Source organism: Pseudomonas sp. B392_1p (genome assembly GCF_052245235.1).
Classification (GTDB): Bacteria; Pseudomonadota; Gammaproteobacteria; order Pseudomonadales; family Pseudomonadaceae; genus Serpens; species Serpens gallinarum.
Genome location: NZ_JBQPXM010000011.1, coordinates 112,221 through 168,519 on the forward strand (window position 1 = coordinate 112,221; position 56,299 = coordinate 168,519).

55 protein-coding genes and 1 tRNA gene (2 of these 56 only partly in view) are annotated in these 56,299 nt (G+C 59.4%); 30 read left to right on the forward strand and 26 right to left on the reverse strand.

What is annotated here, in order from left to right; translation table 11 throughout:
• The 5 genes from ACTV8E_RS15835 to recQ all read right to left on the reverse strand — a co-directional run.
• Positions 1–1,042: the 5' portion of a DHA2 family efflux MFS transporter permease subunit gene (locus tag ACTV8E_RS15835; RefSeq protein WP_443200138.1), read on the reverse strand. 350 nt of this gene lie to the left of the window's left edge; only the first 1,042 of its 1,392 coding nucleotides appear in the window; it begins with the start codon at positions 1,040–1,042; its stop codon lies beyond the left edge, outside the window.
• The gene (locus ACTV8E_RS15840; protein WP_443200139.1) at positions 1,042–1,476 is read right to left on the reverse strand and encodes a MarR family transcriptional regulator; all 435 of its coding nucleotides are present in this window, start codon (positions 1,474–1,476) and stop codon (positions 1,042–1,044) included. The genes ACTV8E_RS15835 and ACTV8E_RS15840 overlap by 1 nt, the downstream gene beginning before the upstream one ends.
• Before the next feature lie 72 nt (positions 1,477–1,548).
• On the reverse strand, positions 1,549–2,565 hold the full coding sequence (locus ACTV8E_RS15845; protein WP_443200140.1) for a DUF2804 domain-containing protein: 1,017 nt from the start codon (positions 2,563–2,565) through the stop codon (positions 1,549–1,551).
• 17 nt (positions 2,566–2,582) lie between these two features.
• Positions 2,583–3,788 (reverse strand): diguanylate cyclase, encoded by a 1,206-nt coding sequence (locus ACTV8E_RS15850; protein WP_443200141.1) that lies wholly within the window; start codon positions 3,786–3,788, stop codon positions 2,583–2,585.
• 114 nt (positions 3,789–3,902) lie between these two features.
• A complete protein-coding gene (gene recQ / locus ACTV8E_RS15855; protein ID WP_443200142.1) occupies positions 3,903–6,035 on the reverse strand; it encodes a DNA helicase RecQ in 2,133 nt (710 codons plus the stop codon).
• A gap of 156 nt (positions 6,036–6,191) precedes the next feature.
• On the opposite strand from recQ, the gene ACTV8E_RS15860 reads away from it, so the two are divergent.
• Positions 6,192–6,779 (forward strand): UPF0149 family protein, encoded by a 588-nt coding sequence (locus tag ACTV8E_RS15860; protein WP_443200143.1) that lies wholly within the window; start codon positions 6,192–6,194, stop codon positions 6,777–6,779.
• A 10-nt stretch (positions 6,780–6,789) separates the two neighbouring features.
• Complete coding sequence (locus ACTV8E_RS15865; protein ID WP_443200144.1) at positions 6,790–7,188, forward strand: YbaN family protein; 399 nt, start codon at positions 6,790–6,792, stop codon at positions 7,186–7,188.
• 56 nt (positions 7,189–7,244) lie between these two features.
• Here the strand turns inward: ACTV8E_RS15865 and ACTV8E_RS15870 are convergent, their stop codons facing one another.
• The 4 genes from ACTV8E_RS15870 to cysK all read right to left on the reverse strand — a co-directional run bounded on the left by ACTV8E_RS15870 (position 7,245) and on the right by cysK (position 11,217).
• The gene (locus ACTV8E_RS15870; RefSeq protein ID WP_443200145.1) at positions 7,245–7,835 is read right to left on the reverse strand and encodes a tRNA-uridine aminocarboxypropyltransferase; all 591 of its coding nucleotides are present in this window, start codon (positions 7,833–7,835) and stop codon (positions 7,245–7,247) included.
• A gap of 56 nt (positions 7,836–7,891) precedes the next feature.
• A complete protein-coding gene (locus tag ACTV8E_RS15875; RefSeq protein WP_286010314.1) occupies positions 7,892–8,023 on the reverse strand; it encodes a PA1414 family protein in 132 nt (43 codons plus the stop codon).
• A 146-nt stretch (positions 8,024–8,169) separates the two neighbouring features.
• The gene (aceK, locus tag ACTV8E_RS15880) at positions 8,170–9,900 is read right to left on the reverse strand and encodes a bifunctional isocitrate dehydrogenase kinase/phosphatase (RefSeq protein ID WP_443200146.1); all 1,731 of its coding nucleotides are present in this window, start codon (positions 9,898–9,900) and stop codon (positions 8,170–8,172) included.
• 342 nt (positions 9,901–10,242) lie between these two features.
• The gene (gene cysK, locus ACTV8E_RS15885; protein WP_443200147.1) at positions 10,243–11,217 is read right to left on the reverse strand and encodes a cysteine synthase A; all 975 of its coding nucleotides are present in this window, start codon (positions 11,215–11,217) and stop codon (positions 10,243–10,245) included.
• Positions 11,218–11,363: 146 nt separating this feature from the next.
• Here cysK and ACTV8E_RS15890 point away from each other — a divergent pair, with 146 nt between their 5' ends.
• The 5 genes from ACTV8E_RS15890 to ACTV8E_RS15910 all read left to right on the forward strand — a co-directional run bounded on the left by ACTV8E_RS15890 (position 11,364) and on the right by ACTV8E_RS15910 (position 15,776).
• Positions 11,364–12,434, forward strand: coding sequence for a DUF748 domain-containing protein (locus ACTV8E_RS15890; protein ID WP_443200148.1), 1,071 nt, complete (start codon positions 11,364–11,366; stop codon positions 12,432–12,434).
• A gap of 177 nt (positions 12,435–12,611) precedes the next feature.
• Positions 12,612–13,457, forward strand: coding sequence for an AAA family ATPase (locus ACTV8E_RS15895; RefSeq protein ID WP_251836835.1), 846 nt, complete (start codon positions 12,612–12,614; stop codon positions 13,455–13,457).
• A gap of 19 nt (positions 13,458–13,476) precedes the next feature.
• Entirely contained in the window at positions 13,477–13,875 is a 399-nt protein-coding gene (locus ACTV8E_RS15900) for a GFA family protein (RefSeq protein WP_443200183.1), read from the forward strand.
• Between the two features lie 22 nt (positions 13,876–13,897).
• Positions 13,898–15,076, forward strand: a complete 1,179-nt coding sequence (locus ACTV8E_RS15905; protein ID WP_251836837.1) for a vWA domain-containing protein — start codon at positions 13,898–13,900, stop codon at positions 15,074–15,076.
• A 157-nt stretch (positions 15,077–15,233) separates the two neighbouring features.
• Entirely contained in the window at positions 15,234–15,776 is a 543-nt protein-coding gene (locus tag ACTV8E_RS15910; protein WP_443200149.1) for a hypothetical protein, read from the forward strand.
• A gap of 118 nt (positions 15,777–15,894) precedes the next feature.
• On the opposite strand, the gene uvrB is transcribed toward ACTV8E_RS15910, so the two are convergent.
• Complete coding sequence (gene uvrB, locus ACTV8E_RS15915; protein ID WP_443200150.1) at positions 15,895–17,916, reverse strand: excinuclease ABC subunit UvrB; 2,022 nt, start codon at positions 17,914–17,916, stop codon at positions 15,895–15,897.
• A 218-nt stretch (positions 17,917–18,134) separates the two neighbouring features.
• Here uvrB and ACTV8E_RS15920 point away from each other — a divergent pair, with 218 nt between their 5' ends.
• Both ACTV8E_RS15920 and ACTV8E_RS15925 read left to right on the forward strand, forming a co-directional pair.
• Positions 18,135–19,331 (forward strand): amino acid aminotransferase, encoded by a 1,197-nt coding sequence (locus tag ACTV8E_RS15920; RefSeq protein ID WP_443200151.1) that lies wholly within the window; start codon positions 18,135–18,137, stop codon positions 19,329–19,331.
• A 121-nt stretch (positions 19,332–19,452) separates the two neighbouring features.
• Positions 19,453–19,528: transfer RNA gene (locus tag ACTV8E_RS15925), tRNA-Asn, on the forward strand.
• A 657-nt stretch (positions 19,529–20,185) separates the two neighbouring features.
• On the opposite strand, the gene gdhA is transcribed toward ACTV8E_RS15925, so the two are convergent.
• Complete coding sequence (gene gdhA, locus ACTV8E_RS15930; RefSeq protein WP_251837042.1) at positions 20,186–21,529, reverse strand: NADP-specific glutamate dehydrogenase; 1,344 nt, start codon at positions 21,527–21,529, stop codon at positions 20,186–20,188.
• 264 nt (positions 21,530–21,793) lie between these two features.
• Positions 21,794–23,461, reverse strand: a complete 1,668-nt coding sequence (ettA, locus tag ACTV8E_RS15935) for an energy-dependent translational throttle protein EttA (RefSeq protein ID WP_251837043.1) — start codon at positions 23,459–23,461, stop codon at positions 21,794–21,796.
• Positions 23,462–24,058: 597 nt separating this feature from the next.
• Between ettA and glyA the strand changes: the two genes are divergently transcribed.
• The 4 genes from glyA (at position 24,059) to ACTV8E_RS15955 (ending at position 28,557) form a co-directional block, all read left to right on the forward strand.
• Positions 24,059–25,312, forward strand: a complete 1,254-nt coding sequence (gene glyA / locus ACTV8E_RS15940) for a serine hydroxymethyltransferase (protein WP_443200152.1) — start codon at positions 24,059–24,061, stop codon at positions 25,310–25,312.
• Positions 25,313–25,630: 318 nt separating this feature from the next.
• Positions 25,631–26,065 (forward strand): GIY-YIG nuclease family protein, encoded by a 435-nt coding sequence (locus ACTV8E_RS15945; RefSeq protein WP_443200153.1) that lies wholly within the window; start codon positions 25,631–25,633, stop codon positions 26,063–26,065.
• Positions 26,066–26,165: 100 nt separating this feature from the next.
• Positions 26,166–27,605 carry a hypothetical protein gene (locus tag ACTV8E_RS15950; RefSeq protein WP_443200154.1) on the forward strand — a complete coding sequence of 480 codons (1,440 nt, stop codon included), beginning with the start codon at positions 26,166–26,168 and terminating at the stop codon, positions 27,603–27,605.
• Between the two features lie 214 nt (positions 27,606–27,819).
• On the forward strand, positions 27,820–28,557 hold the full coding sequence (locus tag ACTV8E_RS15955; RefSeq protein WP_443200155.1) for a hypothetical protein: 738 nt from the start codon (positions 27,820–27,822) through the stop codon (positions 28,555–28,557).
• 250 nt (positions 28,558–28,807) lie between these two features.
• On the opposite strand, the gene yjiA is transcribed toward ACTV8E_RS15955, so the two are convergent.
• The 3 genes from yjiA to ACTV8E_RS15970 all read right to left on the reverse strand — a co-directional run bounded on the left by yjiA (position 28,808) and on the right by ACTV8E_RS15970 (position 32,295).
• Positions 28,808–29,782 carry a GTPase gene (gene yjiA, locus ACTV8E_RS15960; RefSeq protein WP_443200156.1) on the reverse strand — a complete coding sequence of 325 codons (975 nt, stop codon included), beginning with the start codon at positions 29,780–29,782 and terminating at the stop codon, positions 28,808–28,810.
• Positions 29,783–29,959: 177 nt separating this feature from the next.
• Positions 29,960–30,163, reverse strand: coding sequence for a YbdD/YjiX family protein (locus tag ACTV8E_RS15965; protein WP_273537798.1), 204 nt, complete (start codon positions 30,161–30,163; stop codon positions 29,960–29,962).
• Positions 30,164–30,222: 59 nt separating this feature from the next.
• A complete protein-coding gene (locus tag ACTV8E_RS15970; protein WP_443200157.1) occupies positions 30,223–32,295 on the reverse strand; it encodes a carbon starvation CstA family protein in 2,073 nt (690 codons plus the stop codon).
• A 25-nt stretch (positions 32,296–32,320) separates the two neighbouring features.
• On the opposite strand from ACTV8E_RS15970, the gene ACTV8E_RS15975 reads away from it, so the two are divergent.
• The gene (locus ACTV8E_RS15975; protein WP_443200158.1) at positions 32,321–32,683 is read left to right on the forward strand and encodes a PilZ domain-containing protein; all 363 of its coding nucleotides are present in this window, start codon (positions 32,321–32,323) and stop codon (positions 32,681–32,683) included.
• A 431-nt stretch (positions 32,684–33,114) separates the two neighbouring features.
• On the opposite strand, the gene radA is transcribed toward ACTV8E_RS15975, so the two are convergent.
• Positions 33,115–34,482, reverse strand: coding sequence for a DNA repair protein RadA (gene radA / locus ACTV8E_RS15980; RefSeq protein WP_273537793.1), 1,368 nt, complete (start codon positions 34,480–34,482; stop codon positions 33,115–33,117).
• A gap of 137 nt (positions 34,483–34,619) precedes the next feature.
• Between radA and ACTV8E_RS15985 the strand changes: the two genes are divergently transcribed.
• Complete coding sequence (locus tag ACTV8E_RS15985; protein ID WP_251837052.1) at positions 34,620–34,874, forward strand: YdcH family protein; 255 nt, start codon at positions 34,620–34,622, stop codon at positions 34,872–34,874.
• A gap of 521 nt (positions 34,875–35,395) precedes the next feature.
• Positions 35,396–35,803, forward strand: a complete 408-nt coding sequence (gene mscL / locus ACTV8E_RS15990) for a large-conductance mechanosensitive channel protein MscL (protein ID WP_251837053.1) — start codon at positions 35,396–35,398, stop codon at positions 35,801–35,803.
• A 159-nt stretch (positions 35,804–35,962) separates the two neighbouring features.
• Here the strand turns inward: mscL and ACTV8E_RS15995 are convergent, their stop codons facing one another.
• On the reverse strand, positions 35,963–36,739 hold the full coding sequence (locus ACTV8E_RS15995; protein WP_443200159.1) for a ferredoxin--NADP reductase: 777 nt from the start codon (positions 36,737–36,739) through the stop codon (positions 35,963–35,965).
• 75 nt (positions 36,740–36,814) lie between these two features.
• Between ACTV8E_RS15995 and ACTV8E_RS16000 the strand changes: the two genes are divergently transcribed.
• The 3 genes from ACTV8E_RS16000 (at position 36,815) to trmA (ending at position 40,579) form a co-directional block, all read left to right on the forward strand.
• Positions 36,815–37,942 carry a methyltransferase gene (locus ACTV8E_RS16000; RefSeq protein WP_443200160.1) on the forward strand — a complete coding sequence of 376 codons (1,128 nt, stop codon included), beginning with the start codon at positions 36,815–36,817 and terminating at the stop codon, positions 37,940–37,942.
• Between the two features lie 171 nt (positions 37,943–38,113).
• Positions 38,114–39,403 carry an NCS2 family permease gene (locus tag ACTV8E_RS16005; protein ID WP_443200161.1) on the forward strand — a complete coding sequence of 430 codons (1,290 nt, stop codon included), beginning with the start codon at positions 38,114–38,116 and terminating at the stop codon, positions 39,401–39,403.
• A gap of 90 nt (positions 39,404–39,493) precedes the next feature.
• Positions 39,494–40,579 carry a tRNA (uridine(54)-C5)-methyltransferase TrmA gene (trmA, locus tag ACTV8E_RS16010; protein ID WP_443200162.1) on the forward strand — a complete coding sequence of 362 codons (1,086 nt, stop codon included), beginning with the start codon at positions 39,494–39,496 and terminating at the stop codon, positions 40,577–40,579.
• A gap of 79 nt (positions 40,580–40,658) precedes the next feature.
• Here the strand turns inward: trmA and mqo are convergent, their stop codons facing one another.
• Positions 40,659–42,161, reverse strand: coding sequence for a malate dehydrogenase (quinone) (gene mqo / locus ACTV8E_RS16015; protein WP_443200163.1), 1,503 nt, complete (start codon positions 42,159–42,161; stop codon positions 40,659–40,661).
• Positions 42,162–42,884: 723 nt separating this feature from the next.
• Between mqo and ACTV8E_RS16020 the strand changes: the two genes are divergently transcribed.
• Entirely contained in the window at positions 42,885–43,469 is a 585-nt protein-coding gene (locus tag ACTV8E_RS16020) for a YajG family lipoprotein (RefSeq protein WP_443200164.1), read from the forward strand.
• 59 nt (positions 43,470–43,528) lie between these two features.
• Here ACTV8E_RS16020 and ACTV8E_RS16025 read toward each other — a convergent pair whose 3' ends face one another.
• On the reverse strand, positions 43,529–44,695 hold the full coding sequence (locus ACTV8E_RS16025) for a 1-acyl-sn-glycerol-3-phosphate acyltransferase (RefSeq protein ID WP_251837060.1): 1,167 nt from the start codon (positions 44,693–44,695) through the stop codon (positions 43,529–43,531).
• Positions 44,696–44,781: 86 nt separating this feature from the next.
• On the opposite strand from ACTV8E_RS16025, the gene ACTV8E_RS16030 reads away from it, so the two are divergent.
• Genes ACTV8E_RS16030 through ACTV8E_RS16040 form a run of 3 tightly spaced genes read left to right on the forward strand, consistent with a single transcriptional unit; the run spans position 44,782 to position 45,867 of the window.
• The gene (locus tag ACTV8E_RS16030; RefSeq protein ID WP_433962707.1) at positions 44,782–44,967 is read left to right on the forward strand and encodes a CPXCG motif-containing cysteine-rich protein; all 186 of its coding nucleotides are present in this window, start codon (positions 44,782–44,784) and stop codon (positions 44,965–44,967) included.
• Positions 44,967–45,227, forward strand: a complete 261-nt coding sequence (locus ACTV8E_RS16035) for a putative signal transducing protein (protein WP_251837061.1) — start codon at positions 44,967–44,969, stop codon at positions 45,225–45,227. The genes ACTV8E_RS16030 and ACTV8E_RS16035 overlap by 1 nt, the downstream gene beginning before the upstream one ends.
• Before the next feature lie 25 nt (positions 45,228–45,252).
• Entirely contained in the window at positions 45,253–45,867 is a 615-nt protein-coding gene (locus tag ACTV8E_RS16040; protein WP_443200165.1) for an SOS response-associated peptidase, read from the forward strand.
• Here ACTV8E_RS16040 and ACTV8E_RS16045 read toward each other — a convergent pair.
• A complete protein-coding gene (locus ACTV8E_RS16045) occupies positions 45,854–46,063 on the reverse strand; it encodes a hypothetical protein (RefSeq protein ID WP_443200166.1) in 210 nt (69 codons plus the stop codon). The genes ACTV8E_RS16040 and ACTV8E_RS16045 overlap by 14 nt on opposite strands.
• An 83-nt stretch (positions 46,064–46,146) precedes the next feature.
• Between ACTV8E_RS16045 and cysZ the strand changes: the two genes are divergently transcribed.
• Positions 46,147–46,899 carry a sulfate transporter CysZ gene (cysZ, locus tag ACTV8E_RS16050; protein ID WP_443200167.1) on the forward strand — a complete coding sequence of 251 codons (753 nt, stop codon included), beginning with the start codon at positions 46,147–46,149 and terminating at the stop codon, positions 46,897–46,899.
• A gap of 73 nt (positions 46,900–46,972) precedes the next feature.
• Here the strand turns inward: cysZ and ACTV8E_RS16055 are convergent, their stop codons facing one another.
• Both ACTV8E_RS16055 and ACTV8E_RS16060 read right to left on the reverse strand, forming a co-directional pair.
• Positions 46,973–47,455: a glutathione peroxidase gene (locus ACTV8E_RS16055; RefSeq protein WP_251837064.1), complete on the reverse strand. Its 483-nt coding sequence runs from the start codon at positions 47,453–47,455 to the stop codon at positions 46,973–46,975.
• An 89-nt stretch (positions 47,456–47,544) separates the two neighbouring features.
• Entirely contained in the window at positions 47,545–48,030 is a 486-nt protein-coding gene (locus ACTV8E_RS16060; protein WP_251837065.1) for an FKBP-type peptidyl-prolyl cis-trans isomerase, read from the reverse strand.
• A gap of 13 nt (positions 48,031–48,043) precedes the next feature.
• Between ACTV8E_RS16060 and ACTV8E_RS16065 the strand changes: the two genes are divergently transcribed.
• The 3 genes from ACTV8E_RS16065 to ACTV8E_RS16075 all read left to right on the forward strand — a co-directional run bounded on the left by ACTV8E_RS16065 (position 48,044) and on the right by ACTV8E_RS16075 (position 50,578).
• Positions 48,044–48,328: a DUF3565 domain-containing protein gene (locus tag ACTV8E_RS16065; protein ID WP_443200168.1), complete on the forward strand. Its 285-nt coding sequence runs from the start codon at positions 48,044–48,046 to the stop codon at positions 48,326–48,328.
• Positions 48,328–49,518 (forward strand): acetate kinase, encoded by a 1,191-nt coding sequence (locus ACTV8E_RS16070; RefSeq protein WP_443200169.1) that lies wholly within the window; start codon positions 48,328–48,330, stop codon positions 49,516–49,518. The genes ACTV8E_RS16065 and ACTV8E_RS16070 overlap by 1 nt, the downstream gene beginning before the upstream one ends.
• Positions 49,519–49,663: 145 nt before the next feature.
• On the forward strand, positions 49,664–50,578 hold the full coding sequence (locus ACTV8E_RS16075) for an acyltransferase (protein WP_443200170.1): 915 nt from the start codon (positions 49,664–49,666) through the stop codon (positions 50,576–50,578).
• Positions 50,579–50,645: 67 nt separating this feature from the next.
• Here the strand turns inward: ACTV8E_RS16075 and ACTV8E_RS16080 are convergent, their stop codons facing one another.
• The 4 genes from ACTV8E_RS16080 to ACTV8E_RS16095 form a co-directional block, all read right to left on the reverse strand.
• Positions 50,646–51,308, reverse strand: a complete 663-nt coding sequence (locus tag ACTV8E_RS16080; protein WP_273537765.1) for an OmpA family protein — start codon at positions 51,306–51,308, stop codon at positions 50,646–50,648.
• 227 nt (positions 51,309–51,535) lie between these two features.
• Positions 51,536–52,177 (reverse strand): MBL fold metallo-hydrolase, encoded by a 642-nt coding sequence (locus tag ACTV8E_RS16085; protein ID WP_443200171.1) that lies wholly within the window; start codon positions 52,175–52,177, stop codon positions 51,536–51,538.
• A gap of 68 nt (positions 52,178–52,245) precedes the next feature.
• Complete coding sequence (locus ACTV8E_RS16090; protein ID WP_443200172.1) at positions 52,246–53,115, reverse strand: ATPase; 870 nt, start codon at positions 53,113–53,115, stop codon at positions 52,246–52,248.
• Positions 53,116–53,246: 131 nt separating this feature from the next.
• The gene (locus tag ACTV8E_RS16095; RefSeq protein ID WP_443200173.1) at positions 53,247–54,161 is read right to left on the reverse strand and encodes a LysR family transcriptional regulator ArgP; all 915 of its coding nucleotides are present in this window, start codon (positions 54,159–54,161) and stop codon (positions 53,247–53,249) included.
• A 129-nt stretch (positions 54,162–54,290) separates the two neighbouring features.
• Here ACTV8E_RS16095 and ACTV8E_RS16100 point away from each other — a divergent pair, with 129 nt between their 5' ends.
• The 3 genes from ACTV8E_RS16100 to ACTV8E_RS16110 form a co-directional block, all read left to right on the forward strand.
• Positions 54,291–54,893, forward strand: coding sequence for a LysE/ArgO family amino acid transporter (locus tag ACTV8E_RS16100; protein ID WP_443200184.1), 603 nt, complete (start codon positions 54,291–54,293; stop codon positions 54,891–54,893).
• A gap of 237 nt (positions 54,894–55,130) precedes the next feature.
• Positions 55,131–55,712: a superoxide dismutase [Fe] gene (gene sodB / locus ACTV8E_RS16105; protein ID WP_251837073.1), complete on the forward strand. Its 582-nt coding sequence runs from the start codon at positions 55,131–55,133 to the stop codon at positions 55,710–55,712.
• 341 nt (positions 55,713–56,053) lie between these two features.
• A protein-coding gene (locus tag ACTV8E_RS16110; RefSeq protein WP_443200174.1) for a putative bifunctional diguanylate cyclase/phosphodiesterase crosses the window boundary here: on the forward strand, positions 56,054–56,299 show its 5' end (the start). The gene runs 1,809 nt beyond the window's last position; the window shows 246 of its 2,055 coding nt (coding positions 1–246); the start codon lies at positions 56,054–56,056; the stop codon falls past the right edge of the window.

Here is a 56,299-nt window from a genome sequence, read left to right on the forward strand (position 1 = left end):
GGGCACAGATCGCCAGACCAGCCACCATGATCCAAGCCACCTGCCAGCGGTCACACAACCAGCCACTGAGGTACGAGGCTGCCCCTAACGCCAGGCCAGCGGGCAACAGCAGCATGCCGGCTTGTCCGGCGCTGTAACCCTCGATGGTCTGCAAAAACAGCGGGATCAAGTAGATCATCCCGTACAGTCCCATGCCGATTACCGCTGCCACCCAGCTGGCCTTGCGAAACGCGGCATGCCGCCACAGTGCGAAATTCAGTAAAGGCTGTGCATGGACCTGGCTGCGCCGCACAAACCAGGTCGCGGCGAGCACGCCGAGCAGACCGGCCGCATAGGCGCGTGGACTGCCCCAGCCCAAGCGCTGGGCTTCGGCCAAGGCCAGCAGCAAGGCGAACAGCGCCAGGTTGAGCAGGACGAAACCCCACAGATCCAGCTTGGATACGCCCGGCTGGCGATCGCTGGGTAACAGGCGGGCGCTCAGCAATACCACAGCACACAATGGCAACGGCAGCCAGAACACGGCCAGCCAGCCAAAGTGATCCACCAGATAGCCGCCCAGGCTCGGCCCCAGGCTGGGCGCCACCGTCACGCCAAGGGCGTATATCCCCAAGGCTTTGCCGCGCCCGCCGCTGCTGAACACCCGAAAAATCAGCACCGTGGCCAGGGGCTGGATAATCCCGGCGCAGAACCCTTGCACGATGCGCAAGGCAATCAACTCCCAGCCCTGTGTCGCCAGCGGCGCCAATAAGGTGGTGAAGATGAACAGCCATAACGCATATTGGGTAGTGCGCCGCGCGCTCAGACGCGACTGTGCCCAGGCGGCCAGCAGCAGCCCCGAAGTCATTGATGCGAGAAAACCTGTAGACAGCCATTGCACCATAGGACGCCCCATGGCGAACTCGTCCATGATCGCCAGCAGCGCGACAAAGATCGTGGTGGTGGACAACACCATGGCGATGGTGCCGAGCATCAGCACAACCAGCATCCACTGGGGATAGCGCGGCCCGAAGCGGGCGCACAAATCATCCAGTGTCTCAGCCATCACAGCGCTTCGAGATTGGCCAGAATCCGCGCGTGGACACGCTTGCAATGCTCCAGGTCGGCAGGCGCGATGCCGGCGAGCAATTGACCACGCAGCTGGTCGGCGATGGTGCGAATCGTATCGATCAACGGATGCGCCTGTTCACAGAGCATGACGTTCTTGGCGCGTCGATCATTGGGGACTTCCTGACGGCGTACCAGCCCCTGCGCTTCCAGGCTATCCAGCAACCGAGCCAGGGTGGGGCCTTCCACACCGACGCTTTGCGCCAGTTGCCGCTGGGTAGGAGGTTCGGGAAAGCGTGACAGGTGCAGCAAGACCAGCCAGCGTGCCTGGGACAAACCCAGTTCGGCCAGGCGGCGGTCCAACTCAGCTCGCCAAGAGCGTGACAACTGGGTCAACTGCATGGCGAAGAGATGTTGATCAAACTCGTTCATGGACTGTTCTTGTAAGAGCTAATCATTAGGCGGCTAATCATAACCGTGAATGGGCACGATGGCCCACTTCGCTCACCATTTTGCGTACTGGTCCTCGACGAACCCCCATACCTCGTCGATAGGCACCACGGGCCTGCCCAGGGGACGCAGCTCACCGGAGAACCGACCAAAGATCTGTTTGAAGTTGCTGGCCAGAAAGCCCAGGTTCAACCGTTCGCGGTGCATGCCTTCGCCCGTGAAACGCAGCTCCACCTGACCGTCACCGGAGCGAATATGCCAAGGGTGCAGCGGTTGGTCGCGATCGAATTGAAACCTCACGCCGTCCACCTTGAGCAACTCGCCGTCCAGCCAAAAACAATTTTCGCTGAAGCTGGTTTCATTGACCCCGCAGGACAGGTTGAGCCCAACCCGAACGTCGCCTACCTGAGCGGACAGACAAGCCCAGTTCCAATGGGTTTCCGGGCGCATGTAACCGGCTGACCAATCGTGATGGGCGAAGGCGTTCAGGGCCGCCAGGTCAAAATTGCCCAGTGCGCTGCGCACCTGACCCTGACATCTCACTCCGGCGACCTTTTGCGCATACACCCAGCCATTTACGGCAGTTGGCGTGCAGATATGCATCGGTTGAAAGGCCGGTTCACGCTCGCTGAAGCGGGCATCGATGCGCAGCCCATCATCCAGCTCCACCAGCAGGCGTTTCTCACCCGTGGCGGCGCAGTTTTCCAGTCGCAGCCGATTACGGCTCTGGATCAGCTCGCACACACCGTCATCCGGCGTCTGGCTGAAGACAGTGCCGAACCCCAGCGGCAACTTGAACTGGCGCTGCAGCAAACGCCCGCTGGCAGGGTGAAACAAATAGACGAAACCGATTCCGACCAGACTCAGATTGGCCAACGCACAGCCGCCGATCAGCTCGTCGCTGATCACCCCGAAATACTGGAACTGGTGGAAGCGGCGCCATTTGGCCAATGCACCCGAACGACGCCCCATCGGTGAGCGAAAATCGAAATCGCGGTAATTCACCTGTTTAGGTGCGCTCTTGAAGATGCCGTAGTGCGGCTGGCCATCGGCCTGGATCAATCGCTCCATGACAGACTGCTCTCGTGCTAGATCGTAGTTTCGGTGAGCATCGGTTGCCCACAGGCGCTGACCGCGATGCGATTGCGCCCGCTGTTTTTCGCCTCGTAGAGGAGCTGGTCCGCTCGCGCGTACAGCTCCTTCAGGCTGACATTGGTATCGTTGCTGTTCAGGCAGGCCACCCCAATGGACATGGTCACCACCGGCGCGGTGGATGACTGCGCGTGCTCGATGCCGAGCCGCTCAAGGCTTTCGCGCACCTGCTCCGCCGCCTCACGGGCGTCATCGGCATCGCTGCCATACAACAGCAAGGCAAATTCTTCGCCGCCCATGCGCACGGCCATATCCAGCGGACGTCGCGCCCGCTCCTCCAGCAAGCGGCCGATGCGTTGCAACACGTCATCGCCGGCCTGGTGGCCATAGCAATCGTTATAGGCCTTGAAATGATCGACATCGCACAAAAGCATGGCCAGCGGCTGGCCTTCGCGTAGGCCCTGGCGCCACACACGGTCGAACTGACGGCGGAAGCTGCGCCGATTATGCAGGCCCGTCAGGCTGTCGCAGTCAGCCATGACCTTGAGCAAGCGCCGGGACAGGAAATGTTCGCGAGACTTGTATTCCAGCTGATAGCACCCGACCGCGCCGATCAGAATGCCGAACAGCAAATACAACAGGACATAAAGCAAACGGACCACGGCCGCGCCAAACAACAGCTCAAAGCCGATATAGGTCACCAGCACTACCACCGAGCATGCGAGTGCCTCGGACAGTCGCAAGCCGGCCAGAAAGAAACCGGCCATGCACACCAGCAACAAGCCTTCTTCCGGGTAGGCCGGATCGATCCGGTGGGCCAGCGCCACCACGGCAGCCGAACCGATGCCCAGCGCCAGAATGCAGGCCAGGGTCAACGGCACCAACAAGTTGGTACGTCGACTGCACAGGATCAAGCCACCACATACCAGCAGCAATGCGCTTACTGCCACGCGCACGACGAGCATGGCATCGCGTTCCGGACTGTCGACCAAGCGCAGGTCCAGCAAGGTCTGCGCCATCCAGATAAGGATGGCGGCCAGCAATGAAATACGTTTGAGATCGAAGCTGTGCTCAAGCTGGTAGGCGCGATACTGTTCCTCCAGCGGCGCTGCGAATCGCAGCCGGGTGAACCCTTGAGCCAATTGTTCGGCATAGGGGTTGGCGCGAACATCGTCGAGCCAAGTCTGCGGTCGATTACCCACAATCAGTCCTTTGGTCGGAGCACGATCTCACCCTATACGCTCGCGGAAAACGCCACAAGACTTGAATGAGGACCGCCAGAAAACCGCCATTCCATGGCGATCGCGTCATTTTTCTTACACTTCGAATTCAGCCTGCAAGGCCGCTCGCACGCAATATAAAACACCGTCTGGCACGCGGCCATTGAAGTGTTCGGCAATCTGCGCCACTTGCGGCAACTCGCCTTCGCCATCCAGAAAAGCATCCTGGATTTCACCGAGCAGGTCTTCGGGTAAATCCAGTGCCTGCTCCAGGCTCAACTGCTGCTTGCCGATGGCCTCGGCAAGCATGCTGTAGACGTTCTTTTCCGTGCAGTGCAATTGGTTGGCGATCTGTGCCGGCGTCATCCCGGCGCGGGCCAGGGTTACCAGCTCATGGCGCAGGTCGGCCACGGCGCGCGGTGCCTCTTGCGCCGTGCCATTGAGCACCTCGAGAAACGCCTCGCCATAGCGCTCCAGCTTGCGGGCGCCCACACCACTGACGCGGCTCATTTCCGGCATCGTACTCGGCTGGCTGCGCAGCATTTCCAGCAAGGTTGCATCCGGGAAGATCACATAGGGCGGCACACCGTGTTCTTCGGCGAGCTTGCGGCGCAGGGTACGTAGAGCTTCCCACTTTTCCCGCTCATCATGGCGCACCAACTGGCTGGCTGCGCTGGCGCCGCCCGATGCCTTGGGCGTCTTGCTGGGCAGCTCGCGGCGCAACTCCAAGGTGACTTCGCCGCGTAACAAGGGACGGCAGCTGTCTGACAGGCGCAGACCGCCGAAACCATCCAGATCGACATCCGCCAGCCCGCGCGCCACCAACTGGCGGAACAACGTGCGCCACTCGCTTTCACTGAGCGCCTTGCCCATGCCGAATACCGACAGGTGCTGATGGCCGAGGCTGCGCACCTTGTCATTGTCACGACCCAACAGAAGGTCCACCAGATGACCGACACCGTAGCGCTGGCCACTGCGGTAAATGGTCGACAACGCCTGGCGCGCCGGCTCGGTGGCATCCCAGGTCTGCACCCCGTCGACACAGATGTCGCAATGGCCGCAGGGTTTGGGCAGATCTTCGTCAAAGTAGGCCAGCAGCGCCTGACGGCGGCAGCGGGTCTCCTCGCACAGAGCGAGCATGGCGTCGAGCTTGTGCTGCTCCACGCGTTTGTGTCGTTCATCGCCTTCGGAGTTGTTGAGCATCTGCTTGAGGAAGATCACGTCCTGCAGCCCATAGGCCATCCAGGCGTCGGCCGGCAGGCCATCGCGACCGGCCCGACCGGTTTCCTGGTAATAGGCCTCCAGTGACTTGGGCAAATCGAGGTGAGCAACAAAGCGCACGTTGGGCTTGTCGATGCCCATGCCAAAGGCGATGGTCGCCACCATAATCAGCCCTTCCTCGTTGAGAAAGCGCTTCTGGTGATACGCACGCAATTCGCTGGGCAGACCGGCGTGGTAGGGCAATGCCGGAAAACCTTGCTCGCTAAGGAAGGCGGCCAGGTCGTCGACCTTCTTGCGCGACAGGCAATAGACGATGCCGGCATCGCCCTTGCGCTCGGCCAGAAACCCCAGCAACTGCTTGCGCGGCTGTTCCTTGGGCACGATGCGGTAGAAAATGTTGGGCCGGTCGAAGCTGGACAGGAAACGCTCGGCATCCTGCAGATGCAGCCGCTGAGCGATTTCCTCGCGGGTGCGCATGTCCGCCGTGGCGGTCAGCGCAATGCGCGGCACCTCGGGAAAAAATTCGGCGAGTTGGCCGAGCTGAAGGTATTCAGGGCGAAAATCATGCCCCCATTGCGACACGCAGTGGGCCTCGTCAATGGCGAACAGGGCGATCTCCAGACGCTGCAAAAAAGCCAGCATACGCGGCTGCACCAGCCGCTCCGGGGCCAGGTACAGCACCTTGATTTCATTGCGACGGATGCGCTCGGCAATCTCCCGCTGCTCATCGAGGTTCAGGGTGGAGTTCAGCGCCACCGCCTCCACGCCCAGCTCATTGAGGGTGGCGACCTGATCGTCCATCAGGGCGATCAGCGGCGAAACCACAACCGCCAATCCATCGCGCAACAAGGCGGGCACCTGATAGCACAGCGATTTGCCGCCCCCGGTGGGCATTAACACCAACGCATCGCCGCCCCGCGCCACGCGTTCGATGATCGCCGCCTGGTGGCCACGAAAGGCGTCGTAACCGAATACGTCTTTGAGAATGCGTTGGGCTGAATCGAGCATGCCGGTCTCCGAAGCAAGGCCGGGAAGTATACGCGAGGTCGCGACCGGCTTCAGGCCGCTAAGCAGTTGCCTAACCGTGAGCGACCTTATGCCTGTGGCCTGCAGGCGCCCTGTGGACTAGAATCCGCGCTATCCCCTCTCCAAGGTAGTCCTCGTATGTCTTTCGCCGAGCAATTGTCCCGCCTGCAAACCTTCCTCGATGCCGACGACCTGCATGAGGAAGCGCTGGACTACGTGGCCGCCCACGGTTACCTGACCGCCCTGTCCATCTGCCCGCAGCAGGTTCCGGATCGCGAATGGATCGATGCGCTGTTCGCCGAGCCACCGCATTACCGTGACGAGGCCGAACGCCAGGAAATCGAAACCAGCCTGGTGCAGCTCAAGGCCTACATCGCCCGCCAATTGGCCAGCGACGAGGACATGGAGCTGCCCTGCGACCTGGATCTGGGTGATGAGCCGGACGAGTCCGACCTGCGTGGCTGGTGCATCGGCTTCATGGAAGGGGTGTTCATGCGCGAAGCCGTGTGGTTCGAGGACTCGGAAGACGAAGTCAGCGAGCTGCTGCTACCCATCATGGTCGGTTCCGGTTTGTTCGAAGAGCAGCCCGAGTTCGAGGAGATTGCCGCCGACCGCGCACTGGTCGACAGCATGATTGATCAGATCCCCGAACTGCTCACCGCCCTTTACCTGCTTTGCCAGGCGCCCGAGGAAAAACCCTCGCTGCTCAAGCCACGCCAGAACTGATCGCACCGGCATGACCGACTCCGGCATGCCGGGCCGTTCGCCCTGGATTCGCTATGGCCTGCTGGCGGTGGGCTGGCTGAGCGTGGTCCTGGGCGTCATCGGTATTTTCCTGCCGGTATTGCCCACCACACCTTTTCTCTTGCTGGCCGCTGCCTGTTTCGCGCGCAGCTCGCCGCGTTTTTATGCCTGGCTGGTTGGCCACCCGCGCCTCGGCCCCTGGATTCGCGACTACCTCGACGGCCAGGGAATTCCCCTTAAGGGCAAGATCTATACCCTTGTGCTGATGTGGCTGAGCATCCTGTTCGCCTGCTGGCTGGTAAATATCCCCTTGGCCCGCATCGCCATGCTGAGCAGCGCCGTGCTGGTGACGATCTATATCCTGCGACAGAAAACCCTGCCAATGCGCTGAGCCTACCCCTGGCGTCCTTGGATATCCGCGCTTCGCCAGCGATGAGCTCCCACAGCTCAGCCATGATTGCGCTGGAAGACTCCTTCACCCATCGCGGCGATCTGCCCGTCGATCAGTGCTTCGAAGGGTCGCAGCAGGGCATCGAAGCGCCGGGGTGCTTCCAGGCGATTGAGGGTTTCGGTGATAGCTTCCAAGGTGGACAAGGCCCCGACTTTCGGTGCCTTGCGCAGGCGGTAACGCGACTCCAGCCCCTCGGGCAGGGTCAGACGCGGCAGATGTTCCAGCAGCGGGTTGCAGTACAAAAGCTTGCGCGCCTTGCGCCAGGTGCCATCGGGCACTACCAGTAACAACGGACGTTGCTCAGCGCGTTGCTGGCTGGGCAGCTCCGCCTCGTCGCCTGGAAATAGCAGGCGAGCGTCGTAGCCGGGATCTGCCAACAGGTCCGCCAGGTCAGCGAAGTGCTCGCCTATGCGCAATTCGGCATTCTCCAGCCCAAGAACCGCCAACCGGGCCGTATTCAAGGCATGTCCGGCTTCGCTCGGGTGCTGCAGGATCAATACGCGGGTACGGCTGTCCAGGCGCGACACAAGTGCGCATAAACAATAAGCGAGGGGGCGACAGCACTGTGAACATGTTGGCCGGGGCATGGCATCTCCTGCAAGGGTGCGCAGTGTGCCACAGCCCCGCCCGTTTCCAGACCCAATCAACGTGCGGGGCGAGCCTTGCCCTGCCGCGGCCCGTCATCACGCACAGGCACAGGTTGCAGACGAGGCGCGTCGAGCATGCCGAGCGCCCTACCGAGGTTGTCAATCAACTGCTTGCACCAAGCTTTCATAACTCACCCTCCGAGACTGCATGGAACGAGTCGGCCGACTACCAAGCGGCCCGCTTGCCTCTCCCAGAGTCTAGCCCTTACCTCCGGACTGCCACACCATCGTCTGACTAGAGGGCGGTCTGCAGTGGGTGAGGCCTAAAAGAGGCCTACTGCAACGCCTCGTTCCGCTCCCCGCGCCGGTAGGGGAACACGTCGATGACTTTGCCGGCACGAATGGCGTCCTGCAGGCTTTTCCAGTAGTCCGCGTCATACAGGTTGCCATGCAGCTTGGCGAACAGCTTGCGCTGCGTCAGATCGACAAACAGAAAACGCGGGAACTCTTCCGGAAAGACATCGTTGGGCGCCACGGAATACCAAGGTTCAGCCGACATCTCATCCTCTGGGTAGCGCGGTGGCGGAATGCGTCGAAAATTTACCTCCGTGAGGTAGCTGATCTCGTCGTAGTCATAAAACACCACACGACCATGGCGAGTAACCCCGAAGTTCTTCAGCAGCATGTCACCGGGAAAGATATTCGCGGCGGCCAGCTGTTTGATCGCCAGCCCGTAATCTTCCAGCACATCAAGGGTTTGCGCCTCGCTGGCCTGCTCGAGGTAGAGGTTGAGGGGCGTCATGCGCCGCTCGGTCCAGCAGTGGCGAACCAACACCGTGTCGCCTTGCACCCCCACCGTGGACGGCGCCACCTCCAACAACTCGGCCAGGCATTCCGGATCGAACTTGCTGACCGGAAAACGGAAATCGGCAAACTCCTGGGTGTCCGCCATGCGCCCGACCCGATCGACATTTTTCACCAGGCGATACTTTTCGATGACCGTGGCGCGGTCAACGCTCTTGGACGGCGAAAACCGGTCCTTGATGATCTTGAACACCGTATTGAAGCCAGGCAGGGTAAACACGCTCATCACCATCCCCCGCACGCCGGGGGCCATGACGAAACGGTCATCGACATTGGCCAGGTGATCGATCAGCGCCCGGTAGAACTCCGACTTGCCCTGCTTGTAAAAGCCGATCGAGGTGTACAGCTCGGAAATGTGTTTACCCGGCAGGATGCGCTGCAAAAAGCCAACGAATTCCGCCGGATTGGCCACATCGACCATGAAGTAGGACCGGGTGAAGGAAAAAATGATCGAGACTTCCGCCTCATCGGTAATCAGCGCATCGAGCTTGATGCCCTGATCCTCGCGATGAATCAAGGCGATTGCCAGCGGCCACTGCTCGTCGTGGGTATAGATTCGCCCAACCAGATACGCACCCTTGTTGCGGTACAGCGGTGAGCAAAAGAGTTCGACGGTCAGCCCGGCATCCTTGCAAACCCAATCCGGCAGACAGTAGCGCAATTGCGCCTCCAGGCGCTGGATATCGCCCGGAAGATCCTCGTACACCGCATCGAAGCGGTAGTGGCTAAAGATCTCTTCCAGCATGCCGGGCAGATTGCCCCGCGGATGGTAAATGCGGGTCTGCACGACACGCATCTGTGCATGCAACGCCGGTCGCGTGGTGTGCACGAACATGGTGTCATCGCTGATGCAGTCATGGCTGAGCAAACGGCAGAAGATCGAGTTGTACCAGGTTTCTGCCAGCTCATCGTCTAAGCGGGGATTGATCAACTCGATGTAAGCACTTTTGACCTGAGGCCACAGGTGCACATCGAGCAAGCAAGCGTCTCCGTACAACGGCCGCAGCTTGGCAGTGGTTTCACTGACTTTTTCTTCGTACAGGGTGATGCGCGCGGTCGAAGCGACTTGGGCTTCCTGCCACTGCGCCTGTTCAAAGCGCTGGCGGGCACCGTCGGTGATCAGACGAAAATGCTCCCGATAGTCGTCGAAACCGTCGAGGATAGAACGCGCGATATCGGCTACCGGCCATTGCTGCGCCATGGATCACGTCTCTGTGGTGGCGAATGGAAGCCGGAGCTTAGCCAGTCGTCAAGACGGGCGGCAAGCAGCGGTTGCGCCAAGCGTTGCGGCACCGCGGTTTCGCAACCGCTTGCTCATCGATCGGCAAAGCTTCGCTGCCGACATGAAGTCGGCCCAAGTTGCCCGTGCGTCAACCAGCGCAGCGTAACTCGACGACACATCGGCGAGTTACGTGTACGACCAACCACATTCTGCTGCGTGTTCTGGGGCGGTGCGAAGAAATACGGTGTGGGGCCGATTTCACATCGGCCGACGGAGTCTCCACCGGGCCACGTCGACCCCACACTAGAACCGCAGTGACTGTTACTGCACCATTTCCTGCTCGGTGAACAGGCCATCAAACAGCATGCTCGACAGGTAACGCTCCCCGGAATCGGGAATGATCACCACGATGTTCTTGCCTTGCATATCCGGGTGTTCGGCCAGGCGCACGGCCGCGGCCATGGCTGCGCCACCGGAAATGCCACACAGAATGCCTTCTTCGCGCATCAGGCGCAGGGCCATGCTCTTGGCCTCTTCATCGCCGACCTGTTCTACCTGGTCCACCAGCGACAAGTCGAGGTTCTTGGGCACGAAACCGGCGCCGATACCCTGGATCTTGTGCGGGCTGGGCTTGAGCTCTTCGCCCGCCATGGCCTGGGTAATCACTGGCGAGGTGATCGGTTCGACGGCTACCGAGAGGATTCGCTTGCCCTGGGTTTGCTTGATGAAGCGCGAGACGCCGGTGATGGTGCCGCCGGTACCCACGCCAGCGACCACCACATCGACCGCGCCATCGGTGTCATTCCAGATTTCCGGGCCAGTGGTCTTCTCGTGGATCGCCGGGTTGGCCGGGTTTTCGAACTGTTGCGGCAGGTAGTGCGTGGCGGGATTGCTGGCGACGATCTCCTGGGCCTTTTCGATGGCGCCCTTCATGCCTTTGGCCGGCTCGGTCAACACCAGTTCGGCGCCCAGCGCCTTGACCACCTTGCGACGTTCCAGACTCATCGAGGCGGGCATGGTCAGGATCAGCTTGTAGCCGCGGGCGGCGGCAACATAGGCCAGCGCGATGCCGGTATTGCCGGACGTGGGCTCGACAATCGTCATGCCCGGCTTGAGAAGGCCACGTTCTTCGGCGTCCCAGACCATGCTGGCGCCGATTCGGCATTTCACCGAGTAGGCGGGATTGCGCCCTTCGGTCTTGGCCAGAATGGTCACGCCCTTGGGACCGAGGCGGTTGATCATCACCAGCGGCGTATTGCCGATGGAGCGGGAGTTGTCTGCATAAATGCGGCTCATGATGGTCTGCCTGCGTCTAAATGAATGGGTTGGAGAAACAATGGTCGACGGAAGACTATCAGCCTAAGCGCGACACGAATGTCAGTCCAGCCGAACCCGCTTCGCCAAAATATGTCCATCGTCACGAATCCTGACGGATAAACGCCATGAACCGAAACCGGGCTCTTCCGCTGTGGATCCTCCTGCTGGTTGCGCTGGTTCTGTTGGTCGCGCATCTGGCCTTGCCTACTTTAGTGCGCAATTACCTCAACGATACCTTGGCTGAAATGGGCGATTACCGGGGTCACGTCGAGGATGTGGACCTGGCCTGGTGGCGCGGCGCCTATCGAATCAATGGCCTGAACATCGAAAAAACCAGCGGCAAGGTGCCCGTGCCGTTTCTCAAAGCCCCGCTGATCGACATTGCCGTGAGCTGGCGCGCGCTCTGGGAGGACCAGGCCATCGTGGCGCAGGTGGAGTTCGTGTCGGCCGAACTGAACTTCGTGGATGCCCGAAACAAAGAGCAGTCACAAACCGGCGAAGGCGTGGATTGGCGCGACACGCTCAAGGCTCTGCTGCCAATTACCCTTAACGAGCTGCACATCGTCAACAGCAAGGTCGCGTTTCGCAACTTCGGTTCCGATCCGCCGGTGAATATCTACGCCGACCAGTTGAATGCCACGGTCCTCAATCTCACCAACACCACCGATGCCCAGGGACGGCGGGTCGCGCAGCTTGAGGGCACCGCCCGGCTGTTCGACCAGGCGCCTTTGGAAGCACAGGCCAGCTTCGACCCCTTTACCGACTGGGAAGACTTCGAATTGCGCCTGCGCACCACTGGCATCGAGCTGACCCGCCTGAACGACTTCAGCCGCGCCTATGGCAAATTCGATTTTGTCGGCGGCACGGGCGACCTAGTCATGGAAGTCGAAGCGGAGAAGAGTCAGCTCAGCGGCTATATCAAACCGTTGCTGCACAATGTCGAGGTATTCGACTGGAAACAGGATGTGGAGGCCGAAGATAAAGGCTTTCTGCGCGGCCTCTGGGAGGCCATTGTTGGCGGCACCCAAACGGTGTTGAAAAACCAGCGCCAGGATCAGTTCGCCACCCGCATCGAACTTTCGGGCAGTATCAAGGACCGCGACATCAGCCCGTTCCAGGCCTTCTGGGCCATCCTGCGCAATGCCTTCGTGCAAGCCTTCACGCCGCGCTTCGAGCGGGCACTGGAAGAAGGTTGAGCCCTGCGCCTGATTGTATCTGGCCCGAACGTAGGAACATCCGCCGAAATATCCCCATCGAATGACTGAATACCCTTCCTGCGTTCACAGCTACCCAACACCCACGCTATAGTCGGCCCTCAAATTTTTTGCGTCGTCGGGTGCTCCACCCGCGTCACCGTTCGAGGAAACTCCCCGATGAAATTCGAAGGCACACCGTCTTACGTCGCCACCGATGACTTGAAACTGGCCGTCAATGCCGCCATCACCCTGCAACGCCCGTTGCTGGTCAAGGGCGAGCCCGGCACCGGCAAGACCCTGCTTGCCGAGCAATTGGCCGACGCCTTCGGCGTCAAGCTGATCACCTGGCACATCAAGTCCACCACCAAGGCGCACCAAGGCCTGTATGAATACGATGCGGTCAGCCGCCTGCGCGATTCGCAACTGGGCGTGGACAAGGTCCATGACGTGCGCAACTACATCAAGAAGGGCAAGCTCTGGGAGGCGTTCGAGGCCGAAGAGCGGGTCATCCTGCTGATCGACGAGATCGACAAGGCCGACATCGAGTTCCCCAACGACCTGCTGCAAGAACTCGACAAGATGGAGTTCTACGTTTACGAGACCAACGAAACCATTAAGGCCACGCAGCGCCCGATCATCATCATTACCTCCAACAACGAGAAGGAACTACCGGACGCGTTCCTGCGCCGCTGCTTCTTCCACTACATCGCCTTTCCCGACCGCGAGACGCTGCAAAAGATCGTCGACGTGCACTACCCGAACATCAAGGCCGAGCTGGTGGCCGAAGCGTTGGACGTGTTCTTCGATGTGCGCAAGGTGCCCGGCCTGAAGAAGAAACCTTCCACCAGCGAGTTGGTCGACTGGTTGAAACTACTGATGGCCGACGACATCGGCGCCGCCGTCCTGCGCGAGCGCGACCCGACCAAGGCCATCCCGCCCCTGGCTGGCGCCCTGGTGAAAAACGAACAGGATGTGATGTTGCTCGAGCGCCTGGCCTTCATGAGCCGTCGCGCCAACCGCTGACGGCGCTCTATTCGGAGGACTGGCCATGCATACCGGCAGCTGTCTGTGCGGCGCGGTGAAATACCGCATCGATACGCCCATTCACGAAGTGAGCCACTGTCACTGCAGCATGTGCCGCAAGGCCCATGGCGCGGCCTTTGCCAGCTATGTCAGCGTGCCGAGGGCGGCGTTTCACCTGATCGCGGGCGAGGACCGGATCGGTCGCTACGCCTCCTCCGAGTCGGTGACGCGTACCTTCTGCACGCAGTGTGGTGCCTCGCTGCAATTCGTCGACGATCGCGAAGATGAACTGGGCGTGGCGGCCGGCACCCTGGACTCACCCCTGGGCCAGGTAGCGCAGGAGCATATCTTCGTCACCTCCAAGGCCGACTGGTACAGCATCCACGACTCCTATCCCCAGTACAGCGGCGATCACTGAATCGTCGTTATTCGAGGTACACATGCTGCTTGGCTTGTTCAATGAAATGCGCGCCGCCAAGGTGCCGGTTTCGGTACGTGAGCTGCTCGATCTGGTCGATGCGCTCAAACACAACGTCGTGTTCGCCGACATGGATGAATTTTATTACCTGTCGCGGGCGATCCTGGTGAAGGACGAGCGCCACTTCGACAAGTTCGACCGGGCCTTCGGCGCCTATTTCAATGGGTTGCAGAATCTCGACCAACACCTTGAAGCGCTGATTCCCGAGGAATGGCTGCGCAAGGAATTCGAGCGCTCGCTTAGCGAAGAAGAGCGCGCGATGATCCAGTCCCTCGGCGGCCTGGACAAACTCATCGAGGAATTCAAGAAGCGCCTCGAAGAACAGAAGGAAAGGCACGCCGGCGGCAACAAATGGATCGGCACCGGCGGCACCAGCCCCTTCGGCTCTGGCGGCTACAACCCGGAAGGCATCCGCATCGGCGATGCCGGCAAACGCCAGGGCCGCGCAGTGAAGGTCTGGGATCAGCGCGAGTACAAGAACCTCGACGACCAGGTGGAACTGGGCACGCGCAACATCAAGATTGCCCTGCGCCGGCTGCGCAAGTTCGCCCGCGAAGGCGCTGCCGAAGAGCTGGATATTGACGGCACCATCGACCACACCGCCAAAGACGCTGGGCTGCTCAACATCCAGATGCGCCCGGAGCGGCGCAACACGGTGAAGTTGCTGCTGTTGATGGACATCGGCGGCTCGATGGACGCCCACGTCAAGGTCTGCGAAGAGCTGTTCTCGGCCTGCAAGACCGAGTTCAAACACCTGGAGTTCTTCTATTTCCACAACTTCATCTACGAGTCGGTGTGGAAGAACAACATGCGCCGCACCTCGGAGCGCTTTTCCACCTTCGATCTGCTGCACAAGTATGGCGCCGACTGGAAGATCGTCTTCGTCGGCGACGCCGCCATGGCGCCCTACGAAATCACCCAGGCCGGCGGTAGCGTCGAGCACTGGAACGAGGAAGCCGGCTACGTGTGGATGCGCCGCATCATGGAGAAATACAAGAAGCTCATCTGGATCAACCCCTACCCTAAGTCCAGCTGGGACTACACCGCCTCCACCGGCATCGTGCGCGAGCTGATCAATGATCAGATGTACCCACTGACCTTGAGCGGGCTGGAAGAAGGCATGCGCTTCTTGTCAAAGTAGTCGGCTAGTCGCACCGCCCATAGGACGGCGCAGCGATACCCATCACGGAGTGCGGCCACGCTCGATGGGTATCTGCGCACTCTTTCAGGCCAACCCACGGCCTCGCCCTCCAACAACCTAAAAAAGCGGGTGAGTAGGACTCACCCAGGAAATCGGCATGAAACGGAATTTCATAATCGCCAGTCTGGTTCTTATCACGCTCGCAAACCTGATCACTGATCTTCAGGCACTCCTGAAGGCCAGCGAGGGCATTCCTCTGTTCGCCCGGCTACAGACACTTTCGCCTTTGCATGCACTGTTATTGGGCGACGGCCTTCCTGTTTTCCTCCTGACCAAGACTGCTCTTACCGCGCTGGTTCTAGGTTTGTGGCTGATATGTTGGTCTAAACCTCGTTTCAGCCGCTTCGCCCAGTGGAGCAATTCGCTGTACAGCGTGGGGCTGGCTTTCCAGACAGGGTTGTTTCTCACGGGCGTCTTGGGCGTCTTGCAGCAGGAAGCCGGCATGACATTCGATCCCTATGACGGGCGGTTCTGGAACATCATGTGGTCCGCGGGCGCGCCGTGGCTCCCCCTGCTACCCGCCCTGCCACTGCTACAGTTGATGCTCGGCCTCAGCCATGCAACGCAACGTCCTGCCCGTACCGCCGCGAAGGATGGCGTTGAGCGCAGCGATACCCATCAAACGGAGTTCGCACACTAAAGAGGTATCGCCGCAGTCAATGAAGCCTACAGGCCAGCTTGTTGGCGATCGCGGACGTTATGCCAACGGATCTCCAGCAAAGCTGGCTCCTACAGGAAGTGTTGCTTAAGACAGGCGGCTACACCTGCAACAAGCGCTGGCGCAGACCCTGAATCTCGTCGCGCACCTGGGCGGCGGCCTCGAATTCCAGGTCGCGGGCCAGTTGCATCATCTTCTCTTCCAACTGGCGAATACGCTTGTTGATCTCGCTGGGCGAGCGCAGCTGACTTTCGTAGCGAGCGCTTTCTTCCGCGGCCTTGGCCTGTGCCTTGCGCTTGCCGCTACGGGCGCCGGGCACGACGGCGCCTTCAAGGATGTCGCGAACATCCTTCTTGATGCCCTTGGGCACGATGCCGTGAAGTTCGTTGAAGGCGATCTGCTTGTTGCGCCGCCGTTCGGTTTCGTCGATGGCGCGCTGCATCGAGCCGGTCATGTTGTCCGCGTAGAGAATCGCCCGACCGTTGAGGTTACGCGCCGCGCGGCCGATGGTCTGGATCAATGAGCGCTCGGAACGCAAAAAGCCTTCCTTGTCGGCATCGAGAATCGCCACCAACGATACCTCGGGCATGTCCAGCCCCTCGCGCAGCAGGTTGATGCCGACCAGCACGTCGAAAACCCCGGTGCGCAGATCGCGGATGATCTCCACCCGCTCCACCGTGTCGATGTCCGAGTGCAGGTAGCGCACCCGCACGCCGTGGTCAGACAGGTAATCGGTCAGGTCTTCCGCCATGCGCTTGGTCAGCGTGGTCACCAGCACGCGCTCCTCAATGGCGACGCGCTTGTTGATCTCCGAAAGCAGATCGTCCACCTGGGTCATGGCCGGGCGCACTTCGATTTGTGGATCGACCAGCCCGGTCGGGCGCACCACCTGTTCGATCACCCGCCCTGCGTGTTCGGCCTCGTAGGGCCCAGGCGTGGCGGACACGAAGATGGTCTGCGGACAGATCGACTCCCATTCATCGAAGCGCAGCGGCCGGTTGTCCAGTGCCGAGGGCAGGCGGAAGCCATAGTCCACCAGGGTTTCCTTGCGCGACCGGTCACCCTTGTACATGGCGCCCACCTGGGGTACCGAAACGTGGGATTCGTCGATCACCAGCAAGGCGTCGTCTGGCAGGTAGTCGAACAGGGTCGGCGGCGGCTCGCCGGGACCACGGCCAGAGAGGTAGCGCGAGTAGTTTTCAATGCCGTTGCAATAGCCCAGCTCGAGGATCATCTCCAGATCGAAGCGCGTGCGCTGTTCCAGACGCTGAGCCTCGACCAGCTTGTCCTTGCCGCGCAGGTATTCCAGGCGGTCCTTGAGTTCGGCCTTGATGTGCTCGATTGCATCCAGCAGAGTCTCGCGCGGCGTGGCGTAGTGGGTCTTGGGGAAGAAGGTGAAGCGCGGCAACTTGCGGATCACCTCACCGGTCAGCGGGTCGAAGGCAGCAATGCTTTCCACCTCGTCATCGAACAGCTCGATGCGCACCGCCTCCAGCTCGGATTCAGCCGGGAAGATGTCCACCACATCGCCGCGCACCCGGAAGCTGGCACGGGCGAAGTCCATGTCGTTGCGGGTGTATTGCAGTTCGGTGAGGCGACGCAGCAGTTCGCGTTGGTCCAGCTTGTCGCCGCGATCGACGTGCAGGACCATCTTCAGGTAGGTCTCCGGGCTGCCCAGGCCGTAGATGCACGAGACGGTGGTGACGATGATCGCGTCGCGGCGCTGGATCAGCGCCTTGGTCGCCGACAGGCGCATCTGCTCGATGTGGTCGTTGATCGACGCATCTTTTTCGATGTAGGTGTCCGAAGAGGGCACGTAGGCTTCGGGCTGGTAGTAATCGTAATAGGAGACGAAATACTCCACCGCATTGTTCGGGAAGAACGCCTTGAACTCGCCGTAGAGCTGCGCGGCCAAGGTCTTGTTCGGCGCCAGCACCATGGTCGGACGCTGCAATTGAGCGATGACATTGGCAATGCTGAAGGTCTTGCCTGAGCCGGTCACCCCGAGCAATGTCTGATGCGACAACCCGGCTTCCAGACCCTCGACCATTTGGCGGATGGCCTCGGGCTGATCGCCAGCGGGCTGAAAACGGGTGACTAGTTGCAGCGCGGACTCGGACATGAAAACCTCAATTGGTGAACCATCGTGCGGCAAATCCCATGGCGGGCGGCTCCCCTGCTGGGAACCATCGGGATAAAGGCCGCTCGAAACCCCTAGCAACATATCGCAGCTAGCGGACTTGGTGTCTATAATACGACCCCGTTTGCGCAGCGCCCTAGTGCCTTACGGCGGCAGGGTGATGCGGCGTCCTCCCCTCTTCCTCTTCGAGCTCCGTCATCATGAGTTTGTTCTCTGCTGTAGAAATGGCACCGCGTGACCCTATCCTGGGTCTTAACGAAGCGTTCAATGCCGACACGCGCTCCACCAAGGTTAATCTGGGGGTGGGCGTCTACTACAACGAAGAAGGTCGAATTCCGCTGCTACGCGCCGTTGCCGAAGCCGAAAAGGCCCGCCTCGCCGCCCATGCACCGCGCGGCTACTTGCCGATTGAAGGCCTTTCCAGCTACGACAGCGCAGTCCAGACGCTGCTGTTCGGTGAAGACTCGTCCTTGCTTGCCGAAGGTCGCGTAGTGACGACCCAATCGCTGGGCGGTACAGGCGCCTTGAAAACCGGTGCCGACTTCCTCAAGCGCCTGTTGCCCACCGCCGTGGTGGCGATCAGCAACCCGAGCTGGGAAAACCACCGCGCGCTGTTCGAATCCGCCGGTTTTCCGGTTCAGAATTATCGCTATTACGATGCGGACAGCCAGGGTGTTGACCGCGCCGGCATGCTCGCCGATCTGAAGGCACTGCCGGCCCGTTCGATCATTGTATTGCATGCCTGCTGCCACAACCCAACCGGCGTCGATCTCAGCCTGGACGACTGGAAAGCCGTGCTGGAGGTGCTGCGTGAGCGAGAGCACGTGCCCTTCCTCGACATCGCCTACCAGGGCTTTGGCGACGGTATCGATCAGGATGCCGAAGCGGTACGCCTGTTCGCCGAGTCAGGTCTGCAATTCTTCGTTTCCAGCTCATTCTCCAAATCCTTCTCGCTGTACGGCGAGCGAGTGGGTGCGCTGTCGATCGTCACCGACTCGCCGGAAGAAACCAGCCGCGTGCTGTCCCAGGTCAAGCGCGTGATTCGCACCAACTACTCCAACCCGCCGACCCATGGTGCCACCATCGTCGGCAACGTGCTCAACAGCCCAGAGCTGCGCAGCCTGTGGGAAGCCGAGCTGACTGAAATGCGCGAACGCATCCGCGGCATGCGCATGGCCATGGTGCAGGGCCTGGCTGAAATGGGCGCATCCCGTGATTTCAGCTTTGTTGCCCGCCAGCGTGGCATGTTCTCCTACTCCGGCCTGAGCCCGGAACAGGTCGAACGCCTGCGTACCGAATTCGGCATCTACGCCATCGGCACTGGACGCATCTGCGTCGCCGCACTGAACCGCAACAACCTCGGCCCGGTGCTCAACGCCATCAAGGCCGTAATCTGACGCCTCGAGGCTTCGCTTGGCTCAACACCAACCTGCTCGGTCAGGTTGGTGTTGAGAGCCACGGCAACCGGCAAAAGCCTGTTGACTTCCTTTTTTGAATCAGTAACATACGCGCCGTTGTTCCGCGATAGCTCAGTCGGTAGAGCAAATGACTGTTAATCATTGGGTCCCTGGTTCGAGTCCAGGTCGCGGAGCCAAATTCAAAGCCTCGGTTAATACCGGGGCTTTTTTATTGCTTGCGGACTCTCACCAGGGACTGCGTCCCAGGCTATTCGGCTGCGCCTCACCCCTTCGGGGCCGCGCTGAAGCGCGTTCAGCTGCGCTGTCGAGTCCAGGTCGCGGAGCCAAATTCAAAAGCCTCGGTTAATACCGGGGCTTTTTTATGCCTGCGAGAACTCAACGTGCGGGCAGCGCGGCTTCAAAGCTTTTGTAGGGTGGATGTCGTTTTTTACATCCACCATGACCCCCGCCGGTGGATCGATGAGGCGCGATCCACCCTACGATTCGTCAGCACCCTCTGCGTTATACGCCTTCCTTTTTTATATGTAGCTGGTAGGTGGATGTCGTTTTTACATCCACCACGACCCCGCTCGGCGGATCGATGAAGCGCGATCCACCCTACGTTTCATCAGCACCCTCTGTGTTACAGCCCTCCTTTTTATAGGTGGCTTGTAGGGTGGATGTCGTTTTTTACATCCACCATGACCCCGCCGGTGGATCGATGAAGCGCGATCCACCCTACGATTAGTAACTACCAACGCGTTGCTGCACTTCTACGCAGGCCGAACTTGCTCGACCACTCAACAAAAAACCCGGCACATGGCCGGGTTTTTGTGGATCACTAAACGACGGGCTTAAACGATGCCCTGGGCCAGCATGGCGTCGGCGACTTTGACGAAGCCGGCGATGTTGGCGCCTTTCACGTAGTTCACGAAACCGTTTTCTTCGCGGCCGTAGCTCACGCAGGCGTGGTGGATCGATTGCATGATCGCATGCAGGCGCTCGTCCACTTCACCGGCGGTCCAGGACAGGCGCATGGCGTTCTGGCTCATTTCCAGGCCGCTGGTGGCTACGCCGCCGGCGTTGGATGCCTTGCCCGGCGCGTACAGAATGCCGGCGTCGATAAACAGGTCCACCGCGTCCAGCGTCGAAGGCATGTTGGCGCCTTCGGCCACGCAGAAGCAGCCGTTCTTCAACAGCGTGCGGGCGTCGTTGGCGTCCAGTTCGTTCTGGGTGGCGCATGGCAGTGCGATGTCGCACGCGAGAGTCCAGGGACGCTGGCCTTCGAGGAACTGCAGACCAAAGTGCTCAGTCATCTCGCGGATGCGACCACGACGGACGTTTTTCAGGTCCATCAGGTAATCCCACTGCTCATCGGTCAGACCGGTTTCGGCAAACAGCGTACCTTCCGAGTCGGACAGCGATACCACGATACCGCCCATGTCCATGACCTTGCGGGCCGCGTACTGAGCAACGTTGCCGGAGCCGGAGATGGCCACGCGCTTGCCGTCGATGCCGCCCTTGCGGCGGTCCTTGAGCATTTCTTCGGCGAAGTACACACAGCCATAGCCGGTGGCTTCCGGACGGATCAAGCTGCCGCCGTAGGAGATGCCCTTGCCGGTGAAGACCGAGGTGAAGTTGTTCGCCAGACGCTTGTACTGCCCGTACATGTAACCGATTTCACGGGCACCGACGCCGATATCGCCGGCCGGGACGTCGCAGTCCGCACCAATGTGACGGTACAGCTCGGTCATGAACGACTGACAGAAGCGCATGACTTCAGCGTTGCTCTTGCCCTTCGGATCGAAGTCGGAGCCGCCTTTGCCGCCGCCCATGGGCAGCGTGGTCAGGGAGTTCTTGAACACCTGTTCGAAGGCCAGGAACTTGAGCACGCCCAGATTGACCGACGGGTGAAAGCGCAGGCCACCCTTGTACGGGCCAATGGCGCTGCTCATCTGAATGCGGAAGCCACGGTTGACGCGGGTACGCCCCTGATCGTCCTGCCACGGTACGCGGAACAGGATGGCGCGCTCCGGCTCGACAATGCGTTCGATAATTCCGGCTTCGAGGTAATGCGGGTTGGCTTCCAGGAAGGGCCACAGGCTGCGCAGCACTTCTTCGACCGCCTGGTGGAATTCAGGCTGGTCCGGATCACGACGCTTCAGACGGTCTAGGAAGGAATCTACTGAGATGCTCATGTGCTGCTTCCAGTGAAATTTGCCATAGGCTTGAAAAATTTAGGGGCGAGACTTTATCAAGCAAGAAGTCACCACGGAAGTGCAAAATGTCGTTTTTATGAAACTTTATGGTGCGAACTTGTAAATCGCCTCCGCAAAAGCCTAGTCAACAATCGAGGTCGTGCTGCATAGGCGCGCAGGTGCGACAAAAGCGCACAGCATTAAAACTGACACAACAAAATGGGGCCAAGCAGGCCCCATTTTGAATCCCATCCGAAGTACCGCTTACTGGGTAAGCTTCTTGTAGCGCACCCGATGCGGCTGTGCCGCGGCGTCGCCCAGACGCTTCTTGCGATCAGCTTCGAACTCGGTGTAGTTGCCCTCGAAGAACACCACCTTGCCGTCGTCCTCATATGAAAGGATGTGCGTGGCGATACGGTCCAGGAACCAACGGTCGTGGGAAATCACGATGGCCGAGCCCGGGAAGTCCAGCAGGGCATCTTCCAGCGCACGCAAGGTTTCCACGTCGAGGTCGTTGGACGGTTCGTCCAGCAGCAGCACGTTGCCGCCTTGCTTCAAGGTCAGCGCCATGTGCAAACGACCACGCTCACCGCCAGAGAGGTCCTTGACGAACTTCTGCTGGTCGGCGCCCTTGAAGTTGAACCGCCCGACATAGCCGCGCGACGCCACTTCGTAGTTGCCCACCTTGATCATGTCCAGGCCGTCCGACACCTGCTCCCAGACGGTCTTGTTGCCGTCCAGGCTGTCGCGGCTCTGGTCGACGCTGGCCAGCTGCACGGTATCGCCGATCTCGATGCTGCCGGAATCCGGCTGTTCCTTGCCGAGGATCATGCGGAACAGGGTGGACTTGCCCGCGCCGTTGCCGCCGATCACGCCGACGATGGCGCCCTTCGGCACGCTGAAGTTCAGGTTGTCGATCAGTAGGCGGTCGCCATAGCCCTTCGACACATTATTGAACTCGATGACCTTGTCACCCAGGCGCGGACCGGCCGGGATGTAGATCTCGTTGGTTTCGCTGCGCTTCTGGAATTCCTGCGACTGCATTTCCTCGAAACGCTGCAGACGGGCCTTGGACTTGGACTGGCGAGCCTTGGCGCCTTGGCGCACCCACTCCAGCTCGGCCTTCATGGCCTTGGCGTGGGAGGCTTCCTGCTTGGCTTCCTGGCTCAGGCGCGCGGCCTTGGATTCCAGCCAGCCGGAGTAGTTGCCTTCATAAGGAATGCCGTGGCCGCGGTCGAGCTCGAGAATCCAGCCGGCGACGTTATCCAGGAAGTAACGGTCGTGGGTGATTGCCACCACGGTACCCGGGAAATCGTGCAGGAAGCGCTCCAGCCAGGCCACCGAGTCGGCATCCAGGTGGTTGGTCGGCTCGTCGAGCAGCAGCATGTCCGGCGCCGAGAGCAGCAAGCGGCACAGCGCTACGCGGCGTTTTTCACCGCCCGAGAGGTGTTCGATCTTCGCGTCCCACGGCGGCAGACGCAGCGCGTCGGCGGCGACTTCCAGCTGACGCTCCAGGTTGTGACCGTCGGAGGCCTGAATAATGGCTTCCAGCTTGGCCTGCTCGGAGGCCAGGGCATCGAAGTCGGCGTCCGGTTCGGCGTAGGCGGCATAGACCTCGTCGAGGCGGGCCTGGGCCTGCTTGATCTCGCCTACGGCTTCTTCAACGATGTCGCGCACGGTTTTCTGCGGATCGAGCTGCGGCTCCTGGGGCAGGTAGCCGACATTGATGCCCGGCATCGGGCGGGCTTCACCGTCGATCTCGGTGTCGACACCGGCCATGATGCGCAACAGAGTCGACTTACCCGAGCCGTTGAGGCCGAGCACGCCGATCTTGGCGCCGGGGAAAAACGACAGGGAAATATCCTTGAGAATTTCACGCTTCGGCGGAACGACCTTGCTAACCCGATGCATGCTGTAAACGTACTGAGCCATGACTGACCTTGGATTCAAAAATTCAGGGATATCGGCAAGCGCGAGGAGGCAGATAGCCTGATATGCACCCTTTCGGTGTCGCGCATGCGGGGGATTGCGCAAGAACCGACAGGACTGCCGCGCGCATCCGGTAAAGCTACCGGAATGCGCCGTACAGGGCAAACCGACCGCGGCTGCCGGAACGTTTTTGCGACGCTAGGCTAGGGTCTGCTCCCGTTTCGCGCACGTGCCGCGACGGAGCCAGTTTTTGCGCGAGACAAGGCACGAGTCGCGCAGTTTGGTCGTTCCAAATAAGCGACGAGAAACGCTGTATCGCGCAAAAACTGGCCCGTCCCTTCGGGTTGCGCGGCAAATGACGCCATGCGGCGTTGCGTGACTTGGCAAGGGAATAACCATCGCCTGCGTCCCGCGCCTAGCCTGGCGTCATTTGGCGCAGCAACGCGGCTCGCGCCGAAACGGGAACAGACCCTGATAGCAGGCATCAACGTGAAGCGCATTCGCGCTGCATATGAATGTGCCTGCATATGCCGTGAATCCGAGGATAGGGTAGAATGCGCGGCTTACTTTCCTCCGCCAGCTGATTTCCAGGGGACCGCCATGTTCAGCCGTGATTTGACTATCGCCCGTTTCGACGCCGACCTTTATGCCGCCATGGAGCAAGAAGCTCAGCGTCAGGAAGAACATATCGAGCTGATCGCCTCGGAAAACTACACCAGCCCGGCCGTCATGGAAGCCCAGGGCAGCGTGCTGACCAACAAGTACGCCGAAGGCTACCCGGGCAAGCGTTACTACGGCGGCTGCGAATACGTCGACGTGGTTGAGCAACTGGCCATCGACCGCGCCAAAGAACTGTTCGGCGCCGACTACGCCAACGTCCAGCCCCACGCCGGCTCGCAAGCCAACAGCGCCGTTTACCTGGCCCTGCTCAACGCTGGCGACACCATCCTGGGCATGAGCCTGGCCCACGGCGGCCACCTGACCCACGGCGCCAGCGTTTCCAGCTCCGGCAAGCTGTACAACGCCGTGCAGTACGGCATCAACGACCAAGGCCTGATCGACTACGACGAAGTCGAGCGCCTGGCCGTGGAACACAAGCCGCGCATGATCGTTGCCGGCTTCTCCGCCTACTCGCAGATCCTCGACTTCCCGCGCTTCCGTGAAATCGCCGACAAGGTCGGTGCCTACCTGTTCGTCGACATGGCCCACGTGGCCGGTCTGGTTGCCGCTGGCATCTACCCGAACCCGGTACCGTTCGCCGACGTGGTTACCACCACCACCCACAAAACCCTGCGCGGCCCGCGTGGCGGCCTGATCCTGGCGCGCGCCAATGCCGAGATCGAGAAGAAGCTGAACTCCGCCGTATTCCCGGGTGCCCAAGGCGGCCCGCTGGAGCACGTGATCGCCGGCAAGGCCATCTGCTTCAAGGAAGCCCTGCAGCCGGAATTCAAGGAATACCAGAAGCAAGTCGTCAAGAACGCCCAGACCATGGCTCAGGTGTTCATCGAGCGCGGCTTCGACGTGGTTTCCGGTGGCACCGAGAACCACCTGTTCCTGCTCTCGCTGATCAAGCAAGACATCACCGGTAAGGATGCCGACGCCGCCCTCGGCCGCGCCTTCATCACCGTGAACAAGAACAGCGTACCGAACGACCCGCGCTCCCCGTTCGTCACCTCCGGTCTGCGCATCGGCACCCCGGCCGTGACCACTCGCGGCTTCAAGGAAGCCGAGTGCCGCGAACTGGCTGGCTGGATCTGCGATATCCTCGCCGACCTGAACAACGAAGCGGTGATCGACGCCGTGCGTGAAAAGGTCAAGGCCGTGTGCGCCAAGCTGCCGGTATACGGCAAGTAAGCCCTACGCGGAAACGAAAAAAACCCGGCAGCGATGCCGGGTTTTTTATTGCCTAGTGGAAATTGGGTGGATGGACAGCACTGGTGGCGAAGTAGTAGCTTCGGCTTGGAAAATAGTCTGTGGGTTAGTCGGCGAATATTTCGGGCCGTTAGATAGGATGCGTTTTTATTACGGGCAGGGAGGCTGGGATTTTGAGTAACACACTGAATTTAATAGGGAATTTGCCAGCAGAGGTGTTGCTGGGGCGGGGTTATGTAGCGGTCAGCGCTGTTTTTTTAAAACTGCGCGCATCTATCACTGTTAGGCCAATATACGACCATGAAATCTGAAATCGGTCATATATATCTATTGTCCAACCCCGCGCTAGCAGGGCTCATTAAGATCGGACACACTAAAAAAGCCGACGTCAATATTAGGGCCGGTGAGCTTTCCTCAAGCACCTCAATACCACTTCCTTTTTATGTAGAAGAATCCTGGTTCGTCGAAAACCCCTCGCAGTGGGAGTCGCGTATCCATTCCCGCCTTGAATTTTGTCGCGTAGCTAAAGATCGTGAATTCTTCAAAATTGAGCTATCTGAAGCTCAAGCCCCCATAAATAGGTTAATTCATGGTACTGACGACCCACTCGAATCAGAACTGCTTGAAATGAAAAGCCTCCTTAATTTATATAAGCGTTTCCCTACTGAATTTAAAAATGAAGACTTAAAAATGGGAAAGGTAGAAGAAATCCTAAACAGCATGAGTTCTGTCTAACAAACGGCTCAAATCGTTCGCTTCGCTCACTAGGATAGGCTAAAGCTCACCTTTAGACTCCAAACCAGCAGCTAGGAATACTGGCGTAAAGGAATAGCAAATGGGGAAAATAAAAAATCCAGCTACAATTTCGAGTGAATTCGGAGTGGACTCTGCTGTACTGGATAAGCTGGGCGTTGTTAATGTGCTGCTTAATACAGATACCTTAGTATTTATAGACCCTCTACTACTAGAACATAGTACTCACGAAGAGATTAGAGACGGCGCTTATCAGTCATATAGAGCACGATTTGAGAAGATCATTAAGCTTTTAGCTGTATCTAAGACTAAAGATGATGCTCCTTGGAGGAGTGCTAAAAGACTATTCCGCTTCTCTGAAATAAGCTGGACCTGTCTAGGGTATGGCACAACTGTTAAAGGTTCTGGGTTCGGAAAGGATTTAGTGTCCAGCACATTGGATACTGCCTCACAGATTGTCGCGCTCGGCGTTGAAGACATTGATCTTTTTATGGCGTTAGCACTATTCGAGGAGGGCATTGGGCCTGACCGAATAAGCGACATGACAACCAATATAATTTTAGAAGATCTAATTTCCTTCTCCGCCAGAATCAACCAGACACTTAATATACCGACTAAAAACTTTAAAATTGGAACTGACACGCATGCCCTGGTTATTAACCCATATACGGATCAGCCATTAATATTTGTACCTAATGATATAGTCCGTGACCTACCGATAGCCTCGGATTGGAGCGACATTTCAAGAGTTGTTAGGGAAAATGAAGAGCTTAGAGAAAGGGTTAACGACCACGTAGGTGAAATTTGGGCCACGATGAGCAAAAAGGATAAACAGAGATTAAAGGAGGCTGCGCTAAGAAGCAAAGAAGCCTTCCAGCAAGTAATGGATATGATCCGTGAAGTTAACCCGACGCCATACAACTTTAAAAGCGATAGAAATGGTGAGTCATTCTGGACCGAACTCTTAAACAGAACAGCTAATGATTATCCATACGACTTATCAAATTATTCCAATAGAAAACTACAACCCGAAGAAGTAGTAGAAATAGTAAATAAGATACTAGAGCAGTTTCAGGATCTAATTGAAAATAAGGGACTGTGGAAAGAGTTATGGGATGAAAATGGAAAGCCTAGAAAGGAAAAGGCATCTCAACGGCTTTTCTTTGCGGTTGCCCATAGTTACTGTAAGGCAAACAATATTGATTTAACACCTGAGGCAGATTCAGGTAATGGACCTGTAGACTTCAAACTTTCGCAAGGCTTCGATTCCAAGCTGGTAGTTGAAATCAAACTATCTACTAATGGTAGCTTAGTGCATGGGTATGAGAAACAGCTAGAAATCTACAAAAAAGCTGATGATACCGATTTAGGTATTTTCCTAATTATTGATATTGGTGGGATTGGAAAAAAATACGGTGAGGTCCAGAGACTACGAAATGAATTTATAAAAGATCATGGCAAGGCATCTGATATTTGGTACATCGATGGAAATCAAAAGGCATCAGCAAGTAAAAGAGCTTAACAAAAAGCTGCGGCGGAAAACTTACGCTTAGCTCCAATTGCTCGCTGAACTGGACGTTACATGAAAAGGAAATATTGAGTTGATTCTAAGAAATTTAAGCAACTCTTTCTGAGGCAGATAAAAATGATCGACTTTTTTAGGTTCAGTGGTAAGCGCGAAAAAAATCCACCCCCCTTTCTACACACCCCATACCAACGCTAGAGTATTTAGACAGATGCCAACTGAAAAATCTCAAAAAGTTAGAGCCTTCCTGAAAGAGCATGTCTATAACCTTTCAGTGAGTGGAAGCAGCGGACACATAGTGGATTTACCGGAATATGAAATACATCCTCGTGAGTTCCTTGAGTTCGCCGAGGCAGAGTTAAAAGACTTAAGCTCAAATCAATCCATAGTGAATTGCATATCCAACCTCAAGCGAGCTATTGACTGTCAAATAGACATATTTCTGTTCTCGTTAAACCTATTAAGCATTTACAAAAAAAGAAAGCTAGGAATTGACAAAAAGCTTGGCTTTATTGAGAGATGCGGAATGTTCAGCAAGTACTCACTTAGCCGAATAAACACTATAAGAAACAGATTAGAGCACGACTATCAAATACCAAAAATTGATGACATATATATTTATTTCGACATAGTAACCGCATTTATTTCCGTCCTCGAGGTGCAGCTCTTGATTGGCGGTAACGATGGAGAACTTGAATTTAAGATCGTGGAATATCCCGCAAACGAAGAAGACGAACCAATTAAACTTGGATACCTGTCATCAAGGTACGAGCCTTCAAAAAAGTCTCACTATTTCAAATGGAAAAAAGGCGACCTCACAGCAGAGCATTATGCAAGCTCCGACATTTTAGAAGAGCTAGCCGCATTCATCCGATATCACACCCTTCTTCTAAATATAAATCGCACTTACCATGGTCAATATGCCAACTCTCAACTGGATAAACTTTAGAGATAGTAACCGCATCATATGGTCATATTTATACCCGACAAGATCTTACACCAGGCAGGCAAATGGATAATAAATCTGTCCTCTTTTCTGATATTTAAAAACTCGTGCGCCGTTATGGCTCGCGAGCCTCCATTTCACTCTCCAAGCTATTTGCCGTGCATTCGGCTGCCCACTTACCCTGCACATCCATCCAAATCTTGTGCAGCTGGCGATGCCGCCAACGCGCCTGCGATCCGTCGATTACTTCTCCCTACCCCAACACCGTCTCGGCAAACTCTGCGCGTATTTCATCTTCCGGCAGTTGGTCACCGATCAGCACCAGCACGCTGTTGCGCTGCTCATCCGCGCCCCACTCGGCATCCCAATCGAAGGCGTACAGGCGTAATACACCCTGGAACACCAGGCGCTGATCGTTGCCGGCGATATTCAGCACACCCTTGTAGCGCAGCAGCGCGTTGCCGTGGCTGTCCAGCAGACGCTCCATAAAAGCGCTGAGCTTGTCGAGGTCAAGTGGCTGTTCGGTGTTCAGCACTAATGTGTTGATGCGGTCGAGGCTTTTGGCGGGAGTCATGGGGCGCAGGCTGAGTACCGGGCCCAAGTCGGCGTTCAGGTTGAAACCCCGAATATCCAGCAACTCCGCCAGATCGATGCGCCCGTGCTCCACCACGCGGATCGGCGCGCGGCGGTTGATGCGTTGCAAACGCTGGGTCAGTGCCTCGACGGCTGTGGAGTCCGCCAGATCGGTCTTGCTCAGCAGGATGCGGTCGGCGAAACCGACCTGGGCCTGGGCGATGGCTTCTTGCAGATGACGCTCGGCATTCACCGCATCCACCAGCGTGAGCACGCCGTCGAGTACGTAACGCTCGGCCAATTCCTCGGTAGCGAAGAAGGTTTGCGTCACCGGCGAGGGATCGGCCAGGCCGGTGCATTCGATCACCAGGCGGTCGAAGGCCAGCTCGCCGCTGTCCAGCTTGTCCAGCAGCAGGAACAGGGCTTTCTCTAGCTCCACATGAATGGAGCAGCACACGCAGCCATTGGCCAGGGTCACGACCTGCACCGGCTCGCTGCCCAGCAGCTGGCTGTCGATGGGCGTCTCGCTGTACTCGTTCTCGATCACGGCGATCTTCAGGCCGTGGTCGGCTTCCAGCAGATAGCGCAGCAAGGTGGTCTTGCCGGCGCCAAGAAATCCGCTGAGTACGGTGACGGGAATGGGGGGCTGGGACATGCAACAGGCTCCTGAAATGAAACGCGCCACGACGGTGCGTGGCGCGAGATTCAATGATTTACCACAACCTGCCTTGATAGGCGTCGCGAGCGTAGGGTGGACAGCGCTGCAGGCTTTTCACCGCCACTCTGCGGCCGAGGGTGGACAACGCTAGGCGGTTGTCCACCCTACCTCAAATCAGCAGCAGCGGATGGGACGACCCTTCCCGCCACCGTAGCGAGCATCCTGCCGCTCACGGAAGAATTCCTTGTGGCTCATCACCGGTTGGTCCGGGTGATTGTCGCGCATATGTTCCACGTAGGTGTCGTAGTCCGGCATGCCAACCAGCATGCGTGCCGCCTGCCCGAGGTACTTGCCCATGCGGCTGAGATCGTTGAACACGGCGGGTACTCCTTGATAACAAAAGCGCCAGCTCCCGTGTGGAGCTGGCGTACATCCCATCAGACGTTGTCAGGCATGCTCTGGAACGGGGTTTCCTTATCGGTCCGCTCCGTGTGCACCCAGGCCTTGCGGCCGACCTTGACCGCATAGAAGAGGATGCTGAACACCACGAACAAGAACAGTGCGCTAAGCACCGCGTTGGTGTAGGCGTTGAGAATCACGTTCTCCATCTGCGCCAGGCTCTTGGCCGGAGCCAGAATCTGCCCGGCAGCCAGGGCGGTTTCGTACTTGTCGGCCAGGGCCAGGAAGCCCACCGCCGGGTTGGAGTCAAACAGCTTGATCAGGCTCGCATAAGTGGTGCAGATCAACAGCCAGGCCGCGGGCAACAGGGTGACCCAGACGTACTGCTGACGCTTCATCTTGATCAGCACCACGCTGCACAGCATCAGGGCGATACCGGCGAGCATCTGGTTGGAGATGCCGAACAGCGGCCACAAGGTGTTGATGCCACCCAGCGGATCGATCACACCCTGGTACAGCAGGTAACCCCACAGTGCCACGCAACCGGCGGTGGCCAGTACGTTGGCGCCCCAGGAGTCGGTACGGCGCAGTGCCGGCACGAAGTTGCCGAACAGATCCTGCAGCATGAAGCGCCCGGCACGGGTACCGGCGTCTACGGCGGTGAGGATGAACAGCGCCTCGAACAGGATCGCGAAGTGGTACCAGAACGCCATGCCGCCTTCGCCCGGCAGAACCGCATGGAGAATCTGCGCGATGCCCACGGCCAGGGTCGGCGCACCGCCGGCACGGTTCAGAATCGAGTTCTCACCGATGTCGAGGGCTACCGCTTCCAGCGCCTCCGGCGTGATGGAAAAGCCCCAGCTGCTGACCATTGCGGCCACACTGGCCACGTCGCTGCCGACAATGGCCGGCGGGCTGTTCATGGCGAAGTACACGCCCGGCTCGATGATCGAGGCGGCAACCATGGCCATGATGGCAACCATGGATTCCATCAGCATGCCGCCGTAACCGATGTAGCGGGCGTGGGTTTCATTGGCCAGCAGCTTCGGCGTGGTGCCCGAAGAGATCAACGCATGGAAACCGGATACCGCGCCACAGGCGATGGTGATGAACAGGAAGGGGAACAACGTGCCCTTCCACACCGGACCGGTGCCGTCGGTGAACTGGGTCAGCGCGGGCATTTTCAGGTCAGGCGCGAGGATCAGGATGCCGATGGCCAAGGCAACGATGGTGCCGATCTTCAGGAAGGTCGACAGGTAATCGCGCGGCGCGAGGATCAGCCACACCGGCAGCACGGCGGCGACGAAACCGTAGCCCACCAGCATCCAGGTGATCTGCTCGCCAGTGAAGGTGAACACCTCGGCCCAGTAGGGATCCTGGGAAATCGCGCCGCCCAGCCAGATCGAACCCAGCAGCAAGGCCACACCGATCAGCGAGATCTCGCCGATGCGCCCCGGTCGCAGGTAGCGCATGTAGATGCCCATGAACATGGCGATCGGAATGGTCGCGATCACCGTGAACATGCCCCAGGGGCTGTCCGCCAGCGCCTTGACCACGATCAGCGAGAGCACCGCCAGGATGATGATCATGATCAGGAAGCAGCCGAACAGCGCGATGGTGCCGGGAATCCGCCCCATTTCCTCGCGCACCATATCGCCCAGCGAGCGGGCATTACGGCGCGTGGAAATGAACAGCACCATGAAGTCCTGCACCGCACCGGCCAGGACCACGCCGGCAATCAGCCATAGCGTGCCGGGCAAGTACCCCATTTGCGCGGCCAGCACCGGGCCCACCAAGGGGCCTGCGCCGGCAATCGCCGCGAAGTGGTGGCCGAACAGCACATGCTTGTTGGTCGGCACGAAGTCCAGACCATCGTTGTTGAGGACTGCGGGAGTGGCGCGCGTCGGGTCCAGCCGCATCACCTTGGTGGCGATAAACAGGCTGTAGTAGCGGTAGGCGACCAGATACAGGGCCACGGCGGCGACCACGATCCAGAGCGCGTTGATGGCTTCGCCACGGCGCAAGGCCACGACTCCCAAAGCACAGGCACCTATTATCGCCAATACTGCCCAGGGCAGCTGTCGAAGCAGGCTGTTGTTATTCTTATTCATATGTCACCTCCAGGAATTGTCATCCATGAACATGACGGAACGTCGCTGCTTCCAGCGCATCGCATTCGATGCCGCCACTGAGCTGTCGCAAGGCGACAACACCTGGCAGGTCCAGCTGCTGGACATCTCGCTCAAAGGGCTTCTGACCCAACTTCCGGCCAACTGGAGCGGTATAGAAAAGCACCCTTTTCAAGCCTGCCTCACGCTGAGTGCCGACGTGCAAATCCGTATGGACGTGCAACTGGTGCGCAGCCATAACCAACAGCTGGGCTTCAGCTGTCTCAATATAGATGTGGAATCCATCAGCCACCTGCGTCGCCTGGTGGAAATCAACCTGGGCGACGAGCGCCTGATCCAACGCGAACTGGCAGCATTGAGCGGCGCTTAGGAAGACAGGCCTGCGGCCAGCAAGGGCCTTGAACACGACACACGGCTGGGTAGCAACGTAGGGTGGATCGCGCTTTATCGATCCACCGGGTGGCGGTCCACCGGGTGGCGATCCACCGTGTGGTGGATGTAAACGACGACATCCACCCTACGGAGACTCCCCGAATCGGGTAGGAGCCAGCTTGCCGGCAATCCGTTTCCATAACCCCTGCCACTCATCAGCAAGCTGGGCTCCTACAAGCGCTACGTCTGCCAATGACGCTATCAACTGCGCAACAGCATTCCTACGCGCGAGCGTGGGCACACCATCGCAACGCCGAACGTCGGGTGGATCGCGCTGTATCGATCCACCGGGTGGCGCTCCACCGCGCGAGGCCATGGTGGATCGAGAAACGTCTTCCACCCTACGGACGTACTGATCGACAGATCGCCCTATTCGAACAACGCATCCAGCGCTTGCTCCAGGCGCGTCACGGCAATGACTTGCAGCCCTTTTGGCGCCTCCTTGGGTGCATTGGCGCGCGGCACGATGGCGCGTTTGAAGCCGTGCTTGGCCGCTTCTTTCAGGCGCTCCTGGCCGCTGGGCACCGGACGGATCTCACCCGACAAACCGACCTCGCCGAACACCAGCAAGTCGTTGGGCAGAGGCTTGTTGCGCAGGCTGGAAATTACCGCCGCCATCAAGGCCAGGTCGGAGGCGGTTTCCAGTACCTTGACCCCGCCCACCACGTTGAGGAACACGTCCTGATCATAGGTGGGAATGCCGCCATGCCGATGCAGCACGGCCAGCAGCATGGCCAGGCGATTCTGATCCAGCCCCAGGGTGACGCGGCGTGGGTTGTTCGTATGGCTGGTATCGACCAGTGCTTGCACCTCCACCAGCATCGGCCGGGTGCCTTCCCAGGTGGCCATGACCACACTGCCCGGCACCTCTTCCTGGGCGCGGGTGAGGAAGATTGCCGAAGGGTTGGTGACTTCCTTGAGGCCTTTGTCGGTCATGCCGAACACGCCCAGCTCATTGATCGCGCCAAAGCGGTTCTTCACGGCGCGCAGCAAGCGCAGGCGACCGTCGGATTCCCCTTCGAAATACAGCACGGTGTCCACCATGTGCTCCAACACGCGCGGACCGGCCAGGGCGCCTTCCTTCGTCACGTGGCCGACCAGGAAAATCGCCGTGCCGCTCTGCTTGGCATAGCGCACCAGCAGCGCCGCGCTCTCACGCACCTGAGCCACACCGCCGGGCGCGGACTGCAACTGTTCGGTGAAAATCGTCTGGATCGAGTCGATGACCATGACCTTGGGCTTTTCCAGGCGCGCGGTGGCAATGATCGTTTCGATACAGGTCTCGGTCATCACCTTGAGCTTGTCCTGCGGCAACTCCAGGCGCCGAGCGCGCATCGCCACCTGCTGCTGGGATTCCTCGCCGGTGACGTACAGGGCTGGCAGGCGCTGGGCGACGTTGCACAAGGTCTGCAAGAGAATTGTCGACTTGCCGATGCCGGGATCACCGCCAATCAGCACCACCGAGCCGTCCACCAGGCCGCCGCCGAGCACGCGATCCAACTCGCCTGATGCCGTAGAAAAGCGCGGCACTTCCTCGACACTGACTTCGGCCAGGGTTTTCAGCTGAGCACGCTCGCCAGCCCAACCGGAGCGGCCACTACTACTGCCGCTCGGCGCGCTTTCAATCAGGGTTTCCACCAGCGTGTTCCAGGCGCTGCATTCACCACACTGGCCGGCCCATTTGGGAAACGTGGCGCCGCACTCGGTGCAGCCATACATGCGTTTGGCCTTGGCCATGCCGAACTCCTCATGAATCGAAGCGGGAATGATACGAAACAGCTGGATGGATTTACAGTACGAAGAAGCATAACGCGCAGCCATCCACAGCCACTAGAGCTAGGCTGAAAAGGCACGTCTTGTCAGGAGAGACCGTCATGCCTTTAGAACACCATCCCCTGTCGCGCGAATTTCCGGAATTCCGCCAACAGCTCCAGCAACTGAACAGCACCAATCCCCAGTTCGTTCAGCTGGCACAGAACTACGAGGCGCTGGATAAACGTATTTATGAAGTGGAAGACGGCCGCGAAGCCGTGGACGACCTGGGTTTGCAGGGCTTGAAGAATCAACGCGTGATTCTCAAGGACCAGATCACCGAGCTCCTGAAAAAAGCCAACCCGGCGTCCGGCTAACGGACTATTCCCCCAGACGCTACCGTTCCGTAGGGTGAATCGCGCTCGATCCACTGGGCGAATCCCGGTGGATGTAAACAACGACATCCACCCTACGGGTCTATCACGAACCGCCAGCGCACCGAACTCCCCCGGATAACTTCGCCGCCGCGGATTTCATGCTGCTCCGTAGGGTGGATCACGCTTCATCGATCCACCAGGCGGGGCTTAGGTGGATGTAAAAAACGACATCCACGGACTGAGGCCGACATAACACCGCCAGCGCACCGAACTCCCCCGGATAACTTCGCCGCCGCGGATTTCATGCTGCTCCGTAGGGTGGATCACGCTTCATCGATCCACCAGGCGGGGCTTGGTGAATGTAAGAATCGACATCCGCCCCACGGACTCAGCCCCACGAAACCGCCAACATCTGAGGCTGTCCAGCACGGCTGGGAATGCTGCGCTGCGCCGCACACATCCTGACTGTTTTCAAATCACCGTCTACAGTCAGAGCATCCCCCTTTCAGGAGTGGCCTCCCATGAGCTTCATCAGCGAATTCAAGGCGTTCGCCGTCAAAGGCAACATGGTTGATATGGCTGTCGGCATCATCATTGGCGCCGCTTTCGGCAAAATCGTCTCGTCCCTGGTGGCCGACGTGATCATGCCGCCCCTGGGTGTTCTGATCGGTGGCGTGGATTTTTCCGACCTGGCCATTGTGCTCAAGCAAGCCGTGGGCGATGCGCCTGCCGTCGTGCTGGCCTATGGCAAATTCATCCAGTCGATCATCGACTTCATCATCATCGCTTTCGCCATTTTCATGGCTATCAAGCTGATCAACCGCATGCGCCGTGAAGAAGCCGCCGCCCCAGAAACCCCGCCGGCGCCGACCAAGGAAGAAACGTTGCTGACCGAGATTCGCGACTTGCTCAAGCAGCAGAGGCTCTAGTCCTGCCGCATAGATCTCGCCACGTCGGATGGCGTTGAGCGCAGTGATACCCATCATGATATTTGGCATTTGATGGGTATTGGCGCGAGGCGAATAGGTAAACCTGAATCTTTCTGCCAGCGCCTCGACCCCTCCTACGGCTCCTGCGGCTAGCGTCCCCTACCAATAATTCTCCACCGCCACCTGACCCGGTCGGCGGGTCAGACTCAACTGCAAATCACGCGCTTTTAGCAGTTGACGGGTGTCTTCAATCATCTGCGGGTTGCCACACAGCATGATGCGCGAATGCTCGGGGCTCAGTTCTACGCCAGCCGCGCGCTCCAGCTCGCCACTTTCCAATAGCGTGGTGATGCGCCCATGCAGGGCGTCGGGCTTATGTTCACGGGTAATCGTCGGCAGATAGGTGAGTTTGCCGGCGTGCTCTGCCAGGTAGTCGCGTTGCAGCAAGGTCTCGATCATCTCCTGGTACGCCAGTTCCCGCGCTTCGCGCACGCTGTAGACCAGCACGATGCGCTCGAAACGCTGCCAGACCTCGAAATCCTGCAGGATCGATAGAAATGGCGCCAATCCGGTGCCGGTGGCCAGCAGCCACAGATCCCGACCGTCGGGAAAACGATCCAGGGTCAGAAAGCCGAACGCTTGGCGGTCCACCAGCAGCTCATCACCCGGGCGTAAGCGGCTCAGCTCACTGGTGAATTCGCCGTCCGGCACAACGATGGAAAAGAAATCCAGAAACTCGTCGTGGGGCGCCGAGACCATTGAATAAGCGCGCCAGACGATACTGCCACTGGGCTTGCGCACGCCCAGGCGGGCGAACTGCCCGGCCTGGAAGCGAAAACCAGGATCGCGTGTGGTGCGTAACGTGAACAAACCCGGAGTAAGCGTCTGCACCTCAAGTAAACGTTGGCGGGTGAACTTCTCTTCGCTGGCCGTCATACTTCGCCCCCTTGGTCATCCAATCGTCATCCCCACTCTACCCCTTATCTGCTCCCGGGAAACCCGCCAGTTTTCATGCCTATTTTCGACACGCCCTTCGCCCGCCTCGACCTGATTCGCCAACCCGAGCAGGCCAATGAACCGCTGCAGGCCTTCGATGCCGCCGATGAGTACCTGCTCAGCCATCTGCATGAACAGGGTCTGATGGCTGATACGCGGGTGTTGATCCTCAACGACAGCTTCGGCGCGCTGGCCTGTGCACTGGCACGCCATTGCCGGGTGGTCAGCAGCGGCGATTCACACTTGGCACACCTGGCGCTGGAAAAAAACCTGCTGCGCAATGAGCTGCCCAGCACGGGCGTGACGTTTGTGCCGGCCAGCGAGCCGCTGGATGGGCCTTTCGACCGGGTGCTGATCCGCGTGCCCAAAACCCTGGCGCTGCTGGAGGAACAACTGATCCGCCTGCATGGTCAGTTGGCACCCGGCGCACAAGTGGTGGCCGCCGCGATGATCAAGCACCTGCCGCGCGCCGCTGGCGATCTGCTGGAGAAATACCTTGGCCCGGTTCAGGCCTCACTGGCGGTGAAAAAGGCACGCTTGCTGTTGGTCACGCCAGTGGATAAACCGGCACCGACCTCGCCCTACCCCACCCGCTACCGGCTGGATGCGCCAGCGCTGGAGCTGATCAATCATGCCAACCTGTTCTGCCGCGAAGGACTGGATATCGGTACCCGCGCTTTCCTGCCCCACTTGCCGCGCGATCAAGGCGAACTGCGCGTGGCCGATCTGGGCTGCGGCAATGGCGTACTGGGCATCGTCTATGCCCTGCACAACCCTCAGGCGCACCTGACGCTGGTGGATGAGTCCTACATGGCCGTGCAATCGGCGCGGGAAAACTGGCAGGCGGCGCTGGGCGAACGCCCGGTGGATATTCGCGCCGGCGATGGCCTGGCCGAACAACCTAGCGACTCGCTGGACGTGGTGCTCTGCAACCCGCCGTTCCACCAGCAACAGGTGGTCGGCGATTTTCTGGCCTGGCGCATGTTCCAGCAGGCCAAGGCAGCGCTGAGCCCGGGTGGCGAACTGTGGATCGTCGGCAATCGCCACCTGGGTTACCACGTCAAGCTCAAGCGACTGTTCGGCAAGGTTGAGCAAATGGCGGCAACGCCTAAATTCGTGATCTTGCGCGCAATCAAGAGCTGATCAGACCGGGCTTGCAGGATATCTGACGCTGCGCTCTGTTTGGGCAAGCTGATATCATTCGCGCCGCTTCAGGCCACATCAATGGCAGGCGCATACAGCCTGTCCGTGCTTTGCTTTCGCTGTCGCTTCGCCTTCCAATCACGGCGTCGGACCGCCACGGGGAGCTATACCATGCTGGAAAAGCTGTTCCAACTCCACGCGCACAACACCACGGTGCGCACCGAGATTCTCGCCGGAGTCACCACCTTCCTGACCATGGCCTACATCCTGTTCGTCAACCCGAGCATTCTCGGCGAGACCGGCATGGATAAAGGCGCGATCTTTGTCGCCACCTGCCTGGCAGCGGCCTTCGGCTCGGCCGTGATGGGCCTGATCGCCAACTACCCGATTGCCCTGGCGCCGGGCATGGGCCTGAATGCCTTTTTCACCTACACGGTGGTAATGGGCATGGGCCATACCTGGCAGGTCGCCCTCGGTGCGGTCTTCCTGTCCGCGTGCCTGTTCTTTTTGCTGTCGATCTTCAAGATCCGTGAGTGGATCATCAATAGCATTCCCCTGGAGTTGCGCTCAGCCATTGCTGCGGGCATCGGCCTGTTCCTGGCGCTGATTGCCCTGCAGAACGCCGGCGTCGTGGTCGATCATCCGGCCACCCTGGTGGGCATGGGTGACCTGTCGCAACCCTCGGCAGTGCTGGCCATTCTCGGCTTCTTCCTGATCGTCGGCCTGGTTGCCCTGAACGTCACCGGCGCCGTATTGATCGGCATTCTGGTCATCACCGTGGCAAGCATTGCCCTGGGCATCTCCGAGTTCGGTGGTGTGGTGTCGCTGCCGCCGTCGCTGGCGCCGACCTTCCTGCAGCTGGACATCGCCGGTGCCTTGGATATCGGCCTGATCAGCGTGATCTTCGCCTTCCTGTTCGTCGACCTGTTCGACAACTCCGGCACGTTGATCGCCGTGGCCAAGAAAGCCGGCCTGATGCGCAAGGACGGCTACATGCCGAAGATGGGCCGCGCCCTGATCGCCGACAGTACCGCAGCCATGGCCGGCTCGCTGCTTGGCACCTCGACCACTACCAGCTATATCGAATCCGCCGCGGGTGTCAGCGCCGGCGGGCGCACCGGTCTGACGGCCTGCGTGGTTGCCGTGTTGTTCCTGCTTGCGCTGTTCTTCGCGCCGCTGGCCGGCAGCGTACCGGCGTTTGCCACCGCGCCGGCCCTGCTGTTCGTCGCCGTGCTGATGGCCTCGGGTCTGGCCGAGATAGACTGGACCGACATCACCACCGCCGCCCCGGTATTGCTCACCGCCCTGGCTATGCCGCTGACCGCATCGATTGCGACCGGCATCGCCTTCGGCTTCATCACCTGGGTCGCCGCCAAGCTGCTGTCCGGGCGCTGGCGCGAACTGAACGCCATGCTGGTGATCCTGGCGGTGTTCTGCGTTATTAAGCTGGCTCTTTTTTAAGTCTGCGCCAGCTTCTGTGCGTCAAGGCCGGCCATGTGCCGGCCTGTTTTTTTCCACGCCGACAGCCTCGGCCCGAACCATGAGTCGCCCATGATCCACCCGCATACCGACCCTGCCGTATATGCCGCCCAACTCGCCGACAAAAAAACACGCCTGAGTGAACTGCTGGCCCCCTTCGAGGCCCCCGAACCGCAGGTGTTCGACTCGCCTGGCGAGCATTACCGCCTGCGCGCCGAGTTCCGTCTGTGGCGCGAAGGAGAAGCACGGCATTACGCGATGTTCGAACAGGGCGACAATCGCACGCCAATTCTGCTCACTGACTTTCCCATCGCCAGCCGCCGCATCAACGAGCTGATGCCGCAACTGCAGGCCGCCTGGACCGATCCGGCGCTGGGTTTCAAGCTGTTCCAAGTCGAATTTCTCAGCACCTTGAGTGGCGATGCGCTGATTACCCTGTGCTATCACCGCCCGCTGGATGCTGCCTGGCACGCCGCTGCCGAAACCCTGGCTGCAGCGCTGGGCGTGAGCATCGTCGGCCGTTCGCGGGGCAAGCGCACCGTGATCGGACGCGACTTCGTCAACGAGGAACTGATCGTTGCGGGACGCACTTTCCGTTACCGCCAGCCAGAAGGCGCCTTCACCCAGCCCAACGGTGTGGTCTGCCAGAAAATGCTCGGCTGGGCCTATGACGTCCTCGGCGAGCGCGACGACGATCTGCTGGAGTTGTACTGCGGCAACGGCAATTTCACCCTGCCGCTGTCTACCCGTGTACGCAAGGTGCTGGCCACCGAAGTCAGCAAGACGTCGGTGAATGCCGCCCTGAGCAACCTGGCCGACAATGCCATCGACAACGTGACGCTGGTGCGCTTGTCCGCCGAGGAACTCACCCAGGCGCTCAATGGCGTGCGACCGTTTCGCCGCTTGGCCGGCATCGACCTGGCCAGCTACGACTTCGGCACCGTGTTCGTCGACCCGCCGCGCGCCGGCATGGACCCGGACACCTGCGAGCTGACCCGCCGTTTTGAGCGCATCCTGTACATTTCCTGTAATCCGGAAACACTGGCCGCCAACATCGCCCAGCTGCACGACACCCATAAAGTGACCCGCTGCGCGCTGTTCGACCAGTTCCCCTGGACGCACCACATGGAAAGCGGCGTGTTGCTGGAGCGGCGATAGGCCTCGGTCAAGCTGCCTCGCATTCGACGCTGATAAAAAAACCGCCCCGAAGGGCGGTCTTTTATCAGCGTCGACCAACTCAGGCGCTGACCGGCTCGTCCAGCTGCAGGCGCTGGTTGCAGCGCGCGCTGATTTCGCGATACAGCTCGGCATTGTCTTGCAGATTTTTTTCCCGGGCCGGGAACATCTCCTGAAGCTTGCTCATCCAGGCGGCGGAAGCTACCTGCTCAGGGAAGCAGCGCTCGATCAGCTGAAGCATGATCGACACAGTCACCGAAGCGCCCGGCGAAGCGCCCAGCAAGGCCGCAATGGTGCCATCCTCAGCGGCCACCAACTCGGTGCCGAATTGCAGGATGCCGCCCTTCTTCTCGTCTTTCTTGATGATCTGCACGCGCTGACCGGCGACTTCCAGGCGCCAATCGGCCGGGTCGAGTTCCGGGTAGAACTTGCGCAGGGCATCTAGACGCTGCTCCATGGACTGCATCACTTCCTTGACCAGATAGCGCGTCAGGTCCAGATTGTCGCGCGCCACGGCAAGCATCGGGCCGATGTTGCTCGGGCGCACCGACAGCGGCAGATCGAGGAACGAGCCGTTCTTAAGGAACTTGGTAGAGAAGCCGGCATAGGGTCCGAACAGCAGGGATTTCTTGCCATCGACCACGCGGGTATCCAGGTGCGGCACCGACATGGGCGGCGCGCCCACTTCAGCCTGGCTGTACACCTTGGCCTGGTGCTTGGCGACCACTTCGGGATTGTCGCAGCGCAGCCACTGGCCGCTGACCGGGAAACCGCCAAAGCCCTTGCCTTCGGGAATGCCGGACATCTGCAGCAACGGCAGTGCGCCACCGCCGGCGCCGAGGAACACGAAGCGTGCACTCAGCTCGCGGCTGCCACCCTGCTTGGTGTCCTGGATCTCTACGCTCCAGCCTTCGCCATTGCGCTCAACACCCTTGACCTTCTGGTTGTAGGTCACCTTGGCGCCGTCCAGCGTGGACAGATAGTTGAGCAACTCTTTGGTGAGTGCACCGAAGTTGACGTCAGTGCCACTTTCCACTCGGGTGGCGGCAATGGCTTCGTCCTCGGGGCGACCCGGCATCATCAACGGCATCCACTCGCTGAGGGTGCCGCGATCTTCGGAGTACTGCATGGTTTCGAAGGCATGATGCGCGCTCAGCGCATCAAAACGCTTCTTGAGGAAGTCGATATCCTTGGCGCCGCGCACGAAACTCAGGTGCGGGACCGGATTGATGAAGGAGCGCGGAGAACCCAAACCGCCCTTATCCATCAGATAGGACCAGAACTGCTTGGACACTTCGAACTGGCTGTTGATCAGCACGGCTTTCGTGATATCGATGGAGCCGTCGGGCGCCTGCGGGGTGTAGTTCAGCTCACAGAGGCCAGCGTGACCGGTGCCGGCGTTGTTCCAGGGGTTGGAACTTTCGACCGCTCCGGATTCCATCAGCTCGACGATTTCCAGCTTGAGGCTGGGGTCGAGTTCTTTCAACAGCACAGCCAGGGTGGCACTCATGATACCGGCGCCGACCAGTACCACATCCACGGCTTCTTTTTCGTTGCGCGCCATTAACGCTTCTCCAATCTGCAACACCTAAAAATTCACGGCAGTCACGCCTGGGTGCGAATTGCACATTCAGGGCCGGGAGGTTGCAAAGGAGTCCCGTAGCGCCTGACAGGGTGTCATGCCCGATCCGTTCGCATGCGACGCCAGGCGTCTGCACGCACAGTCGCCCGTAGGCGGCTGTCAGCTCGTGATCGTCGGGTTCAGGGTGTGTAAACAGGATTAAAGGGCAGGTACATCAATGCCTTAGTCTTCATTTGCTCGCCACACTCTTGTGAAGTTGTGAAAAACCGTCTTCTCACGCTCTTTTGGAGTCGTGAACCTCAAAGGTCGACTGCCGCAGTCACATTTCTCGCTGACAACCTGCGACACACCGTATTGCTACGAGAGCGTGTTGAGCGTCTTTGACAAGAGCAAGTGGCTGGCATAAAGGCAGCACGAAATAGGCGTCTCTCTGGGACTCGGCTGCCAATCGAATACTCTTCAATGGAAGTGCCGCGCCCATGCAGGAGGCGTCCTTAATTATCGCGGGGGATTATACCGGTGGAAAACGTGAAAGTGACCGTTTGCCACGACTTTAATCACCGCTTAGGCAGTATCTCGCGAAACGATCTGGCGCAGCATCCGACCATAGACGCATAACGGAACTCCCTACCCAACCGTCGGTCTGTTGGCTGCTCAGGACGCTGGGTATACTGCCATCACGCCCTGTTTTGGAGATTTACGTTTATGTTGAACCGCCTATCGCTGGGGCTGCTTGCAGTCGCCAGCCTGCTGTTGACCGGTTGCGCCCTTAGCCCGCAGCAACTCAGCCCGCAACCCAAACTCAAGACTGAACTGGTCGCCGTCGGCCAGGGCCAGCCCGTCGTGGTTCGGGTTGTCGATCAGCGCCCCTCTCCTGATCTCGGCACTCGCGGTGGTCTGTATGCCGAGACCAGCGCAGTCAGCGTGCCCAGCGCGAATATCCTGCCGCAACTGCAGGCGCAGACTGAAGCCGCGGTTCGCCTGCTTGGCTTCGTGCCCTCGCCAGCCGCCAGCAATGCGCCGCAATTGACGGTGATTCTGGACAGCCTCAAGTATCAGTCGCCCAAGGAAGGCGTGTATGTCACCGAGGCCAACATCGCTGCCACGCTCAAGGCCGAAGTGCAGAACAGCTCGCGCCGCTACAACGGTCGTTACACCGCGACACTCAACCAACGCTTTGGCATGGCACCCAACCAGGCCACCAACACCAAGCTGGTCAGCGACGTTCTCAGCGATGCGCTGACGCGCCTGTTCAAGGACCCGACCATCGGCCAGCTGCTCGCCGAATAAGTGGTTCAGGGCTGGAAAGCCAGAACGGCTTTCCAGCCTCTCCCTATCTCTCTGCCACGTTACAGCGGCAGTTCAGCCTTGATACGGTACTGATTGCGTACCGGATTGGCGTACTGAAGGATCAGATAAGGCCGCTGCTCAACCGGGCAGGAGTGCAGGCGGCGCTGCCATTCAGCCTCGGCCTTGGCCAACTCCTCAACCCCGAACAGCTGCCGCGCTTCGGGCACATTCAGCTCTGCCTCGCGACCCTCCCACACGGCGTAGGCCAGGTAATTCACGGGGAACAGCCGATAACCACCGAGAATTCGCCGGTCCATTTCCTGCGCCACCTGCTTAGCATCCTCCCACTGCGCATCCACCTGCTCGCCAAAGGCTATATGCACGCGACCCTTGTAGCCGGTGATGCCCAGGGCGATGCTCGCATCGTCTTCACCGGGTGCCTTGGTGTAGCTGCCCGTCGTGGCGCGGGTGTACAGCTCGCGCGCCTTGGCCTGGTCGCAGGGGTCGTATTCGTAGCTGATCGACACCGGCACCAGACCCAACCCGCCGATCACCTCGGCGAACGGCTCGTCCTTGCGAGCCATATGGAACATCTTCAGGATCGCTGAATCGGTACGGTCGTCTCCGTCCTTGGCACGTCCCTCGGCCTGGGCGATCCAGATCGACTCGCCCTCCTCCCGAATCGAGTGGTTGATGTAGGCCGACAGCAATTGGAACGCCGCCAGCTTCTCGCGCCGCCCACTGATCGAGCGATGCACGATAAAGCTCTTGTTCAAGCGCATCAGGTCGCTCACAAACGGGCGCTGCAGGAGATTGTCGCCAATGGCGATGCGCGGCGTCGGCAGTCCGGCATGGTAAACGGCATAGTTGACGAAGGCCGGGTCCATAACGATATCGCGGTGATTGGCCATGAACAGGTAGCTTTTTCCGGCCTGCAGCCGCTCCAGGCCGGAATAGCTGATGCCGTCGGTGGCCCGCCTGATGGCACGCTCTACGTAGGGCTCAATCTTTTCCTGTAAAGCAGCCACACTGTCGATAGGCTTCAGTTCACGGCGCAAGCGGTAGCCAATCAGCGGCTTGAGCATCCAACCAAACAGGCTGGTCAATTGCGGAAAGCGATAGCGGGTGAGCATCGCGAGAAGTTCAGGATCACTGCACAAACGCGCCAGAACGGCGGGTACTTCCTGGTCGTTATACGGACGGATGGCGTCAAAGGGGCCCATCATGCTCTCTTGTGTTACAGGTAAGACCGGCCCCGGCGGAGCGCGGAAAATTAGCCGGCAATTATACTCACAAGTCACGGGAGAGGCGCATGCTGCAGGATATACGCAGGTATAGTTGCCCGTATTGTGGCGAGCTGGCTGAAGCCCTGCTGGATCTTTCCGTTGAAGAACAGGAGTACATCGAGGACTGTCCCGTGTGCTGCCGACCGATCCGTTTTGTGCTGCACAACGATGGTCAGCACTGGCAGCTCGACCTTTATCGTGAGGACGATTAATGCAGCATATCTATCTTCCCGCCGACCTGCTCGAAGCCCAGGTGTTGCGGGCCATGCTAGCCAGCGAGAATATTGCCGCGCATATCGGTGGCGAACATCTACTCGGCGCGATAGGCGAACTGCCTGCCGCCGGCCTGCTGGTGCTGTCGGTCAGCGATGAGCAGGCCGAACGAGCCCGTCTGCTGATCGCCGCGTACAATGCCGCGCAACCGCTGCCTGTTGAAGAACCGCCTAGTTGTCCCGGCGAGTTGCTGTGCTGATTTCCTGACTGAGTACCGATAGCCCATGAGTGGCCGCTTCGCCCTGTTCCGCTGGACCCCCGCCCTGGCCGCCCTGCCCGGCTTTCCCACCACCTTGCAAGCGCACTGGAATCTCGCCCCGGGCGCCCAGGTGTTGCTGCTGCGCGATATTCAGGGCGAACGTCACGCCGCCCTGGCACGCTGGGGCCTGACGCCGCCCTGGCTAACGGATCTGTCCCGCACGCCGGCCCACGCCCGCGCAGAAACCCTGGCCGAGCAGCCGATGTTTCGCGAGGCCTTTCGCCTGCGGCGCGGCCTACTGCCCATCAATGGGTTCTACGAATGGCGTGGCGTGCGTAAACGTCCTTACTGGGTCAGCGACGAAACGAGTCTGATGTACTGCGCCGTGCTCTGGGAAGCCTATCCGGCGGGAGATCAGGTGTATTTGAGCCTGGCCATGATTACCCAGGCCGCTGCGACTCTGCGTCGCCCGCTGCTGCTGGATGAGGCCGAGCAGCAGACCTGGCTGGATACGCAAACGCCTGCCGCATCATTGAAATCGCTACTGGCCAAGCCACCCGCTCTTTTACGCGAGCGCGCCTTGGCAACCTTCGTCAATGATCCGCAACTGGATGGCCCGGAGTGCCTCACGCCAGCGTGAGCATCAACCGGGACGACGGACTGAAAAGGCCAAAGAAAAAAGGAAGCCGCCTAAGCACTTGGGGAAGGCTTGGGGTATAGGGCGGCCTCCTGGAAAACTTGGTCAATCCGTGCCGCGCCAGGCGGTGGATGACAACGCCGAGCAGATTAAGACCTGAACATGCATTGTGAAAATTTTGCTTATCAATGCCTTCCATAGCAAACGCCTATCTATCCATGTTGCTTTTCCCACCCCGCCAAAATCGGTAAGGTCCTCGCTCCATCAATCAAGGAGTCCTCAATGCCCACCCCAACCCTCAGCGGACCGCAGTATTTACGTGAAGGCTTGAAACTGGTGCTCAGTCCCGGTCTGCGCCTCTTCGTTTTGTTGCCGCTGACGATCAACCTTGTGCTGTTCGCCGCGCTCATTGGCCTCGCCCTTCAGCAATTCGGTCTATGGGTTGATTATTTCATGCCCAGCCTGCCGGACTGGCTCAGTTTCCTCGAGTACCTGCTATGGCCGTTGTTTGTGGTCCTGGTGCTGTTGATGGTGTTCTTCACGTTCACTCTGCTGGCGAACATCATCGCCGCGCCATTCAATGGCTTTTTGTCAGAAAAAGTCGAAGTGGTCGTGCGCGGCCAGGACCACTTCCCGCCCTTTAGCGGCGCCGAGCTGCTGGCCATGGTGCCCCGTACGCTGGGCCGCGAGGCGCGCAAGTTGGCCTATTTTCTGCCACGCGCCCTGGCGTTGCTGGTGCTCTCGCTTATCCCCGGCCTGAACCTGGTCGCCGCGCCCCTGTGGCTGCTGTTCGGTGTCTGGATGATGGCGGTGCAATACATCGACTACCCCGCAGACAACAACAAGCTGGGCTGGAACGAGATGCTCGCCTGGCTGCGCGCCAAGCGCTGGCAGAGCCTGGGATTTGGCGGCATCACCTACCTGGCCCTGCTGGTGCCTGGCCTGAACATCCTGATGATGCCCGCGGCGGTGGCCGGTGCCACGGTATTCTGGGTGCGTGAAGGTGGGGAAACCCAGCTGCAACAGCCTCTCTGACACGCGATATCCACAACCAAAAAGGCCGCCGATGCAATGGCATCGGCGGCCTTTTTGGCAAGCGCTCATACCGTCAGGCCAGCGCTTTCTCGATCGCCTGGATCAGCGCCGGGTCTTCCGGGGTGGTACGCGGCGAAAAACGCGCCAGTACACGCCCATCGCCCCCGACGAGAAACTTCTCGAAATTCCAGGTGATGTCGCCCGGAAACTCGGCGCCCTCACCCGCCAGCAAGCGGTACAACGGATGCCGACCCGGCTCGTTGACCTCAAGTTTGCTGCTCATGGGGAAACTGACCCCATAGTTGCGTTGGCAAAAAAGAGCGATTTCCTCATCGCTTCCCGGCTCCTGCTCAGCGAATTGATTGCAGGGCACACCCAATACAGAAAATCCCCGTTCGCAATACTGCCGGTGCAATGTTTCCAGGCCGGCGTACTGTGGAGTCAGGCCACAATGGGAGGCGACATTGACCACCAACATTACCTGCCCCTTGTAAGGAGAGAGTGGCAACTCCTGCCCATCCAAGGCACGCAACGTAAGGTCATGGAAGGCACTCATGGGAAAACTCCTTATATACACAACAAATTGCGCGACATGAAAAAGGCGTCCTCTGGACGCCTTTTCTTGTCTCAGCGTAGCAGTAGAACTCAGTGGTGGTGGCCACCCTCGCCGTGGATATGACCGTGAGCGATTTCTTCCGGACTGGCCTCGCGAACGGCGACGATCTTCACATCAAAGTGCAGACGCTGTCCGGCCAACGGGTGATTGCCGTCGACGATGACGTTATCGCCATCGATGTCGCGGATGGTGACGATCTGCATGCCACCGTCGGGCGCCGAAGCATGGAACTGCATGCCGACTTCCAGCTCTTCCACACCTTCGAACATGTCACGACCCAAAGTAGCCACCAGCTCAGCGCTGTATTCGCCGTAGGCTTCTTCAGGCTCAATGGCGACCTTCACTTCGTCACCGGCCTGCTTGCCCTCCAGGGCTTTTTCCAGGCCGACGATCAGATTGCCAGTACCGTGCAGATACACCAGCGGCGCGCCACCGGCGGAGCTGTCAATCACCTCACCGGCATCGTTGGTGAGGGTATAGTCGATGGAGACAGCCTTGTTAGTGGCGATCAGCATGGGGTGAGACCTTTTGCATAAGAATTTGGAGGGCGCAAGTTTACCCGTGACCCAGCCCGAATGCGACCCGAACACAGACAGGCGGGCATGGCCACGCCTGCTGGGATTTAAGCAGGATGAGCACGGCCATTGGATTGCACTACTCTCCTGCGGACACACCCAGCATTTACGTCACCAGCCGCCCTGGCAGTCACGCGCCTGGGTGCTGGATGCCGAACGGCGTCGCCAGCAGCTCGGCCAGCCCTTCGACTGCGGTTGGTGTCGTCAGCAGGTACGGCTCACCGATAAGGAGTCCTGATGAGCGCTCGCAATATTCTTGTCATCAACTGCGGTAGCTCCTCCCTCAAATTCGCACTGATAAACCAGGCGCACTCCCAGCCCTTGCTCAGCGGCTTGGCCGAACGCCTGGACAGTCCCGAAGCAACCCTGCACTGGTGGCGCAGCAGTCACGTTCGCGAGCACCTGGCATTGCCCGGTGCCGATCACCGCATTGCACTGGAGCATTTATTGCCGATGATCAACGATGCCTGCGGCGGACGTCTGCACGGCATCGGCCATCGCGTGGTGCATGGCGGCGAGCATTTCACCCAATCCTGCCTGGTCGACGATGCCGCCCTGCAGGCCATTCGCGCCACGGTCACCCTGGCACCGCTGCATAATCCGGCAAATCTGCTCGGCATCGAAACCACCCTGAACCTTTATCCACAACTGCCCCAGGTCGCCGTGTTCGACACCGCTTTTCACCAGAGCATGCCGGAGCATGCCTTTCGTTACGCCCTCCCAGAGCAGCTCTACCGTGAGCAGGGCGTGCGCCGCTACGGTTTTCACGGCACCAGCCACCGCTATGTAAGCCAGCGGGCCGCAGAGATTACCGGCTTGGCGGTGGGAGACAGTTGCTGGCTGACCGCGCACCTGGGCAATGGCTGCTCCACCTGTGCCGTAGTGGACGGCCAAAGCCGCGACACCAGCATGGGCCTTACGCCGCTGGAAGGACTGGTAATGGGTACGCGCAGCGGCGATGTCGACCCCAACCTGCACAGCCATCTGGCCCGCACGCTGGGCTGGAGCCTGGAGGACATCGAACGTCTGCTCAACCATGAAAGCGGCCTGCTCGGCCTGTCTGGCTTGTCAAACGACATGCGCAGCCTGGAACAGGCGCGCAGCCAGGGTCATCGTGCGGCCACACTGGCCATTGAAGTGTTCTGCTACCGTCTGGCCAAATCGCTGGCCTCGCTGATCTGTGCCCTACCGCGCATGGACGGCGTGATCTTCACCGGCGGCATCGGTGAAAACTCACCCCTGGTGCGCAGTAAAACAGTCTTCTATTTATCCTTGCTCGGCCTGAGCGTGGACAAAGTCGCCAATGCCCGCTGCGTCGGTGGCGTGACGGGTGAGATCAATCCCCCTGCATACCCTCGCATCCTGGTGATCCCGACCAACGAGGAAAAGCAGATCGCCCTGGACACCCTGACGCTGCTAAATAGCTGACCTCGACGACCTTCGGGGACACTCGGTTTGCCTGGAACCAACATGCCTCGAGGCGTGACCGGGCGGTCAACCACCGCACTTGCAGTTCAGTGAACAATCGTTACTCTGGCGGCATTTTCAACTCGACGTTCCGAGAATTCCGCCGATGCTGAGCTTTCTGCCTGCCCCTTTGCGTGGCGTCATCGCCATGCTGATCCTGATCCTGAACACGCTGTTCTGGTGTTGGCCTTTATTTGCCTTGTCCTTGCTCAAGCTGCTGTTGCCCTTTGCGCCGATACAACGCGCGCTGCGCTTCGCCATGCATTGGGTCGCGGAAACCTGGATCGGCATCAACTGCTTCTGGATGGATCTGGTGCAACCGACCCGCTGGGACGTGCAAGGGCGCGACCTGGTCGACTTGGTGCACTCCTACCTGGTCAGCAGTAATCATCAGAGCTGGGCGGACATTCTAGTCCTGCAATATCAGTTCAACCGACGCATGCCCATTCTCAAGTTCTTCCTCAAGCAAGAGCTGATTTGGGTCCCCGTAATTGGCTTGTGCTGGTGGGCGCTGGAGTTCCCGTTCATGAAGCGCTACAGCAAGGAATACTTGCGCAAGAACCCTCACAAGCAGGGCCAGGACCTGGCTACTACGCGCAAGGCATGCGAGCGCTACAAGACCAACCCCGTGTCGGTGTTCAACTTTCTGGAAGGCACCCGCTTCACACCAGCCAAGCATGACCAGCAGCAGTCACCCTACCGCCACCTGCTCAAACCCAAGGCCGGCGGCATTGCCTTTGTGCTGGATGCCATGGGCGAGCAACTAGAATCAATGATCGACGTGACCATTCACTATCCCGATGGTCGCCCAAGTTTCTGGGACCTGCTCTGTGGTCGCATCACCCGAGTGGTCATGCGCATCCACAAGCGTCCAATCCCTGCCGAGTTCATCGGCCAGAACTATGACCAGGACGAAACCTATCGCCAAGGCTTCCAGCAGTGGGTCAATCAACTCTGGGCAGAAAAGGACGCCGAACTGGAACAGTTGCACCGCGATTTTCCGGTCGTTGGCAGCAAATAACACCCCCTTCGAGAACAACGCACCCACAAAAAAACCCGCCATTGGCGGGTTTTTTATCATGTGACTCTTATTGCTGCGGCGGCAGCAGGGTGATTTCCACCCGGCGATTCTGCGCGCGGCCAGCTTCGTTGGCGTTGCTGGCGATCGGCTGGTTCGGACCCACGCCGTAGGCAGAGATACGCGACCCGGCGATGCCCTTGGTGGTCAGGTAGTTGGCCACGCTCAGCGCGCGGTGGTTGGACAGGTTCTGGTTCAGCTGCAGCGAACCGGTGCTGTCGGTGTGACCCACAATGTTGATGCCGTTCTTGTTGAACTCTTTGAATACCAGAACCAGCGAATCCAGAGTCGGGTGGAAACTGCTGGTGATATTGGCCGAACTGCTGGCAAAGGTGATGTTGCCCGGCATGATCAAGATCAGGTTGTCGCCGTCGCGCTGGACCTGTACGCCCGAGTTCAGCAGGGTCTGGCGCAGCTTGGCTTCTTGATTGTCCACATAAGCGCCGTAGCCACCTGCGGCAGCACCACCGACGGCGGCGCCAATCAGTGCGCCCTTGGTACGGTCCTTCTTGCTCGACGTTGCAGCGCCGATTGCAGCGCCAGCCACTGCCCCCAGACCACCATAAACACCCACCTTGCCGGCTTGCTGCTCACCGGTGTAAGGATTGTTTGTGCAGCCGACCAGCAGTGCGACGCTGGCGGCAACAGCGGTCAGGTTAAGCCAGTTCTTCATAGATACTTCCTTCGGATTTTTCTGTTGAGAGTCTCGCCCCGGCCCCTTGGAGCCAGTGGCAGGAGAGAAGTTCCGCGCAAGATTATCAGTGCCGGACGTCTATTACAGCGACACTGTAACCACAACCTTTAACTGCAGGCGGGCACTGCTTAGTTAACGGCGATCGAGGATGAAAGCCCACAATAGAGCCTTGTGGCAACCGCACTGCGGCTCAACCCATCGAGGGTTCAGGCTTTCACGAAGGGGTTTTCGCGCATTTCATCCCCCAAGCGAGTATCCGGACCATGTCCGGTGACCACTATGGCGTCTTCATCCAGGGTATAGAGGCGCTCACGAATGGAGCGCTCGATGCTGGCGTAATCACCTCCCCACAGATCAGTGCGGCCAATGCCACGGCGAAACAGCGTGTCGCCAGCGATCAGCAGTTTGTCCTGGGGAAACCAGAAACTCATCGAGCCCGGTGTATGACCCGGAGTATGCAGCGCCACCCCGCAACCGCAGGCCAGCGCTTCATCGTCGGCTAGCCAATGGTCCGGCGCCGGTACCGGTACGTAAGGTACGCCGAACATCTGGCACTGCAGCTCGAGGTTGTCCCAGAGAAACTGGTCATCCTTGTGCAGGTGCAAGGTCGCGCCGGTCTTTTCCTTCATTTGCCCGGAGGCCAGGAAATGATCGAGGTGGGCATGGGTATGAATGATGCTGACGACCTTCAGCCCCAGCGCGTCCAGCCGCGCCAGGATCAGCTCGGGGTCGCCGCCCGGATCGACCACAATGGCGTTACCAGTCAACGAATCGCCGATGATCGTGCAGTTGCACTGCAAAGGGCCGACGGGAAAGGTTTCACGAATCAGTGTGCTGGAGACGGCCATTCAAAAAACTCCTGGACATGGCGTACCACGACGCCCGTGCGGATCAACTCCGCAGGGCGCCACGGTTATCAACGTGCGTTGAGCTGTTGCTGCAGGTTTTGCACCTGGCTTTGCAGGGCATTGATGTTGCGGGTCATCTGCGCGCGGAAGGTGTCGAACTCGGCGGCGGTCCCTCCGGTGGGGCTGCTCTGGCTCTCCAGCTTGTTGCGCAACAACGTCAGTTCCTGCTCCAGACGCTTGATGGTTTGCGCCGGGTTCTGTTTTTTCAGGGCCTGCAGGTCGGCACCCAGACTCTTGAGCTGCGTACCGAACTGGTTCTGCGCTTCACCTTGCGCGTTCAGCTGGGTTTCCAGCCGCTTGACCTCACCTGGCAGGGCGCCCTTGAGGGTGCCCAGCTCGACGCCCAATCCCTTGAGGCGCTCATTGAACTTGTCGGCAACTACGCCTTGCGCCTTCAACTGGCTATCCAGTGCTTCGATGCGCTTGTCCTGTTGAGCTGCTTGAACCTTAACCTGCCGGCCCATGGCTTCAAGCTTGCCATTCAGCTGGCTCACTTGCAGCTTCAGGGCCTCGGTGCCGGAGGCCACTGTACTTTCCGTGGCGACCACCTTGCCCGTGATGTCCTGAATGCGACCGGCCGCCTCCTCACTGATGCGGGCGAAACTTTCCTGGGTGGCAACCAATTGCTGGGCCATTTGCGTGATCTGCTGATGGCTCCACCAAGCCAGCCCACCCAAGGCGAGCACTGCCGCCAGCAATAGCGTCCACAACAGCCCAGTGGCGGGGCTGCGCTGGATCGGGGCAGCTGCCTTTCGTGGCTCTTTGTGTTCCTGCCCGGCCTCCGTTTCTGCAGCGACGAGAGCTTTGCTACGGCGCTCGCGGGGCTCGGCAGTCAGGCTCGGCAGATCACCCAGATCATCGAAAGCATCGTTACGCATAAAAATCCTTGAAAAGACACGTTTAGCTGCGAGCCCGCGAGTATACCCGCTCTCCGGCTCGCCAACAGTTCAGCTAAGGGTGCAGTAAGGCGCATTGCATTAAAAACGTCCAGCAGGCCGCTCGACCGCACTCACCCGCGCCGGGCGAGGTTACGTTCGGCTTTGACCAACCAGGTCGGCACGGTACGCACCAGGTGCTCGGTAAGACGGTTCAGCAATTCACCACCGTTGCGCCAATGGTGCCAATACAGCGGCACATCCACTGGAGTGTCGGCAACCACTTCGCACAGCGCGCCGCTGGCCAGTGATTCACGCACCTGCAACTCGGGCACCAGCCCCCAACCTATACCTGCCTCGATCAGGCGTACGAAGCCCTCCGAGGACGGACATAAATGATGGACAAAGCCACCCTCGATACCCAGCGCCGACAAGTAGCGATGCTGCAAGCGGTCATCGGGTCCAAACACGATAGCCGGCACGCCGGTCAACGCACGCAACGACACGCCATCGGGAAGGTGCCGCTCGAGAAAGTCCGCGCTGGCCAGGGCTCGATAACGCATGCTGCCCAGCGCCAGGCTTCGCGCCCCGGCAACAGGCCGTTCCACTGCACACAGGCAAGCCGCCACTTCGCCGGCGCGCATGCGCTTGAGGCCGACATCCTGATCTTCCACCAGTAAGTCCAGGAGTAGAGGCTGCTGGGCACTGAACGCGCCGATGGCCGGTGCCCACCAGGTCGCCAGGCTGTCGGCGTTCAGGGCAACGCGTAAACGCTGGGTCGAACTGCATTCATCGAGGTCGGGAATCAGGTCGCCCAGGTCACTTTCCAGCAGCCTGACTTGCTGCACATGGTTGAGCAGGCGCCGTCCCATCTCAGTGGGTTCGGGGGGATTGGCCCGGATCAGAACCGGCTGGCCGACTCGGGTCTCTAATAATTTGATGCGCTGCGACACGGCCGATTGCGACAGCCCCAGGACCTGAGCGGCGCGGTCAAAGCCACCCTGCTCCACAACGGCACCCAGGGCGGCCAACAATTTATAATCAAACAAAAATTAGATCTCCTAATGAGCCATCAGCAAGATTCATTTTCCTTATATAAAACGGAAGGTCAGAATCTGCATCAAGTTCCGCTTACCCAAGCCTTTACCAACCAAAAGTTGATCTCCATGAACACTCCTTTGTGGCAAAGCTATGTCAATGGTCTGCTGATTGCCGCAGGGCTGATCATGGCCATAGGTGCGCAAAACGCCTTCGTTCTGGCTCAGAGTCTGCGGCGCGAGCATCACTTACCGGTGGCGGCGCTATGTGTGATCTGCGATGCCTTGCTGGTTGCCGCTGGGGTATTCGGCCTGGCCACGCTGCTGACGCAGAACCCACTCTGGCTGAGTTTCGCTCGCTGGGGTGGCGCGGCCTTTCTGCTGTTTTATGGCAGCCAGGCCCTTTATCGAGCCTTGCGCCCGCAAGGCGGGCTACAGACAACAAGAAACGCTCCGCGTTCCCTTCAGGCTGTAATGCTCGCCGCGCTGGCCGTAACCCTGCTTAACCCCCACGTCTATCTCGATACCGTGCTGCTGATCGGTTCGCTTGGCGCTCAGCAGCCGATGCCGGGTGCGTATGTAATCGGCGCCGCCAGCGCTTCGCTGCTGTGGTTTTTCACCTTGGCCCTCGGTGCAGCCTGGCTTGCTCCTTGGCTGGCCCGACCGCTCACCTGGCGACTCATCGATCTGGCAGTGGCCATCATGATGTACACCATAGCCGTGCAATTGCTGCTCAACACCTGAGGCTAACAGCCAGCGCGACATGCAATTCACTCACTGCCCGTGCGCCGGCCAACCGCAGGCCGCACCGTTTCGTAAAGGCTCTGGCACCGGCCCTCTTGCAGGATGCCGCGTGGCTAAGCCTGAGCCGCGGTGCTATGATCCCGTCTTCGCAGCAAGGGAGTACAAACTCCCAGTCAACCGCCAGCGATCCACTGCCGGCCGCCTGCCTTGCCCTGATGAAACAAAGGAGAACCTTCCATGGCTTTTGAATTGCCTGCTCTGCCGTACGCACAGAACGCCCTCGAGCCGCACATCTCTGCCGAGACGCTGGAATATCACTACGGCAAGCACCACAACACCTACGTGGTGAACCTGAACAACCTGATTCCGGGCACCGAGTTCGAAGGCAAGTCTCTGGAAGAGATCATCAAGACCTCCTCCGGTGGCATCTTCAACAATGCCGCCCAGGTGTGGAACCACACCTTCTATTGGCACTGCATGAAGCCCAACGGTGGTGGTCAGCCGACTGGCGCGCTGGCCGACGCCATCAACGCTTCCTTCGGCTCCTTCGACAAGTTCAAGGAAGAGTTCAGCAAGGTTTCCATCGGCACCTTCGGTTCCGGCTGGGGCTGGCTGGTGAAGAAGGCGGACGGCTCCCTGGCCCTGGCCAGCACCATTGGCGCAGGCAACCCGATGACCAGCGGTGACACCCCGCTGCTGACCTGCGACGTCTGGGAACACGCCTACTACATTGACTACCGCAACGCTCGCCCGAAGTACGTCGAGTCGTTCTGGAACCTGGTCAACTGGGACTTCGTGGCCAGCAACTTCGCTGCCTGAAGCCAGGCCGTACATCAAGCCTGACTTGGTGCACAGTATTGACGCCCCGCCTTAGAGCGGGGCGTTTTTGTTTCCAAAGATGCAAATCCAGGCGCTACCATCAGCCGCTTTTTCACGCCACGGGCCTGCCCCCTTGCAACTGTGATGAACCGCACACTTACCCCGGACCTTTTCGGCATTTTCCTAAAGTCTTCGACTCACCATCCGACACAGAGCAGTAGAAGCCACGCAGTAAGACGCCTTACTCAAGCGCACGCGTTCTGGACTCCTGCCGGAACCTGTTCCAACAGGGCAACTCACCGGCAACCAGGACTGTCCAGGCCGCTCAAGGAATTCGCCTTTTGATGCAGGAACACAAACACAGCTTGTCGCTCAAGCTGCTCTGGGTCGTGCTGCTAGCCGCATTGACCGTCAGCCTGGTGGTGAGCTGCGGGCAGATCCTCTACCAGATCCACCAGACCCGTCAGGCAATCGACCAGGATGCCACCCGCATTCTTGACATGTTCCGCGCCTCCTCCACGCAAGCGCTGCATAGCTTGGACAGGGAGATGGCAGAGTGGGTGATAGAAGGCATGTTCCAGGACGAG

Coding starts and splice junctions, on each gene's coding strand:
- ACTV8E_RS15840 (WP_443200139.1), bottom strand. CDS start 1,476: ATGAACGAGTTTGATCAACATCTCTTCGCCATGCAGTTGACCCAGTTG.
- ACTV8E_RS15845 (WP_443200140.1), bottom strand. CDS start 2,565: ATGGAGCGATTGATCCAGGCCGATGGCCAGCCGCACTACGGCATCTTC.
- recQ (WP_443200142.1), bottom strand. CDS start 6,035: ATGCTCGATTCAGCCCAACGCATTCTCAAAGACGTATTCGGTTACGAC.
- ACTV8E_RS15860 (WP_443200143.1), top strand. CDS start 6,192: ATGTCTTTCGCCGAGCAATTGTCCCGCCTGCAAACCTTCCTCGATGCC.
- ACTV8E_RS15865 (WP_443200144.1), top strand. CDS start 6,790: ATGACCGACTCCGGCATGCCGGGCCGTTCGCCCTGGATTCGCTATGGC.
- ACTV8E_RS15870 (WP_443200145.1), bottom strand. CDS start 7,835: ATGCCCCGGCCAACATGTTCACAGTGCTGTCGCCCCCTCGCTTATTGT.
- ACTV8E_RS15875 (WP_286010314.1), bottom strand. CDS start 8,023: ATGAAAGCTTGGTGCAAGCAGTTGATTGACAACCTCGGTAGGGCGCTC.
- aceK (WP_443200146.1), bottom strand. CDS start 9,900: ATGGCGCAGCAATGGCCGGTAGCCGATATCGCGCGTTCTATCCTCGAC.
- cysK (WP_443200147.1), bottom strand. CDS start 11,217: ATGAGCCGCATTTATGCAGACAACTCCCGCTCCATCGGCAATACGCCG.
- ACTV8E_RS15890 (WP_443200148.1), top strand. CDS start 11,364: ATGAACCGAAACCGGGCTCTTCCGCTGTGGATCCTCCTGCTGGTTGCG.
- ACTV8E_RS15895 (WP_251836835.1), top strand. CDS start 12,612: ATGAAATTCGAAGGCACACCGTCTTACGTCGCCACCGATGACTTGAAA.
- ACTV8E_RS15905 (WP_251836837.1), top strand. CDS start 13,898: ATGCTGCTTGGCTTGTTCAATGAAATGCGCGCCGCCAAGGTGCCGGTT.
- ACTV8E_RS15910 (WP_443200149.1), top strand. CDS start 15,234: ATGAAACGGAATTTCATAATCGCCAGTCTGGTTCTTATCACGCTCGCA.
- uvrB (WP_443200150.1), bottom strand. CDS start 17,916: ATGTCCGAGTCCGCGCTGCAACTAGTCACCCGTTTTCAGCCCGCTGGC.
- ACTV8E_RS15920 (WP_443200151.1), top strand. CDS start 18,135: ATGAGTTTGTTCTCTGCTGTAGAAATGGCACCGCGTGACCCTATCCTG.
- gdhA (WP_251837042.1), bottom strand. CDS start 21,529: ATGAGCATCTCAGTAGATTCCTTCCTAGACCGTCTGAAGCGTCGTGAT.
- ettA (WP_251837043.1), bottom strand. CDS start 23,461: ATGGCTCAGTACGTTTACAGCATGCATCGGGTTAGCAAGGTCGTTCCG.
- glyA (WP_443200152.1), top strand. CDS start 24,059: ATGTTCAGCCGTGATTTGACTATCGCCCGTTTCGACGCCGACCTTTAT.
- ACTV8E_RS15945 (WP_443200153.1), top strand. CDS start 25,631: ATGAAATCTGAAATCGGTCATATATATCTATTGTCCAACCCCGCGCTA.
- ACTV8E_RS15950 (WP_443200154.1), top strand. CDS start 26,166: ATGGGGAAAATAAAAAATCCAGCTACAATTTCGAGTGAATTCGGAGTG.
- ACTV8E_RS15955 (WP_443200155.1), top strand. CDS start 27,820: ATGCCAACTGAAAAATCTCAAAAAGTTAGAGCCTTCCTGAAAGAGCAT.
- yjiA (WP_443200156.1), bottom strand. CDS start 29,782: ATGTCCCAGCCCCCCATTCCCGTCACCGTACTCAGCGGATTTCTTGGC.
- ACTV8E_RS15970 (WP_443200157.1), bottom strand. CDS start 32,295: ATGAATAAGAATAACAACAGCCTGCTTCGACAGCTGCCCTGGGCAGTA.
- ACTV8E_RS15975 (WP_443200158.1), top strand. CDS start 32,321: ATGAACATGACGGAACGTCGCTGCTTCCAGCGCATCGCATTCGATGCC.
- radA (WP_273537793.1), bottom strand. CDS start 34,482: ATGGCCAAGGCCAAACGCATGTATGGCTGCACCGAGTGCGGCGCCACG.
- ACTV8E_RS15985 (WP_251837052.1), top strand. CDS start 34,620: ATGCCTTTAGAACACCATCCCCTGTCGCGCGAATTTCCGGAATTCCGC.
- mscL (WP_251837053.1), top strand. CDS start 35,396: ATGAGCTTCATCAGCGAATTCAAGGCGTTCGCCGTCAAAGGCAACATG.
- ACTV8E_RS15995 (WP_443200159.1), bottom strand. CDS start 36,739: ATGACGGCCAGCGAAGAGAAGTTCACCCGCCAACGTTTACTTGAGGTG.
- ACTV8E_RS16000 (WP_443200160.1), top strand. CDS start 36,815: ATGCCTATTTTCGACACGCCCTTCGCCCGCCTCGACCTGATTCGCCAA.
- ACTV8E_RS16005 (WP_443200161.1), top strand. CDS start 38,114: ATGCTGGAAAAGCTGTTCCAACTCCACGCGCACAACACCACGGTGCGC.
- trmA (WP_443200162.1), top strand. CDS start 39,494: ATGATCCACCCGCATACCGACCCTGCCGTATATGCCGCCCAACTCGCC.
- mqo (WP_443200163.1), bottom strand. CDS start 42,161: ATGGCGCGCAACGAAAAAGAAGCCGTGGATGTGGTACTGGTCGGCGCC.
- ACTV8E_RS16020 (WP_443200164.1), top strand. CDS start 42,885: ATGTTGAACCGCCTATCGCTGGGGCTGCTTGCAGTCGCCAGCCTGCTG.
- ACTV8E_RS16025 (WP_251837060.1), bottom strand. CDS start 44,695: ATGATGGGCCCCTTTGACGCCATCCGTCCGTATAACGACCAGGAAGTA.
- ACTV8E_RS16030 (WP_433962707.1), top strand. CDS start 44,782: ATGCTGCAGGATATACGCAGGTATAGTTGCCCGTATTGTGGCGAGCTG.
- ACTV8E_RS16035 (WP_251837061.1), top strand. CDS start 44,967: ATGCAGCATATCTATCTTCCCGCCGACCTGCTCGAAGCCCAGGTGTTG.
- ACTV8E_RS16040 (WP_443200165.1), top strand. CDS start 45,253: ATGAGTGGCCGCTTCGCCCTGTTCCGCTGGACCCCCGCCCTGGCCGCC.
- ACTV8E_RS16045 (WP_443200166.1), bottom strand. CDS start 46,063: ATGGAAGGCATTGATAAGCAAAATTTTCACAATGCATGTTCAGGTCTT.
- cysZ (WP_443200167.1), top strand. CDS start 46,147: ATGCCCACCCCAACCCTCAGCGGACCGCAGTATTTACGTGAAGGCTTG.
- ACTV8E_RS16055 (WP_251837064.1), bottom strand. CDS start 47,455: ATGAGTGCCTTCCATGACCTTACGTTGCGTGCCTTGGATGGGCAGGAG.
- ACTV8E_RS16060 (WP_251837065.1), bottom strand. CDS start 48,030: ATGCTGATCGCCACTAACAAGGCTGTCTCCATCGACTATACCCTCACC.
- ACTV8E_RS16070 (WP_443200169.1), top strand. CDS start 48,328: ATGAGCGCTCGCAATATTCTTGTCATCAACTGCGGTAGCTCCTCCCTC.
- ACTV8E_RS16075 (WP_443200170.1), top strand. CDS start 49,664: ATGCTGAGCTTTCTGCCTGCCCCTTTGCGTGGCGTCATCGCCATGCTG.
- ACTV8E_RS16080 (WP_273537765.1), bottom strand. CDS start 51,308: ATGAAGAACTGGCTTAACCTGACCGCTGTTGCCGCCAGCGTCGCACTG.
- ACTV8E_RS16085 (WP_443200171.1), bottom strand. CDS start 52,177: ATGGCCGTCTCCAGCACACTGATTCGTGAAACCTTTCCCGTCGGCCCT.
- ACTV8E_RS16090 (WP_443200172.1), bottom strand. CDS start 53,115: ATGCGTAACGATGCTTTCGATGATCTGGGTGATCTGCCGAGCCTGACT.
- sodB (WP_251837073.1), top strand. CDS start 55,131: ATGGCTTTTGAATTGCCTGCTCTGCCGTACGCACAGAACGCCCTCGAG.